We start from the raw sequence: 54,667 nt of genomic DNA on the forward strand, positions 1-54,667 counted from the left end.
GCCTCGACCTCGGTCAGCTCACCCACGTCTTCGAGCGCATTGAACTGCGCGTCGATGCTCGAGGCGGCCAGTTCCTGCTTGCCGGCCGCGAGGGCCTCTTCGCGGCGGATCTTGTCTTCGAACCGGCCGAGCTCGCTCGTCGGGTCGAGGACATCGATCGACTTCACCGCGTCGTGCACCTTGTTCTGCGCCTCGGCGACCTTGGCGCGCGCCAGCAGCTCGCTGCGCTTGGACCGCAGCTGCTCGAGCTTGGCCTTCATGCCGTTGAGGCCGTCCTTGAGCTTGTCGACGACCTCGGTCTGCGAGGCGATCGTGGGCTCGGCGGACTTCGCCTCGCTCTCCGCGCTGATCTGGCGCTGCAGAGCGATCTTGGCCAGGTTGTCGAACTTGTCGGCTTCGCCGGCGTTACCGGCGGCGCGCAGTTCGTCGCCCTTGCGACTGGCGGCCAGGGCCTTGTTCCCCCACTCGGCGGCCGCCTGGACGTCTTCCTGGTGGTCGCGCTCGAGAAGACGCAGGTTGCCGATGGTCTCGGCGATGGCCGACTCGGCGTCGGCGATGGAGTTGGAGTAGTCGCGGACGAGCTGGTCGAGCATCTTCTGCGGGTCCTCGGCCTGGTCGAGGAGCGCATTGATGTTCGCGCGGACGAGGGTCGAGATGCGACCGAAGATGGACTGCTTGGCCATGCGGGGTTTTCCTTCCTGGGGCGACACTGTCGAGTCTGGTGCCGGTTTCTACGAGTTGTCTGTGACGGCCGTTGCGGGCCGCGGGGCGAGCGTCAGAATCGACCCCCTCCGCGACGTGAACGCGACCCGGCCGACGAGGAACCGCGCGAGCGACCCGAGGAGCCGGACGAGCGTGAGCCGCCCCCGAGGCCGCCCATGCCTCCGAGCATGCCCCCCAGGCCGCCCACTCCGCCACCGCCGAATCCGCCGCGCGAACGCGACCCCCCGAGGATCGCGTTGACGGCGATGCCGCCGAGGATGGCCCCCATCATGTCACCGCCGCCGCCCCCGCCGCGGGTGCCGCCGAAGGCGCCGACGTCGTTCTGCGCGAGGGATGCGGCCTGGGCCGCGAGATCGGCGGAGCGTTGCGCGAACGGGAGGGCGGCGGCCGGGTCGGCGGCGCGCAACTGCTCGGCCTGGACGAGAGCCGCCCCGGCTTCGGCGAGCCGTGTCCGGGCGGTCGGCCCGACGGCGCCGCGGCGAGCGGAGATGAAGTCCTCGGTGGCGGTCACCTGCGCGCGCGCCTGGGCGAGGACGCTGTCGAGTTGCGACTCGGCGCGCCGTCGGCGTTCGGACTCGTCGCGGGCGGCGGTGAGCACCGCGTCGATCGCGGTGTTGGCCTGGTCGAGCGCGGCGAGAGCGCGCAACGGGGCGGTGCGCGGGGGTGTCAACGCGGCGCGTCCGGCATCCAGCTGTGTCCGCGCGGTCGCGATGGCCCCCGCGATGCGGCCGTCGCTGTCAGGCAGAGCCGACGCGGCCGCGAGGTCGCCCTCGACCTCGGCGATGAGGTCGGCTGCCCGCGTCTCGGCAGACGAGAGGTCGGCCGCGAGGGAGCCGATGGCCCTCTCGAGACCCTCGGCCTGGGCGACGGCCGCTTCGCCGGCGCGGATCGCGACCGCGGCCTCTCCGTTCGATCCGGCGGCGACGGCCGCATCGGCGGCGGTGAACTGCTGCGCGGCCAGGTCGAGCCGTGCGCGGGCCTGGGCGGGATTGTCGTTCACGGTGACAACGGCGTCGTCGGCGTACCGCTCCCGGAGCGCCGCCAGATCTCGGTCGGCGCCCTCCAACGCCGAGCGCGCAGCCCCGTGCCTCTCTCGAGCCCTCGCCAGGGCTCCGGGTGCGTCGGATTCGAGGGCGCGGAGCTCATCGAACGCCGCGGCCTTGGCATCCAGCGTCTCATCCGCCGTAGCGCAGAGGCGGAGGATCTCCACGTACCCCGCACGTCTCTGGTCCGCCGTCTCGGGGACGTCGTCGTCGAGCTGCTGCGAGATCGTGAACGCGCGCTCGAGGTCGGCCTTCGCCTGCGCGAGGGCCTCGGAGTAGGGGGACGCCGCCGCGTCACCGAACTGCGCCCGGGCGAAGCCGAGGTCTTGTTCGCTGGTCTTGACGGCGTCGTCCGTCGCGACCAGGGCGGAGCCGGCGCGACGCGCGAGGTCGTCGAGGCTCTCGGTCGGGGGCGCGCCGGTGGCGGTGGCGCTGCGGCGGCGCCGCAGCCACAGCCACACCAGCCCGCCGACGAGCGCCAGGATGAGGAACACCACCAGGGCGATGAGCGAGACGTTGGGACCGCTACCGGCCGGGGTGGGCGGTGGAGCGGGCTGGGCCTCGCGCGCGGCGGCGGTGATCCCGGTCGCGGCGGCATCCGCCGCGCCGGCGTAGTCACCCGCCGCGAGGGCGGGCTGGACCCGTTCCTGCTCGATCGCGGCGAGCTGATCCGCCGTCAGGGCCCCGTCATCGACGTCGCCGGAAAGGTAATAGGCGCGGCCATCGACCGAGACCGCCAAGAGGTACTGATGAGGACCGAGGTTGTTGCGGTTGGCGGCCTCGTTCGCCCAATCCGCGGCGCTCACCGGTTCGGTGAAGTCGTCGACGAACACCACCCACATATCGAGCCCGGTCTGATCCGATAGGCGCAGCAGCCGCGTCTGCACCTCGGCTTCTTGCGCGTTGGTGAGCACGTCGGCCTGATCGAGGACGTAGCTCGACCCGAGCGAGGGTGGTGGGACGGCCCACGCGGGAACGCCGAGACCGAGGACGGACACCGCCGCGACCACGAAACCCGCCATGATCGTCGCCGCCTTCGGCTTTCGCATGCATTCCCCTTCGGCGCTGAGGACCCCACTCTATAAAGGGCCGTGGACACCGGGGAAGGTTCGGCGCGTCCGCCCTCAGCGCACGCGCGCGCCGCATAGGCTCGTGCGTTCGGAGGGAGCCCCATGGACGATCGCTACGGAACGGATGTACTCGCCCGCGGATGGCGCGAGGCGGGCCGCAAGAAGGCGGCTCAGGTCGCGGCATCCGCCGATCTCGTGGTCGAGGTCGCCGGTGACGGGTTCTGCGGAGCGGTGACCCGCATCGACGGCATGCACGTGGAGCTCGAGGACAGGCTCGGCAAGCGCCGCCTGTTCCCGCTCGGCGGAGGGTTCCTCGTCGACGGCGAACCGGTGGTGCTCGTGGCACCGTCGGCAGCCCCGAAGGGGCGCACACGGACGGCCTCCGGGTCGTTCGCCGCTCCCGAACAGCGAGCCCGGACGGCACGGGCCAGCCGCATCCTCGTCGAGGGCAAGCACGACGCCGAACTGGTCGAGAAGGTATGGGGCGCTGACCTGCGGGCCGAGGGCGTGGTCGTCGAATTCCTCGAGGGCGTCGACCTCCTCGGACAGACACTGGATGCCGAACCCCCCACCGCCGAGCGCCGGTACGGCGTTCTCGTCGACCACCTCGTGCCGAACTCCAAGGAATCCCGCATCGCCGACACGATCGCCCGGGGACGCCACGGCGCGTACGTGCGCATCGTCGGGCACCCCTTCGTCGACGTCTGGCAATGCGTCACGCCGCGGGCCCTCGGCATCGCGGCATGGCCCGAGGTGCCGCGCGGCATCGAGTGGAAGGTGGGGGTGTGCCGCGCCCTGGGGTGGCCCGCGGAGGAGCAGGCCGACCTCGCCCGGGCCTGGCAGCACATCCTGTCGCGCGTGACGACCTTCCGCGACCTCGAGCCGGCGCTGCTCGGCCGCGTCGAGGAGCTCATCGACTTCGTCACGGTCCCGTGAGCGGCCGGAAACCGCGCGAGCAGTCGCGCGACGATCAGGGGGAGCCCGGCGACGGCTCGCCTACCCTGGATGCCATGGAGACCCCCGTCTATCGCGATCGCCCGGTGTCGTTCGTCCGGCGCAGCGGCCGCATGTCGGAGGCGCAGGACCGTGCGTGGGCGGAGCTGTCGCCGTTCTACCTGCTGTGGGTGGAGCGGGATTCCGCGGCCACGAGCGTCCGCCCGGGATCCGCCATCGACCCAGCCGAGGTCTGGGGCCGCCGGGCGCCCCTGATCGTGGAGATCGGATCCGGCCAGGGACACCAGATCGTCTCGGCCGCGGGCGCGCGGCCGGACGCCGACTTCCTCGCCGTCGAGGTCTTCGCCGCGGGACTGGCCCGCACGATGCTCGACGCCGAGCGAGAGGGTCTTCGCAACCTGCGTCTCGTCGAGGCCAACGCACCCGAGGTCCTGGAGCACATGCTTCCCGCGGCATCCGTCGACGAGCTGTGGGTGTTCTTCCCCGACCCCTGGCACAAGAACAAGCACACCAAGCGCCGCCTGGTGGCTCCCGAGTTCGCCCGGATCGCCGCACAGGCTCTCGTCCCCGGCGGCACCCTGCGCCTCGCGACCGACTGGCAGGACTACGCCGACCAGATGCGCGGCGTCCTGGACGACGCCCCAGAATTCGAGCGAGCCTTCGCGGGGGAGTGGGCCGAGCGTTTCGACGGTCGGGTCCTGACCGCCTTCGAGCGCAAGGGGCTCCGTGTCGGCCGAGACATCCGCGATCTGACGTACACCCGGCTCGCGCCATGACCGCCCACGCCGCCGCACCCGAGCACGTCCGCCGTACCTGGACGCCCGCGCTCGTGCCGGCGGCGTTGGTATGCCTGGCCGCTCCGGTGCTGTTCGTCGTCCAGGTCGTGTGGCTCGGGTGGATCGTGCTGGCGCTCGCCGTGGCATCCGCGATCCTCGTCGACCGTCGCGGCGGCATCGCGATCCGGCCGGCCCGGGATGCCGAGCCCGTGCCGAGCATCGCGCGCGACGTGTTCCTCATCGCGCTCGGTCAGTGCCTCGTGAGCCTCATCCCGCTGAAGGCCGAGCTGGACGATGCGGCCTTCGTGCGCTTCACGCTAGGGCTCGGGGGCGCCGTCGTCCTTCCCTACGTGATCTCTCGCTTCGTCTTCCGAGATCGGGCGATCCGCTTCCCCTGGCGGGGAGGCGGTCGATGGGCGTGGTGGCAGTGGGTGTGGCTGCTCGGGGTCATCGTGCTCGGCTGGCTGATCCTGCCGTTCTACTTCGTCACGTCGGGCGTGTACATGAACTGGCCGGTCGTCGACACGCCGGAGCTGATCGGTCGACTGTTCGTCGGCGTGGGTGCCGTCGGCATCTGGGACGAGTTGTTCTTCGTCTGCACCGTGTTCGTCCTACTGCGGCGGCACCTCCCCGACGTGACGGCGAACGTGCTGCAGGCGATCGTGTTCGTATCGTTCCTGTGGGAGCTCGGCTATCAGGCCTGGGGGCCAGTGCTGACGATCCCGTTCGCTCTCATCCAGGGGTTCCTGTTCCTGCGCACCCGCTCTCTGGGGTACATCGTGACGGTGCACCTGCTCTTCGACGCCGTCGTCTTCGGTGTCCTCGTTCACGCCCACAATCCCGGGGCCGTGTCCTTCTTCCTCGTCTGACGGCGGCCGCCGACGAACGCGATTCGCCGACGTCGCTCCCCGGCCCGAGATGCCGGTGCGCGCCGTCCGGCCGGGGTCGGCGACGCCACTGACCAGGCGATTTCCTGAATGTCAACCGGGAAGACGGGGTGGGGGCATCCGGTACGATCTGCCCTAATGCACTTGTCCGGGCCGGACACCGTCGTCAGCAGCCCACTTCCTCCCCGTGAAAGGTTCCGAGTGAGCGCACCGCCGAGCGAGCTGGTCCCTACGGTACGACCGGCCCCCACCGACGATCGCCTTGCGCCGCTGCGCGACCGCGGGCGACGCCTGCTCGACTCCCGCGCCGGTCGGGCTCTTCGCCAGTACGGCGAAGACGTCCTGCGTGCGCCGCAGGGCATCGAGCCGATCGAGCGCGGCTCGTTCACGCGTGTTCTGCTGCTGTGGGGCATCGCCCGCGTGGTGAACTTCGGCCTTCTGTGGGGTTTCTACTCCATCGCGAAGTCCGCCCGTTGGGGGTTCGGCCCCGACAGCGAACGCCTCGGCACGTTCTTCGACTACCTCACCGGATGGGACGCCGACCGCTACGGTCAGATCGCTGCGCAGGGGTACCCCATGTCGCTGCCGATGAACGTGTCCGGCGACATCCTGCCGAACAACTGGGCGTTCCTCCCGGTCTTCCCCTTCCTCGTGCGGACGCTCTCGGGCGCCACGGGGCTCGGCTGGCAGCCGGTCGCGGTCCTGATCAGCCTCGCCGCGAGCCTCGGTGCGACCTGGGTGCTGTTCCGCCTCCTCCGCTCGGTCACGAAGCCGCGGGCGGCCTGGTGGTCGGTCGTGTTCTTCTCGTTCGGCCCGATGTCCTTCCTCTTCGCGCTCGGCTACAGCGAAGGCCTGTTCATGCTGCTGATGTTCAGCGGCATGCTGCTGGCTCTCCAGCGCAAATACCTCTGGATCCTCCCGATCGGGCTCATCGCGGCCTACACGCGTCCCGGTGTGCTCGCGCTCGGTCTGGCCCTCGGCATCGTCTTCCTCGTGCGTTTCTTCCGTCGGCGCGTCGACCCGTTCCCCGTGCGCGAGTGGGCTTCGCTCATGGCCACGGGACTCACGATCGCGGTCGCCGGCCTGTCGTGGAATCACATCGCGCAGTACATCACCGGTACGCACAACGCCTACATCCGCACCGAGCTCGGGTGGTGGCTCGACTACGTCGGCAACGACGAATTCACGCCGTTCACACCGTGGTTCCGTCAGGCCGGGACGCACCTGGGCGTCGTCGGCATCATCCTGGTGATCGCGCTCCTCGTCGCCTTCGCGGCGCTGCTGTGGTCGCGTCCGGTACGGCGGCTGGGCCTCATCGTCGTCGCCTACGCCTTCAGCTACGGCACCTACATCTTCGCGGTCTTCCTTCCGCAGCAGAGCACGTTCCGTCTGCTCATGCCCATGGCTCCGCTGACGGCCGACGATCGCTGGTCGTCGACGCCCCGGCGACGCACCGCCATCCTGGTCGGCTGCATCGTCCTGCAGGCCGTCGCGATCCTGTTGCTCTGGACGCGCGGGAACCCGTAAGCCGCACGGCGGTCCGAGTTTCCGGAACCACGAAGGGGCGAGCACGCGTGTGCCCGCCCCTTCGTTATTCTCCGTCCGGTCAGTCCGGGCTTCCGCCCGGGTCGACGGCGTTGACGGTGTCCGCTTCCACGGCGTTGTCCGCCTCCGGTTCCGCGGTCCCGGTCGGTTGATCGACCTCGCCGGCCCCCGAAGGGTCGGTCGCGGGCTCGGGCGGAAGGGGGACCGTGGGCTCGTCCGGGCTCGGCGCCAGGGGCTCGGCGGGGGCCGCGGGGGAAGGATCGCTCGGAACCGTGGGAGTACCCGGCGTTCCCGGGGCGGTGGGCGGGTCGAGGGGTTCGGGGGTGGGGAGGGTCATGTCTCCAGCGTCGACGGTTGTGTGCCGTCCCGCGAGGGCCTACCGATCGACGGCGCCAGGGTGTAATCGTGCGGCTAGGCTCGGGCGGGGACAGATTCGCGAGGGAGTGCCGTGTCCACAGCTCACGAGGTCACGCGCCGCGAAGCCATCGACCAGTACCGCATCGTCGGGGCCCTGCCCGAGCCCGATCTGCAGGGGCTGGTGGAGCTCGCGGCGACCGTGTGCGGCGTCACGACCGCCGTCATCAACATCATCGACGACCGCGCCCAACATCAGGTCGCGGCGGTGGGCGTTCAAGCGGCGTCCTGCTCCATCGAGGATTCGATGTGCGCCGCGGTGCTCGTCGACCCGCGCCGGGTCGTGGTGCCGGACGCGCGGGAGGATCCGCGGTTCCGCGACAACGCCTTCGTGACGGGCGCGATCGCGGCCGTCCGCTTCTATGCGTCGAGCCCCCTCATCACCCCCTCCGGGGTGGCGATCGGAACGCTGTGCGTCTTCGACGAGGAGGTCGGCGAACTCTCGGATGCCAGCGCCCGCGCCCTCGATCTGCTCGCGCACCAGGTGATCGACGTGCTCGAACTTCGTCGACTGTCCCGTGATCTGGCGGAGTCGAACTCGCAGCTCGAGCAGTTCGCCACACAGGTCAGCCACGACCTCCGGAACCCCCTGACCGCGTTGTCGGGCTTCCTCGAGCTCGCCGCCGACAGCCCCGAGATGGTCGGTGCTCCGCGGGCCGCGCGCTCGCTGGCCCGAGCCGAGTCGGCGGCGGCACGGATGACGTCGATGGTGACCGACCTCCTCGACTTCGCGCGCATGGGCGGTGCTCGACCGCACTTCACTCAGGTGGACGTGGGGGAGGTCGTCGACGAAGTGCTCGAAGACCTCGACGGGGCTGTCGTGGGTGTCGGAGCGGAGGTCGTCGTGGATGCCTCGGTATTGATCCGCGCCGACGACACGCTGCTGCGTGTGCTGTTGCAGAATCTCATCGCCAACGCCGTGAAGTTCACCTCGGCGGCGGGGCGGACACCGCACGTGTTCGTCACGGTGCAGGCGATGCCCGACGGGTGGCGCATCCTGGTGGACGACAACGGCGAGGCGGTCGATCCGATGCTGCGTGACCGCATGTTCGAGCCGATGCAGCGCGGTCACGACGCCGAGGTACAGGGTCTCGGCATCGGGCTCGCGACGTGTCGGCGCATCGCTCAAGCACATGGCGGCCACATCGGGCTGGACCGATCGCCCGCCGGGGGGACCCGTGCCTGGGTCGTCCTCCCGGCCGACGTGGCGGCGTGATCGTCTAACGGTCGCGGTGCGCGCGCGCAACCACCGTGACCCGCTGGCGCGGGGGCCCGTAACGTGGCAGGCATCCGGTCGGGAGTCCGGGCTCATCGCCGTTCTCCGCGTCCGGCGACACGAAGGTTGCCCCCATGGCTCGGAACGTCCGCCTGCTGCACTGTCCGCCCGATGCGGTGTTCCGCGTGCTGGCGAACGGGTGGCTCTATCCCCTGTGGGTCGTGGGCGCGTCGCGCATGCGGGACGTGGCCGAGAACTGGCCGCAGGAGGGCTCGGAATTGCATCATTCGTTCGGATCCTGGCCGGCTGTCATCAATGACACCACCGTGATGCGCGTGTGGGATCCTCCGTACCGCGCGGTCATGGAACCGCACGGGGGTCCGATCGGTATCGCCCGCGTCTCCATCGATGTCAAGGCGCGGGGCGACCAGTGCGTGGTCCGTCTCCAGGAGGAGCCCGTGACCGGGCCGACGAAGCTCCTCCCCGATGCGGTTTTCGACGCGATCACGCGGTGGCGCAACGCCGAGACGCTGCACCGTCTGGCGTACCTCGCCGAGGGTGGAGCCCCGGGAACGACCGGGGGTGCTTCCGCGATCGGCCAGGCGTCGACCGCGGAGAAGGAGCCGATCCAGCGATGAGCGAGAGCTACGACGCGATCGTCGTGGGGTCGGGCCCCAACGGCCTCGCCGCCGCCGTCACCCTCGCCCGTGCCGGGTTGTCCGTCGCCCTGTACGAGCGCCATACCTCACTCGGCGGCGCGGCTTCGACCGCGGAGATCACCCTCCCGGGATTCCGTCACGACCTGGGGTCGGCCGTGCATCCGCTCGCGCTGGAGTCGTGGTTCTTCCGGGAGTTCGGTCTGGACAAACGCGTGCCCTTCGTGGTGCCGGAGGTCTCGTTCGCCCATCCGCTGGATGGCGCACGTGCGGGTCTGGCCTACCGCGACCTCGACCGTACGGCGGAGGCGCTCGGCCGCGACGGGGCGGCGTACGCGCGGATCCTCCGGCCCCTCGTTTCCCACCTGCGTGGAGTCGCCGACTTCACCGGCAACGCCCTGCTCCGCGTACCGGGCGACCCGCTCGCGGCGTTCTTGTTCGGCATCCGATCGCTGGAACAAGGCGGTCCGTGGTGGAACGCGAGGTTCCGTGACGAGGTCGCTCCCTCGATGCTCACGGGGGTGTCGGCGCACTCAATCCTCGCGCAGCCGAGCCTCGCGGCCGGGGGCGCGGGCCTCGTTCTCGCCACCTACGCGCACGGGCGGGGGTGGCCGATCCCCGTCGGCGGCAGCCAGTCGATCGCCGACGCCATGGTCGCCGATCTGAGGGCCCACGGAGGAGTCGTGCACACGGGAGTCGACATCGCCGACCTCCGTCAGCTTCCGGCCGCCCGCGCGGTGTTGTTGGACATCACCCCTCGCGCTCTCGTCGGATTGGTGGGAGATCGGATGCCCGCTCCCTACCGGCACGCGCTCGAGCGCTTCCGCTACGGCGGTGGGGTGGCGAAGATCGACTTCGCGCTCTCGGACCCGGTGCCCTGGGCCGATCCGGACGTGTCGCGGTCGGGAACCGTGCACGTGGGCGGGACGCGGGCGGAGATCGCCGCCGCCGAGAACGCCGTGGTGCGCGGGGAACTGCCGGACGCACCGTACGTGCTGGTGTCGCAGCCGACGTTGTTCGACACGACCCGGGCGCCCGCGGGACGCCACGTACTGTGGGCGTACACCCACGTTCCCGCCGGGAGTCCTGCCGACCGCGAGGAGGCGGTGGTGGCGCAGATCGAACGGTTCGCGCCCGGGTTCCGCGACACGATCCTGGCCACGTCGTCGCGCACGTCCGTGGACATCGCCGCGTGGAATCCGAACTTCCCGGGCGGGGACATCTCGGCGGGTGCACCGTCGCTGACGCAGCTGATCAGCCGACCCGTTCCGCGCCCCGATCCGTGGCGCACGCCGGTGCCGGGGATCTACCTGTGCTCCTCATCGACGAGCCCCGGCCCGGGTGTGCACGGTCTCGCGGGCTGGCAGGCGGCGTTGAGCGCGCTGCGGCACGAGTTCGGCACACGTCTGCGACCGGGGCTCGCCCCGCGGGACGACCAGGTCGTGACGACGGCCCGGTGATCGTGACATCCGACGTCGTGGATCAGCCGATCTCGCCCGAGGGCGAGCTGTTGGTGTCCGAAGCCTCGTCGGCGTCCTGCTGAGCGGCGGCGCCCTCCTCAGGGGACTCCGAACCCGCGCCGTTCGATTCGGGGTCGGGGGCCGCGTCGCCGTCGGGGCTGCCGGATCCGGTCTGCTCGCTCATGGGAGTTCCCTTCGTGGTGCGCCGACGATCGGCGGCGCGAGCGACGGTGCCACACGTCCTCCCCGCTGTCCAGGGGCTGGCGTATCAGAGTGGATGAACGCCGTAACGCTCCGTGAACTCGACCCGCGCGGCATCCTCGATGTCATCGGCCTCGTCGCGGAGGTCGATGACCGGGATCGCGTTCACAGGTAGGGCGCGAGCGCGCCGGCGGTGAGGGCGAACGCGAGGGCGGCGCTTCCGGCGGCCGTGGCCAGGGCGATCGTGGCGCGTTCGGTCCGCCCGCGGCGGGCGAGATTGACCGGATCGCCGGTGGACCGCAGCGATGCCTTGGCCGCCTCGAGAGTGTCGTAACGCCCGACCGGGACGCCGTGCGCGTCGCGGGCGACGAACCCGCCTTTCACGCTGTCGACGCAGCCGTAGTACTCGCCGCCGCGGTGAGCGACCCAGAATCCCGAGTCCACCTTCGCCCACATGACGCGGGCACCCGAGAGAGGCGGGAGGGAGTTCGTGCTGTGCGCGGGCATGTCAGGCAGCCGATCGGAGAGTCGCGCGGCGGGCCGCGGGGGCGGGGGTGCGCGCGGGCACCGAGGCTTCCGGGATCACCGCGTCCAGGGCGACGACGAGACCGGCGGAGGAATTGGCCATGTCGGCCATCTCCTTCAGGGTCTGTGCATTGAGCTGCTCAGGCTCGGCGCTGTCGAAGACGAAGCGCAGAGCAATGGCGGGCTGCAGCCAGAGGGTGGAACGACCGGGGGTGCCGTCGACGTGCGTCCAGCTCAGTGTGAAGCTCTCGTTGCGGCGGAGCTTGGTCGCGACCACCACTTTCAGGTGGGCGAGCAGGCGGTCCGGAATGCGCATCGGCTCCGGCGTCGTGCCGTAATAGAGGTGACCCATGAGGAACTCCCTTCGCTGGCTTAGCTGTATGAAGAACATACTCGGTTAGTAACTAGTTTGTCGAACTATTTGTTTCGATGTATGATTTCGAAATCGACAGCAAGGGGCGAACACCATGACGGATACGCGCGCGGTGTCGCAGAGCCTTTCTCCCGGCGGAGGCCGCGACTCGGGCACCTATTGGTACGGCGACGAGCCCGCCGATCGGCGTGTGCGCAGCAAGGCGGTGCTCGAGGCGCTCCGCGTCTACCGAGCGGCTGAACTCGCCATGCGCCGTCGCACGCGCGAGTCGATGTCGATGGGTGAGAACGAACTACTCGTCCTCCGATTCCTCCTCCGCGAACCCGGTCGTCAGGTGCGACCGGGGGAGCTGACCCGCTATCTCGGACTCTCCACGGCCTCGACCACGGCGATCCTGGATCGTCTCGAGCGGTCCGGACACATCACTCGGGTGGCGAACCCGGACGATCGCCGAAGCATCTTCGTGCAGGCGACCGACCGCGCACACGCCGAAGTCCGCCAGACGCTGGGCAACATGCACGACCGGATGCTCGCCGCTGTGATCGACATGTCCGTCGAGGAGTCCCAGATCGTCGTCAACTTCCTCCACCGGATGAGCGATGCTGTCGACGGCGTCGCGGTCGACGCCGGATCGCACGCGTCACCGTGATCTACGTGCTCGTCGGCGGCCCGCGCGACGGACAGCACGTGGATGACCTTCCGCGGGGATACCGCCTCAGCCTCGACGAACCGGCTCCCGAGCGGTTCGCCGAATTCGACACCGTGCGTGCCGTCTGGTTCGAACTGGATGCCGCGATGTTCCGCTCCGCGCAGCGGCGCGACTGACGCGCCCGTATCTCACGGGCCGAGGCCGTGCAACCCGGTCCTCCCCGCACACGTCCCGCCGCACGCTAGAACCCATGAGATGCGTGACGTATGCCGGAGAAACCGTGATCACGACCGATGACGTCGCCGCGTCGCTCATCGAGTTGACCGCCGCCGTCGCGAAAGAGGGTCAGGCTGAGGCCGTCAGCATCCCGATCGTGACGGAGGACAAGAAGGTCGGGCAGGCGGAGCTCGTCATCGGCGTCGGAAACGACGTGCTGTCGGCTCCGGTGGACTGGTCGGGCGAGGAGCCGGACTTCGCGGCGTGGTCGGAGGACCTGCGCAATCATCGGCTCTTCCCACGCTCGGCCCTCCGCATCGTCGAGCCCGAGCCCGACGGCGACGATGAGCCGGTCGATTGGGACTTCGACCAGCCGACGCAGGCCTGACGCCCTCCCGACACGCCCCCTGAGCGCTTCAGACGCTCCCCCTTAGGGTGGAGTGATGGGCAGGCGGAGCGTGACGTGGCGGGTGGGCGGAATCCTCCTCGGCGTCTGCGGCCTCCTCGGCCTCGCTGGTGCGCGGATCATCGGGGCATCGGTCGTGCAGCAGATCCTCATCGACGTGCTGTGGGCCCTCGGCATCCTGGTCTTCGCGATCGGCTTCAGCCGTGCGGGGAGCGTCGTCGCCCGCCGACCACTGGGAGTCTCTGCCCTCGTCGTGCTGGCGCTCGCGCCGCTGACGGTGAATCTCTCTTACGCCCTCGCCCCGGTGCAGGTGATCTCGGCGCAACCTTCGACCGCGTGGACCGCGTTCGCCGTCAGCCTGACCGCGTCGGCCGTCTCGGTCGCCGCCGGGGCGGTCGCGGCGACACAAATCGCCCGCCTGGGTGCCGTCCCCGCGCGCTGGCGCTGGGCACCCATGTGGGCGCTCGGCATCAGCGTGGGCTGCGCCGTCCTGGTGCAGGGAGTGTGGGTTGCGCTTGGCGCCGCCGGCGCTGACCAGGGCGTCCTGGTCGCGGCGGGTGCCATCGGCTGGCTCGGCATGCTCGCTCCCACCCTCGGACTCGGCGTCGTCGCGCTCATCGCGGCCGCGACCGACCGCCCCGACAGCGTCGAGGTGTTCCGCTCCTCCTGACGCCCGTCGATGAGCCCCCGCCGGTCAGCGGGGGCGGATACACCCCGGGGTGGATGACGACCGGCCGGCGTCGAAGAGACGATGAGTCGTCGGATCGTTTCTCGCGATCGATGCTCACCCGATCGGAGCCCCATGCCACCGACCGTCGTCCCTTCGCCCCCACACGTCGTCGAGGCCTCTCCGCCCCGCCCGCCGGAATCCCCTCGCGCCGAGGCGTCGTCCGCCTCCCCGAACAGGACCCGGATGCCGCGCGCGAGCATCGCGCTCGCCGCGGCCATCCTGGTGGTCAGTCTCGTGCAGCTCCGAGGGAGCGTGTTCGTCGGGGACGGCCCGTTCGACGTCCGTGAACTGGCGCGAAGTGTGTTCACGGTCGAGCAGCCCCTGCTGCTCCCCGTCGTGCTGCTCGCCGTCCTCCTCACCGGGGGCCTCGCGGAACGGGTGATGGGCGCGCGCCGCGTTCTCGTGGCCTTCCTCGGGGGAGGCCTGGCGACCTCTGTCGCCGGGCTGGCGATCGGTGCCGTCGAGAGCGCCTTCCTGCCCGGTCTCCCGTTGAACTCCGAGGTGTTCACCGGGGCACCTCCCATCGCCGCGCTGCTCGTCGTGGCGATGACCGCGAGCGGCTTCGTGGGCGCCCTGTGGCGCCGGCGTGTGCGGTGGGCCAGTACGGCGCTCGCGTTGACACTGTTCCTCTACTCCGCGTCGGCCAGTGACCTCTATACGCTCATCGCGCTTCCGATCGGTCTGGGCCTCGGCGTCCTGTCGGGCGGTCGTCCGGTGACTTTGCGCGTCCAGCGCAGCTCCCACCACGAGACAAGGGTGCTCCTGGCAGCGCTGACCGCCGTGACCGCCATCGGTCCGATGGTCGCCACGCTGTGGGGGAGCGGTGCCGGTCTGCTGTCCGTGTACGGATGGCTGTCCTACGACCCGCTCACTGTCGTAGACGGGCAGGTATGCGTCGCCGGGTCCACGCTGCTCGCGTGCCCGGCCGACGGGTGGTCTTTCGGTCCGCTGCAGCCGCTCGCGGGGTGGATCGCCGCCCTCCCCCTCATCGTGCTGCTCGTGGCATCCTGGGGCATCCTGCGGGGGCGTCGCGGGGCCCTCGGCATCGCCATCGCCGTGAACCTGCTCGTGTTCGCGGGGATGGCCTACGTCTTCGCCGTCACCGAACCCGACACTTTGGCGACGCTCGCGCTCAGCCGTGACGCGGACGCGACGTCGGCGGTGTGGCAGATCCTGGTCGGGGTGGCGGTGGGTGCGTCGGTGCCGCTCGCCGTCGCCGTGACGCTCTTCGTCTTCCGTCGGGCGGCGCGGATCGGTTCCGCTCCGGGGGCACGATCGCTCTTCCTGGGGACCGTCGGTCTCGCCGGTGTGGGGAGCATCGTGACGGCGTTCGCCGGCACGATGGCGTTCTCGCGTCACTTCAGCCCCGAGCCCGGACTCGAGGCGATCCTCCACGCCACTGCGCTGCGTCTCCTCCCGCCGTCCCTCCTCCCCTCGGAAGCGATCGCCTTCGTGCCGACCACGGGCTGGGCGCAGGCGCTTTGGTATCTGCCGTCCGCGGTCTTCTGGACCGTGTGCGCCTTCGCCTCCGTGCGGTTCGTCCTCAGTCCGGGATCGACGGCCAACAGCGGCGACCGTGCGCGGGCGCGCGCCGTGCTCGAGCGCGGAGGTGGTGGGACTCTGTCCTTCATGACGACCTGGACGGGCAACGGGTACTGGTTCGCGCCCGATGTCGATGCCGCGATCGCCTACCGCGTCCGCGGCCGCATCGCCGTGACGCTCGGCGGCGCCTTCGGCCGCGACCGCTCGGACCCGAGCGTCGCCCCCGCCTTCGTCGATTTCTGCGGGGAGCGCGGCTGGACCGCCGTCTTCTACAGCGTCGACGGTTCCGAGAGCGCCGCCCTCGATGCGCTGGGCTGGAGCCGGACCCAGGTCGCTGAAGAGGCGAGGCTGGACCCGGCGACGTGGACACCCGCCGGCAAGAAGCGTCAGGACGTCCGCACGGCGACCCACCGCGCGGCGAGAGAGGGCGTACGCGCCGAATGGACGACGTGGGCGGACCTGTCGTTCCGCGATCGCACCCAGATCCGTGAGATCTCCGAGTCGTGGGTCGCCGACAAGACGATCCCCGAGATGGAATTCACGCTCGGTGGAGTCGAGCAGATGGCAGATCCGGCGGTGCGCCTCATGGTCGCGCGCGACGCGCAGGAACGCGTGGTGGCGGTGACCAGCTGGCTCCCCGTGCGTGCGGCATCCCGAGTCCAGGGGTACGCGCTCGACGTGATGCGTCGCCGCCACGACGCAATGAACGGCGTGATGGAGTTCGTGATCGGCGCCGTCGTGGAGCGTCTGCGCGCCGACGGGTTCTCGATCCTCAGCCTGTCGGGCTCGCCGCTCGCCTTTCATCGAGACGGTCCGGATGCCGAGCGGGATCCCGTGGAGCGCTTCCTCCGCCAGCTCAGTGCCCTGCTGGAGCCCGCTTACGGCTTCCGGTCGCTGGCGAACTTCAAGAAGAAGTTCCAGCCGGAGTTCACCCCGATGTGGATGGTCTACCCGGACCCCGCGCAGCTGCCGTCCATCGGACTCGCCCTGATGCGGTGCTACGCGCCCGGGCTGACCGTCGCACGCGCGGCACGCATCGCCGCGGGGCTGCGCGCCTCCGCGCGTACGACCAAGACGTCGGTCAGATGACGGGCGAGGGGATCAGATCCGCTCGGGGCGATACTTGTCGCCGCTGAAGCCGACGATGAGATACCCGATGATCCAGAAGATGACCAGCAACAGGAGCGAGAAGAACCATCCGTGGCCGAAGGCTCGTCCGAGTCGGATCGAGACGATGATGTGGAAGACGATGTTGACGATCGGGATGAGGTAGAGCAACGTCATCCATCCCGAGAAGCCCGCGACCTTGACGACGAAGATCGCGTTGACGATGGGGATGATCGCGAGCCAGCCGGGATACCCGGCCTTCGTGAACACGCGCCACAGGGCGATCACCACGAGCACGTACACCACGAACGCGAGGAAAGAGTTGGTCGTGTTCAGGGCGAAGATCGAGGTCTGGTCGAAGATGTTGTTCGGCGAGGAGGCGAGCATGCCGCTCATCGTAGAGGCACGCTCGGTATTGTTCGGGCCCGACTTCGCCGCATCCGTCTCCCCGACCCCATCGAGCTCGGCGCGTTACGCTCGCGTCATGCCGTTCACCGCCGTCGCCCCGGGGATGCCATGACCCCCGACCGCAAGTTCGAGTGGGGCGGGCTGAGCGCGGGGCGGGCCGACTTCGTCACCGCCGCGGAGGCGCTGGCCACGCTCGAGGGCGTCGTCGCCGCTCACGCCGACCTGTCGCCGGAGACCGGACTCTCGGACGGCGACGCGTTCGTGCGGTTGTCTGCGGGTGAGCGATGGGCGGTCGTGTCCACCCCCGGGACGCGGTGGTTCTCCGTGCGGGTGGACTCCGGCCATCGCGTCCGACTCGACGACGCCACGTCCACGCGCGCCGAGGCGTCGATGCTGCTCGAGACGTACGTCGCCGTCGGGGCCGCATACGTGCGTGGAGAGGCCGTGGAGCAGGGTGATCGCCTGACGGTTTCGGCGAACGGTCGCTCGCTGTCCCTGACGAGGCCGCTCGGCGCCCGCCTCCGCGCGTGGGTGGGCCGACGCTGAGGCCTCGCGGGCCGCGGGTCAACCCTCTGCATCCGGACGCCTGGCTTTGCCAGGCTGGGTGTCCGCGTACGAAGGGATGATCCATGAGCGATCCGCAGAACAGCGCCTCTGGCAGCGACGCCGAAGACCTCGGCGACGACCAGACGGTGGCGCCCAGCCAGACGAACGACGTGGACGAGCAGTCGAAGGCTCCCTCCGACGATGACCCGAACGCCGACCACCAGGCGACGGGCATCGGAGTCGTCGGCGAGGAATGAGCCCGACGGGATGCCGGCCCGGCAGGCCGCCGGCGGGGTCGGGGTCGCCAGCCTCGCGGTGCTAACCTTGACCGGTCCGCCTCCGTAGCTCAGGGGATAGAGCGTTGGTTTCCGGTACCAAAGGTCGCAGGTTCGATTCCTGTCGGGGGCACCAGTAAAGAGAAGGGGCCGCGGGTCTTACAGACCTTGCGGCCCCTTGCTCGTTGAAGCGAGTCGATTCGTCGCCGAGCGCAACCCCCGCCCGCGATCGCCGACGCGCGGCCTAGGTTCAGCGCCATGTCCGAGACGATGGAACGCGCTTGTGCCGAGATCAATGACAGCACGCTCGCGCTTGCCCAGAGCGAGAACATCACCGAGCTGAAGCGGAGCATCGTCCGGGCCGTGGTCGACGGGGGCGGTTTCGTCGACATCATGGTGGTGGGCAACCGGGTCGCGAGCGTCCTCTTCACCGTTCACACCGCCGTCGTCATCACCACCGCCACCGTCGAGTTCGATGCGCGAGACGACGGTGACAGCGATGCGCCGTTCGGCTCGGGCGCGGTCTCCGTCCACTACGCCGCGTGAGCCGAGGGGGCCGTGTGGGGGGAGTCCTGCGCGCCGCGTGAGCGTCGCGCCCGCCGCTAACCGGCTGCCGCGTCGGGCATCGGCGGGCGGATGCGCTGGTCGACGAGCGGGCACGTGAAGACGTCGCGTTCCCCCAGCCCGACGCGGTTGATGTAGCGGACGACGATGGCGTAGGACGCGAACAGCCCGGTCTGGGTGTACGGCACCCCGTGCTCGCGGCAGTACGCGGAGACGATCGGGGCTGCCCGCCGTAGATGCGGTCGAGGCATGCTCGGGAACAGGTGGTGCTCGATCTGGTAATTGAGACCGCCCATCGCCACGTCGAGCAGCCGGGTGCCGACGACGTTGCGGCTGGTCGTCACCTGGCGGCGCAGGAAGTCGATTCGTGCGTTCTCCGGCAGGATCGGCATCCCCTTGTGATTCGGGGCGAACGACATCCCCATGCAGAAGCCGAAGACGCCGAGCTGCACGCCGAGGAAGGCGAAGCCGATCCCGGGCGACAGCGTCAGGAACACCAGCGCGGGCAGACCGGCGAGCCGGACCGTCAGGAAGACGATCTCGACCCAGCGCCGGGCGAGCTTGCCGCGCGAGAACACCTCGCGAACGCCGGACGCGTGCAGCGAGAGCCCCTCCAGCAGGAGGATCGGGAAGAAGAACAGGCCCTGGTGCGCCCGCACCCACGCCAGTGCGGGATACCGTGACGGGGCGCCTCCCGGAGCGACGACGATGACGGGGAGCTCGATGTCGGGATCGGCTCCCATCGTGTTCGGACGCGCGTGGTGCCGGGTGTGCTTGTGCTGCCACCACCCGTAGCTCATCCCCACCAGCAGATCGCCCAGGATCAGGCTGATCCAGTCGTTCCACTTGCCCGACGTGAAGATCTGCCGGTGGGCGGCGTCGTGTCCGAGGAAGGCGATCTGGGTGAACAGGATGCCGAGGAACGCGGCCGTGAAAAGCTGCCACCACGTCTCCCCGATGAGGGCGAAGGCCGCGAGGGTGACGCCGAGTATCACGGGGAGCCCGAGGATCTTGGTCCAGTAATACCCGTGTCGCCGGCGCAGGAGACCGAGCTCGCGGATGGTCCTCGCGAGTTCGGTGAAGTCGCTTCCGGCGGAGCGTCCGATCGCGGAAGTCCGGGGGGTCGTCGTGCGGTACTCGTTCATGATGCGACCGGGTGAGGCGGGGTCCAGGTCAGTCCGACGCGGGAGTGGGGTCGAAAGCGATGCGGCCGGCTCGCTGGATGACGTCCTCGGCTCGTGTGTGCTCGATGTCGGCAGCGGCTGCGGCGCGGTCGAACGCCGCGGACTGCGCTTGCCGGACGCGCCCGGAGATTCCCGCGAGGAGGTCGGCGAGCACGGTGGCGAGGCCGTTCTCCAACTCTTCGAGGTTCGAGTTGCCGATCTCGAGCCGTCGATCGGCCACGCGGAGGGTGACTCCGGGGTATCCGGCGGCCGGGAGCGCGTCGTGCGGCTCCGCGGACATGATCGCGTCGACCTCTTCGGGGAGGGGGCGGCGCCGGAAGACGGCGTCGACCTGGTACCGCTCCGGGGCGCCGGGCGTGCCGAGCGTGGGCGGCAATGAGCCGGTGAGGACGGAACTGAGTCCGAGGTCGGCGCTGGGCGACGAACCGTCCGCTGGTGTGGCGGGGGAGGGGGTGCGTGTCCGGCTCGAAGCCGGCGTGTCGACGGTCATGGCGACAGCAGACGTCCGCGAGCAACGGGAGCGCACGACCATTGACAGAAGGCGTCGCGCGTGAGTGGGCGCCGACCTGTGCGGCGGGGGCCGCGGGGCGCGGAACTAGGAGGCGCGCCGGGCGACGCTACGGCGTACGAGCCCGAAGATCACGGTGCCGACGAACAGCACGATCCCGATGATCCCCAGCCAGAGCAATCCTTCGAACGCGAACCCCACGATCGAGAGCACCGCCCACGCGACGAGAAGAATGATGAGTACGGTCCACATGTTCGCGACTGTACGCCGGACACTCCCCGTGACCTGGCCCCCACGACCTCGGGGTTCGTTTCGCGGCCCGGGGAGGCTCTTCCGGACGGAAAGCGACAGGTCGCGGGTGTCCGGATCCGCCCCGGTGCCGGCGCCGTTGTCAAGACCCGCGGCACAGTCCGCGGGTGAGTGTCATCCTGTCCTCACCCTCCCGAAAGGACTGACATGAGTATCGGAGCCGGAATCGCGCTGATCGTCATCGGCGCCATCCTCGCTTTCGCCGTGGACCTCCCGAACGACTATGTCGATCTGACGACCATCGGCTACATCATGATGGGCGCGGGAGCGATCGTCTTCATCATCGGTGTGGTGCTGTTGGCGCGCCGTCGGCAGACCGACACCGTGACCCGCACCGAGGGGGCCGGCGGCGCGCAGGTGACGCGATCGACCACGCGCTCGTCGAACGACGACATCGTCTGACAACCCCGGGGGCCTTACCGCCAGGACCCGCATGACCGACACCGAAACCACCCAACCGTTCGATTCCTCCACCTCCCACCTCTTCGACGGGCGCTACCGGCTCGGACGGGTCCTGGGCGAGGGCGGGTATGCGCGCGTGTACGAGGCGGTCGACACGTCGCTCGGCCGCACCGTCGCACTGAAAGTGATCACCGGCGACGGTGCGGATCCGGCGGATGCCGCGCGCGTGCGCTCCGAGATCCGGCTGCTCGCCTCGCTGTCGCATCCCTCGCTGGTCACGCTGTACGACGCGCGCCTGGCATCGTCACCCACGTACCTCGCGATGGAGTTGATCGCGGGCCCGACGCTCGCCGACCTCATCGCGCGCGGCCCGCTTCCCGCCGCCGACGCCGCCCGCCACGGACGGGAGATCGCCGAAGCGCTCGCGGTGGTGCACGCCCGCGGAATCGTGCACCGGGACGTGAAGCCGTCGAACATCCTCCTGCGGCCGCCCGCTCACACGGGCGAACGCGCCCGGGCGACGCTCGCCGACTTCGGAATCGCCGCTCTCGTCGGCGCGACCCGCCTCACCCGCGCCGACACCGTGATCGGCACCGCGGCTTACCTCAGCCCGGAGCAGGCGCGGGGGATGCCGGCGGCTCCGGCCAGCGATGTGTACGCGCTCGGGCTGGTTCTGCTCGAGGCTCTGACGGGGCGTCGTGCGTTCGGTGGGCGCACGCCCCACGAGGCGCTCGCCGCTCGCCTCATCTCGCCGCCGGATGTCCCCGAGGACCTTCCTGCGCCGTGGCGTGTGCTCTTGGCGCGCATGACCGCGATCGATCCGGCGGAGAGGCCGGATGCCGCCGCGCTCGGCGCTGAATTCCGCGCGCTGCGCGGCGATGCGCTGCCGCCCACTCCGCTCGGCGGTGCGGCACTGGTCGACGGCCCGGCATCCGAGGAAGTCACCCGCACGCGGGTCCTCGCTCCCATTGACCCGCCGCGCCGGGCGGGTCGCCGGCGCGCGCTGATCATCGCGGCCGTGATCGCCCTGCTGCTCGCGGGGGGAGGGGCCGCCGCCGCGATCGGACTGAGCACTTCCGCCCCCGCCTCGGATCCCGCGCTTCCGTCCCTGCCGGCACCCCTCGATCAACACGTCGACGACCTCTGGAAGGAAGTGGGACCGTGAGCCGGCGCGGGGTCACCGCCACCTCCCTCGCGTTCGCGGCCGCGCTCGCCCTGACCGGCTGTGCGCCGACAGCGGCCGAGTCGACTCCCTGGCAGGGCGTCGTCCAGACACTCGCGAGCCAGGCGTCCGGCGGTGACTACGACTCCGCCTCCACGACTCTCGACCAGCTCGAGGCGGACGTTCTCGCGCAGCGCGACGCGGGGACGGTGTCGGCCGCCGAGGCGGAGGCGATTCTCGCTCGCATCGCGGTCGTCCGTGCCGATCTGTCCGGTCTCGTCCCCGATCCGGAGCCGACGGCTGAGCAGAGCCCCGAGCCCGTGACGCCGGACACTCCGGAGCCGACCCCGAGCGCGGTCGACGACCAGCCCGAGACGGTCGAGGATCCGCCCACCCAGACCGAGCCGGCGGACGAGGGACCGGGAAACTCCGACAAGGGCGAGGACGGAAAGGGGAACAGTGGGAAGGGTAAGGGCGACGGCTCCCAGCCCCCCGGCGGACCCGGCAAGAAGGACGGTTGAGCGAGGCGCGCCCCGGCCCTCTTGCGCCGTGCGAGGATTGCCCGGTGCCGCGCCGAGTGACCGCTGAACTCGACCTCGATCTGGGGTCGTCCGTCGATCTCATTTTGCAGATCACCGCCGCCCAGGGAGTGCCGCTCGCGAGCGAGCATCTGACGTTCTCCAGTGGCGATCGCGTCTACACCCCGACCGAGATCGTCGACCAGTCCGGCAGCCGCCTGCACCGCCTTTCCGGTGAGCAGGGCCCGCTCTCCGTGAGGTACGAGGCCGTCGTCGCGGGTGCATCTCCGACCCTGCACACGAGCGACCTGGAGACGATCACCTACCTGCGCCCCAGTCGCTACTGCCAGTCCGACGAGGTGTTCGCGCAGGCGCGTCGGCAGTTCCGCGGGCTCGCCGGTGCGGACCTCATCGCCGCCGTCTCGAGCTTCGTGGCATCCAGCGTGACCTACACCCCAGGACTGAGCCTCGGCACCGACAGTGCCGTGACGACGCTGATGACCGGCCAAGGCGTCTGCCGCGATTACGCCCACGTGGTGATCGCCCTGCTCCGGGCCATGGACATGCCGGCCCGTTACGCCGCCTGCTACGCGCCCGGCCTGGAACCCATGGACTTCCACGCCGTCGCCGAGGCCTACCTCGACGGTGCCTGGTACGTCATCGACGCGACCCGCCTGTCCGACCGTCGATCGCTGGTGCGGATCGCCACGGGACGTGACGCCGCCGACTGCGCCTTCCTCAGCTACCACGGTGGTTACGTGGGCCTCGAGCGCATGTACGTCGACGCGGTCCTGGAGGACGAGGTCCCGGATGCCATCACCCCCGACGACCACGAGACCCTGGTGCAGATCGGCTGAACAGGGCGCGGCCTCGCGCCTCGCCTAGAATTGCAGGGTTATGGATCCCGCAGCCCTCTCCGCCGCCCTGCTCGCCGTCATCGCCCCGCTCGCCGAGGCGCGACGCGAGGGGTCGTCGGCCGGGCTCACCGCCGCCGACCTGCCCCTGGAGCGGCCCAAGAACCGTGACCACGGCGACTGGGCGTCGAACGCGGCGCTGAAGCTGTCGAAGATCGTCGGGGCGAACCCGCGCGAGTTCGCGGCCGAGATCGCGGCGGGCCTCCAGAGCGTCGACGGCATCGCCAGCGTCGAGGTCGCCGGCCCCGGCTTCATCAACATCCGGCTGGATGCCGCAGCCGCCGGCGCCCTGGCGAAGACCATCGTCGAGCAGGGCGCAGCGTTCGGCACCAACGACTCGCAGCGCGGCAACACGATCAACCTCGAGTTCGTCAGCGCCAACCCGACCGGTCCGCTGCACATCGGCCACACGCGCTGGGCCGCGCTCGGTGACGCGATCGCCCGCGTGCTGCTCGCCAGCGGCGCGACGCTGGTTCGTGAGTTCTACATCAACGACGCCGGCGCCCAGATGGAGCGCTTCGGTCGCTCGGTCGTCGCGGCCCTCCACGGTGAACCGACCCCCGACGACGGTTACGGCGGCGCCTACATCGCGGCGCTCGCCGAGCGGGTCGCGGCCGGGCAGCCCGACATCCGCGACCTCGACCGGGACGAGCAGATCACCGTCGCCACGGAGCTGGCCTACGGATTCCAGCTCGGAGAGATCCAGGCCTCGCTCGAACGCTTCAACGTGCACTTCGACGTCTGGTTCTCCGAGCGCACCCTGCACGCGCGGGTCGACGGCCGGCCGAGCCTCGTCGACGAGGCGGTCGACCGTCTTCGCGAACAGGGTCACGTGTTCGACGACGAAGGCGCCGTGTGGGTCCGCACGACCGACTTCGGCGACGACAAAGACCGCGTCATCCGTCGCTCCAACGGCGAGTACACCTACTTCGCCGCGGATGCCGCGTACTACCTCAACAAGGGCGACCGCGGGTTCGCGCACAAGATCTACCTGCTGGGTGCCGACCACCACGGCTACGTCCACCGCCTGAAGGCGCTGGCCGGTGCGGCCGGTGACGACCCGGACAAGGACATCGAGGTGCTCATCGGCCAGCTCGTGTCGATCAACGGCGCGCGGCTGTCCAAGCGCGCCGGCAACATCATCGAGCTCGACGATCTGCAGGAGTGGCTCGGGACCGACGCGCTGCGCTATTCGCTGGCCCGCTATCCGGCGGACTCGCCGCTCACGCTCGACCCCGAGATCCTGCAGAAGCGCACCAACGACAACCCCGTGTTCTACGTGCAGTACGCCCACGCGCGCACGCACAACGTCGCGCGCAACGCTGCCGAGTCGGGCGTCGACCGGTCGGAGTTCGCGCCGGAGCTGCTCGAGCACGAGACCGAGTCCGCGCTGCTCGGCGCTCTGCAGGAGTACCCCCGCGTCGTCGCGTACGCCGCCGAGGTGCGCGAGCCGCATCGCGTCGCGCGCTACCTCGAGGAGCTGGCGGGCCTGTACCACCGGTGGTACGACAACTGCCGTGTCATCCCGCTCGGCGACGCCCCGGTCGAGGCGGTGCACCGTACGCGCCTGTGGCTGAACGACGCGACCGGTCAGGTCCTGCGCAACGGCCTCACGCTGCTCGGCGTGGGTGCTCCGGAGCGCATGTAGTCATGACGGATGCCACGCGCCCCCGTCGCCGCACAGGACGGACGATCGCGATCGTCGCGATCATCGTCGTCGTCATCGCGGCGTTGCTGGTGGCGGCCGAGGCGATCGCCCGGTCCGCCGTGGTGAACACGGTTCGCTCGCTCGTCGTGCAGCAGGTCGGTCTTCCCGCCGATCAGCAGGTCGATGTCGAGGTACCCGGAATCGTGCTCCCGCAGCTGCTGACGGGGCGACTCGGCGAGGTCGCGGTGTCGGCGCCCGACGTCGCGCTCGGTCCGTTGACCGGCGACGTGCGTGTCGACCTGCAGGACGTGCCCGTCGCGGGCGACGCCCCGGCGGCGGGTGGTTCGGCCTCCGTGCGGCTCGATCCCGATCAACTGCGCGCCCTTCTGTCGCAGATCCCCGACTTCCCGGCCGACACCGTCGACACCGCGGCGCCCGATCTGACCCTGTCGACGCAGCTCTCCGTGTTCGGCATCGCCATCCCGGTGGGCATCTCGGTCACTCCCGGCGCGGCGGAGGGTGACCTCACGCTCACGCCGACATCGTTCGAACTCGGCGGGAACCGGGTCGATGCCGACACCCTGCGCGGTCAGGTCGGGGGTGTGGCCGACGGCGTACTCCGGACCTGGAGTCTCTGCTTCGCCGATCGCCTGCCCGCGGGCCTCACGCTGACCTCGGTGAGCGTCCAGGGCCCGGACGTGGTGGCCACGCTCGACATCGACGGGCGCATCATCAGCGATCCGGCGCTGCAGCAGAACGGCACGTGCGGCTGATCCACGTGGGCGCGTCTCGTCGCTGAGCCCCGTCGTGGGCGGGAGCGTGCCGGCGGTGGGACGGGGGCGGCATATGCCGTGCCCTAGACTGCAAGGACTGCCTGTCGCGTGACGCCCCGCGGGGGCAGGAGCCGTGATCCGCGGCCGTCGCGTCGCCGCAAAACCCGATTGGTTCCTCCGTGTCCGCCTCGCACTCCGCGCTCGTGCCCGACTGGCTCACCGCCCCGGCCGAAGCGAACGAGCTCGTCGCCTCCGTCTGGCCCTCGTCGGCGCAGCGCCTCGGTGACGGTTCCGTTGAGATCGGCGGGGTGTCGGCGTTCGATCTGCGCGACCGCTTCGGGACCCCGTTGTACGTGCTCGACGAGGACGAGGTCCGCGCCCACGCCCGGCGCGCCCGCGACGCTTTCGGTGCGGCCGCCGAGCGGCACGGCATCCGCGCTCGCGTGTATTACGCGGGCAAAGCGTTCCTCTCGACCGAGGTCGTGCGGTGGGTGACAGACGAGGGTCTCGCCGTCGACGTCTGCACTCGCGGCGAGCTCGAGGTCGCTCTCGCCGGTGGCGCCGACCCCGCCCGTCTGGGATTCCACGGCAACAACAAGAGCGTCGGCGAGCTGGAGCGCGCGGTCGAGGTCGGGATCGGGTCCGTCGTGGTCGACAGCGCGATCGAGATCGAGCGCCTCGCCGCGATCGCCGAGCGGCGCGGGGTGGTCCAGTCCGTTCTCGTGCGCGTGCGCACCGGCGTCCACGCCGAGACGCACGCGTTCCTGGCCACGGCGCACGAAGACCAGAAATTCGGCTTCTCGCTGGAGGGGGCGGCGGAGGCCGTGACCCGGATCCGTGAGCTGCCCAGTCTCCGGTTCGTGGGACTCCACGCCCACATCGGGTCGCAGATCTTCGATTCGGCGGGCTTCCGCGAGTCCGCCGCGCGCCTCGTCGACCTGCACGCCGACCTGCTGGCCGGCGGCGACATCCCCGTCCTCAACGTGGGCGGGGGATTCGGCATCTCCTACACCTCGGTCGACGATCCGCGCCCGATCGAGGAGATCGCCGACGGCATCCTCGACGCCATCGCCGCGGAGTGCGAGGTGCGTGGCATCCCGATGCCCGATGTCGCGTGCGAGCCCGGACGCGTCATCGTCGGTCAGGCGGGCGTGACCCTCTACGAGGTCGGCACGGTCAAGAAGGTCTCGATCGGCGACGGGCTCGAGCGGACCTACGTCAGCGTCGACGGCGGCATGAGCGACAACGCCCGTCCCGCGCTCTACGGCGCCGACTTCTCCGCCCGCATCGTCTCGCGCGTCAGTTCCGTCACCCCCGCGCTGTCGCGCGTCGTCGGTCACCACTGCGAGTCCGGCGACATCGTCGTGGATGCCGAGTACCTCCCCGGCGACGTCACCCCGGGCGACCTCCTCGCCGTTCCCGCGACCGGGGCCTACTGCTTCTCCCTCGCGAGCAACTACAACTACACGCCGCGGCCGCCCGTCGTCGCGGTGCGCGACGGTCGGGCACGCATCATCGTCCGCGGCGAGACCGTCGACGACCTCCTCTCCCGCGACGTCGGCGTCGCGGCATCCCCCGCCACCTCGTCCCGCGGCCCGGCCGCACCATCCCACGGAGACACCGAATGACCGACTACCGCACGCTGCGCGTCGCGCTGCTGGGCGCGGGTGCCGTCGGCTCGCAGGTCGCTGACCTGCTGCTCAAGCACCGCGCCGAACTGGCCGACCGCGCGGGGGCGAACCTCGAACTCGCGGGCATCGCCGTCCGCAACGTCGACGGCAAGCGCGACACCGACCTGCCGCACGAGCTGTTCACGACGGATGCCGAGACGCTCATCAACGGCTCCGACATCGTCATCGAGCTGATGGGCGGGATCGAGCCGGCGCGTACGCGGGTGCTGCAGGCGATCAACTCCGGCGCCGACGTCGTCACGGCGAACAAGGCGCTGCTCGCCACACACGGTTCCGAGATCTTCGAAGCCGCCGACCAGGTGGGCGCCGAGGTCTACTACGAGGCCGCGGCCGCCGGCGCGATCCCGATCATCCGGCCCCTGCGCGACTCCCTGGCCGGCGACCGAGTGGTCCGCATCATGGGCATCGTCAATGGCACGACGAACTACATCCTCGACCGGATGGACACCGAGGGCGCCGATTTCGGCGAAGTCCTCGCCCAGGCGCAAGCGCTCGGGTACGCCGAGGCCGACCCCACCGCCGACGTCGAGGGTTACGACGCCGCGCAGAAGGCCGCGATCCTCGCGAGCCTCGCCTTCCACACGACCGTCCCGCTGGATGCCGTGCACCGCGAGGGCATCACCCAGATCGACGCCGCGATCATCGAGTCCGCCCGCCACGCGGGGTATGTCGTGAAGCTCCTCGCCGTGTGCGAGCGTCTCCCGGCCTCCGACGGCGAGTCGAGCGAGTCGATCTCGGTGCGCGTGTACCCCGCGCTGGTCGAGCGCTCCCACCCCCTCGCGAGCGTGCACGGCGCGAACAACGCCGTGTTCGTCCAGGCCGAGGCCGCCGGTGACCTGATGTTCTACGGCGCGGGCGCCGGCGGCGTGCAGACCGCCTCCGCGGTCCTCGGCGACGTCGTCTCGGCCGCGCGCCGTCACATCGCCGGGGGAGTGGGCGTCGGCGAGTCCACGCGCGCCAACCTCCCGACCGTCCCGATCGGACGCGTCATCACGCGTTACCAGATCACGCTCGAGGTCGACGATCAGCCGGGCGTTCTGGCGACGGTCGCCGGCATCCTGAGCGAGGGGCGCGTGTCGATCGCGACCGTCGAGCAGACCACCATCGAACCGGATGCAGAGAACCCCGCCGAAGGCGGATCGGCGCGTCTGGTCATCGGAACACATCAGGCCCGCGAGCAAGACCTGAGCGAGACCGTCGAGCGTCTCGCCGCGAGCGGCGTCGTCGAGCGCGTGGTCTCCGTACTGCGTGTGGAAGGGAACTGACATGGCACACGTCTGGCGCGGAGTCCTCCGCGAGTACGCCGACCGTCTGGGCGTCACCGACGCCTCGACCGTCGTGACCCTCGGCGAGGGCGGGACGCCTCTCATCCCGGCCCCCGCGTTGTCGCACCGCACGGGCGCCGACGTCTACGTCAAGTTCGAGGGCATGAACCCGACGGGCTCGTTCAAGGACCGCGGCATGACCGTGGCCCTGTCGCGGGCCGTCGAGCACGGGGCGAAGGCCGTCATCTGCGCGTCGACGGGCAACACCTCCGCCTCGGCGGCCGCCTACGCGGCCCACGCCGGCATCACGGCCGCGGTGCTCGTCCCCGAGGGCAAGATCGCGATGGGCAAGCTCAGCCAGGCCGTCGCGCACAACGGTCGCCTGATCCAGATCCGCGGCAACTTCGACGACTGCCTCGAGATCGCGCGCGAGCTCGCCGACCACTACCCGGTGCACCTGGTCAACTCGGTCAACCCCGACCGCATCGAGGGCCAGAAGACCGCGGCGTACGAGGTCGTCGAGCAGCTGGGCGACGCCCCCGACTTCCACTTCATCCCCGTCGGCAACGCCGGCAACTACACCGCCTACTCGCGCGGCTACCGCGAGGAAGTCGACCGCGGCGTCGCCACGCGCGTCCCCCGCATGTTCGGCTTCCAGGCGGCCGGCTCCGCCCCGCTCGTGCGCGGCGAGGTCGTGAAGAACCCCGAGACGATCGCCAGCGCGATCCGGATCGGCAACCCCGCGTCGTGGCACCTCGCCCTCGAAGCGCGGGATGCCACCGACGGCTGGTTCGGCGCCATCGAGGACGACCGCATCCTCGCGGCGCAGAAGATCCTCGCCGGCGAGGTCGGCGTGTTCGTCGAGCCCGCTTCGGCGATCAGCGTCGCGGGCCTGCTCGACCGCGCCGAGGCCGGCCTCATCCCCGCCGGGGCGAAGGTCGTGCTCACCGTCACCGGTCATGGCCTGAAGGATCCGCAGTGGGCGCTGCGCAAGGCCGACGGCACCGAGGTGCAGCCGACCGTCGTCGACGCGACCACGTCGGAGGTCGCTTCGGTCCTCGACCTGAAGCCGGTGGCCGAGTGACCGCAGCCCTCGGGCGCCGCGTCGCGGTCCGCGTGCCGGCGACGAGCGCGAACCTCGGTCCGGGATTCGACACCCTCGGACTCGCGCTGAGCGTCTACGACGAGCTGACGGTCGAGGCGCTCGAGCCCGGTCGCCTCGAGATCGAGGTGTCCGGCGAGGGGACGGCCGACGTCCCCCGCGACGCCTCTCACCTCGTGGTCCGTGCGATCGCGCACACCTACGCCTCGGTCGGGCGCGAGATGCCGGGGCTTCGCCTCGTGGCGCACAACGTCATCCCGCACGGGCGGGGGATGGGCTCGTCGGGTGCGGCCGTGGTCGCCGGCATCCTGGCCGCGAAGGGGTTGTTGGAGGGCGAGGCCGATTTCAGCGACGTCGACCTGCTCCGCCTCGCGACCGAGATGGAGGGCCACCCCGACAACGTCGCCCCCGGCCTGTTCGGCGGTCTGACGATCGCGTGGATGGATGCCACGGGCCCGCAGCACAAGCAGCTCATCGTGCACCGCGGTGTCTCGCCGCTCGTACTCGTGCCGAGCTTCACGATGTCGACGGCGGTGGCGCGCAGCCTGCAGCCCCTGCAGGTCCCGCGCGAGGACGCGGTGTTCAACGTCTCGCGATCGGCGCTGCTGATCGCGGCGATGACCCAGAGCCCCGAGCTGCTCATGGCGGCGACCGAAGACAAGCTGCACCAGAACTACCGTGCGCAGGCCATGCCGGAGACGGACCGCCTCGTGCGGGCGCTTCGGGCCGAGGGCTACGCGGCGGTGGTCTCGGGAGCGGGACCGAGTGTGCTCGTGCTCGCCGACGGTCCGGGGCAGCGCGTGGCGGCCGCGGACTTGACGGCATCCATCGTCGACACCCCGTGGCAGGCGCTCATGCTCGCCGTCGACGTCAAGGGTGGTACAGTGAAGCCCGTAGAGGGTTCCGCTTAGCACGCGAATCTGAGCCTCTGCACCCCTGCGAAATCCGCAACAAATTGCGAACCCGGTCTCGGCTGCAGTCTCCCGAACCGCTGGTGTGAGCTTCGTCTGCGCTCTGCAGCGATACCCCGCGATTTGACCATGTTTCATTTCTGAGGAGCACTCGTGGAGTCCATCTCCGAGACCCAGTCCGTCGACGCGCCCGAGGGCGCGGACATCCCCACCGAGGAGCAGTCGACGGCTCCCGCTGACGACACGCTGTTCGACACACCCGTCGATGCGGAGGGCGAGGGCGCCCCGGCCGCGGAGGAGCCGGTGGTCGACGAGACGCCGGAGGCCGACGCATCCGGCGAGCAGGCCCCCTCGAGCGACGAGCAGGCCGCTTCGGCCGTCGAGCCCGCCGCGGAGGAGTCCGCCGCGGCGCCGGTCGAGGCCCCCGCCGCCGAAGAGACGGCCGCTGCGGAGGCTGAGACGCCGGTCGCCGAAGAGACGAGCGACACGGTCGATGCCGCCGCGATCGCCCCCGCGGCCGAGGAGGCCGCCGCGGCCCCCGCCGCCGAGGACGCCGCCGCAGAAGAGGCGCCCGCCAAGCCCGCCCGTGCTCCCCGCAAGCGCGCTCCGCGCCGGGCGAAGAGCGCCCCCGCCGACGAGACGCCGGCCGAGACCCCCGCGGACGCCGCGCCGACCGAGGTCCCGACCGACGCCGAGGCCCCGGTCGCGGAGATCCCGGCCGAGACCCCCGAGGACACGGCGTCCGACGCCCCCGAGGCCGAGAACGCCGAGGCGCCGACCGAGACCTCCGACGCCGATGCCGGCCCCGAGGCGGCATCCGGTTCCGAGAGCGAGGCTGCCGAGGGCGAGGCCACCGACGAGTCCGCCGAGACGCCGTCGCGCGGCCGCAGCCGCAGCCGGTCGCGCAACCGCAACCGCAACCGCGCCGACAACGCCGACGCGGCTCCCGCCGCCGCCCCTGCGACCGAGCCCGAGGAAGCCGCTGACGCCCCCGCGCAGAACGGCCAGCAGGCGCAGCAGCAGAACCAGGCGAACGGCCGCAACCGTCAGCGCAACAAGCGTCGTGGCCAGCCCACGCCCGGCGACGAGTTCGAGAGCGAGCTCGGTGAGGACGACGTCCTGATCCCGATCGCCGGCATCCTCGACGTCCTCGACAACTACGCCTTCGTGCGCACCACCGGCTACCTGCCCGGCCCGAGCGACGTCTACGTCTCGCTCGGACAGGTCAAGAAGTACAACCTCCGCAAGGGCGACGCCGTCGTCGGCTCCATCAAGCAGCCGCGCGAGGGCGAGCAGTCCAGCCGTCAGAAGTACAACGCGCTGGTGAAGGTCGACTCGATCAACGGCCTGTCGGTCGACGATGCCGCCGCGCGCGTGGAGTTCGGCAAGTTGACGCCGCTGTACCCGCAGGAACGCCTCCGCATGGAGACGGCTCCCGAGAAGCTCACGCAGCGCCTCATCGACCTCGTCGCCCCCGTCGGCAAGGGTCAGCGCGGCCTCATCGTCGCGCCCCCCAAGGCGGGCAAGACGATCGTGCTGCAGCAGATCGCCAACGCGATCGCGCAGAACAACCCCGAGGTCCACCTCATGGTCGTGCTCGTCGACGAGCGCCCCGAAGAGGTCACCGACATGCAGCGCACGGTGAAGGGCGAGGTCATCGCCTCGACGTTCGACCGCCCGGCCGAAGACCACACGACGGTCGCCGAGCTCGCCATCGAGCGCGCGAAGCGTCTCGTCGAGCTCGGTCGCGACGTCGTCGTGCTGCTCGACTCGATCACCCGCCTCGGCCGCGCGTACAACCTGTCGGCCCCGACGTCGGGCCGCGTGCTGACCGGCGGCGTGGACGCTTCGGCGCTCTACCCGCCCAAGCGCTTCTTCGGCGCCGCGCGCAACATCGAGAACGGCGGATCGCTCACGATCCTCGCGACGGCTCTCGTGGAGACCGGCTCGAAGATGGACGACGTGATCTTCGAGGAGTTCAAGGGCACCGGCAACAGCGAGTTGCGCCTGAACCGCCAGCTCGCCGACAAGCGCATCTTCCCCGCGGTCGACGTCAACGCGTCCTCGACGCGTCGCGAAGAGATGCTGCTGTCGCCCGACGAGGTCAAGATCACCTGGAAGCTGCGTCGCGCCCTCGCGGGTCTCGACCCGCAGCAGGCTCTCGAGGTCGTGCTCGGCAAGCTGAAGGAGACGCAGTCCAACGTCGAGTTCCTCGTCCAGATGCAGAAGTCGATCCCGGCCCCCGCGCGCGGAGACAACGGGCACGACAACGGCATCCGCTGAGTCGTGTCGGACTCTGGCATCCTCGAGTCCGTCCGCGGGCTGCTCGATGAGCACCGGCAGGTCGAGCTCGAGCTCAATGACCCGGCGGTGCACGCCGACGCGGCGCGCGCGAAACGCGTCAATCGGCGCTACGCCGAGCTGAACCGGATCGTGCACGCCTACGAGGCGTGGCAGTCTGCGGCGGACGACCTGGATGCCGCGCGCGAACTCGCGCGCGAAGATGCCGCGTTCGCCGAGGAAGTGCCCGCGCTCGAGCAGCGACTGGACGAGAGCCAGGAGCGGCTCCGGCGGCTGCTGATCCCGCGCGACCCCGACGACGCGCGTGACGTGATCATGGAGATCAAGGCGGGCGAGGGCGGTGCGGAGAGTGCGCTGTTCGCGGCCGACCTCCTGCGCATGTACCTCCAGTACGCGACGTCCATGGGCTGGAAGACCGAGCTCCTCGAGCGCAACGAGTCCGATCTGGGCGGCTACAAGGACGTCCAGGTCGCGATCAAGGGCTCGTCGAGCGACCCCGCACAGGGCGTGTGGGCGCACTTGAAGTACGAGGGCGGCGTGCACCGGGTGCAGCGCGTTCCGGCGACCGAGTCGCAGGGGCGCATCCACACGTCGACGACCGGCGTGCTCGTCTTCCCCGAGGTCGACGAGCCGGAAGAGGTCGCGATCGACCCCAACGACCTGAAGATCGACGTGTTCCGCTCCTCGGGTCCCGGCGGGCAGTCGGTCAACACCACCGACTCGGCCGTGCGCATCACGCACGTCCCGACCGGCATCGTCGTGTCGATGCAGAACGAGAAGTCCCAGCTGCAGAACCGCGAGGCCGGGATGCGCGTGCTGCGCGCCCGCCTGCTCGCCAAGCAGCAGGAGGAGCGCGACGCGCAGGCCGCCGACGCCCGACGTTCCCAGATCCGGGGGATGGACCGCTCCGAGCGCATCCGCACGTACAACTTCCCCGAGAACCGCATCGCCGATCACCGCACCGGCTACAAGGCGTACAACCTCGATCAGGTGATGGACGGCGCCCTCGGCCCGATCATCGAGTCGGCGATCACCGCCGACGAGGAGGCACGGCTCGCCGCTCTCTCCGAGGGCTGAGTCCGCGGCATCCGCCGCCGGGGTCAGACGTCCCAGGCGGGCGGGTGGGGGAGCGGGCCGCGCCGGCGCTCGAGTTCGGCGCCGAGCGACAACAGGGACGCTTCGCCGCCGGGACGCCCGATCAGCTGCACCGACACCGGGTGTCCTTCGGCATCCGTCGTCACCGGCAGCGTCAGGGCGGGAAGCCCCGCCACGTTGACGAAGCTCGAGTAGGGCGCGTACTCCACCTGCATCGCGAACGTCCGCTCGGGGTCATGCCCGGCGTACCACCCGATCGGGCGCGGCGACTGGGCGAGCGCGGGGGTGAGGACGGCGTCGAAGGCCGCGAAGTGGGCGATGGTCCGCCGCTCGAACGCCCGCGCCTCGCTGAGCCCGCCGAGCAATTCCGGGGCGGAGAGCGAGCGACCCTCCTCGACCAGCCATGCCGTGAGCGGTTCGACGAGGGCCATGTCCGACGTGCTCAGCGGGATCCGCGCGGCGCTGGCGCGCCAGAGCACGCGGAAGAGGGCGGGATAGCCGACCGGATGCCAGTCGGCTCCCGCCACCGCGTGTCCCGCGTCGCTCAGCCACGCGGAGGCCGTGTCGAAGGCCGTCCGGGCGTCGTCGTCCAGCACGATGTCCTCGTCGTCATCCCAGGGCGAGACGGTCGTGACGCCGATCCGCAGGCTCGAGGACGGTGGGCGCGCGGCCGTGACGAAGGGACCGTCCCCGGGCGCCGCGGTCGCGTACGTGAACGGGGCGAGGCCGACGAGGGCGTCGAGGAGGAGTCCCGCGTCCTGGACGGTGCGGGCGATCGGTCCGGCCACGGCGAGCCCGTCGGGGCTGTCGAACCCCGAACCGATCGGGAGGCGTCCTCGTGACGGCTTGAGCCCGACGACGCCGACCGTGGCCGACGGGATGCGGATGGAGCCGCCCCCGTCCGATCCGACCGCCGCGGGCAGGAGTCCCGCCGCAACCGCGACGGCGGCGCCCCCGCTGGATCCTCCCGCTCCCGCCGACAGGCGCCACGGATCGCGCGCGGGGCCGTGGATGAGCGGTTCGGTGAAGCCGGTCAGGCCGAACTCGGACGTGCTCGTCTTGCCGACGTTGATCGCGCCCGCGGCGTCGAGGGCTGCGGCGAGAGGATCGGAGGCCTCGGGTACGAGGTGCGCGCGCGCCCGGGAGCCGTACCGCGTGGGGACACCCGCGCGGGCGACGAGGTCCTTGTCCGCGAGGGGCACGCCCCACAGCGGCCCGCGCTCCGGAGCGACGGTGAGGTCGTGAGCGCGACGGCGGGCGGCATCCGGGGTCACTTCGGCGAAGGCTCCGAGATCGGTGAGTCGCGCGATCCGGGCGAGATAGTGCTCGGTGAGATCGCGAGGATCCAGCGCGCCCGCGCGGAGTTCCTCGCTCTGCGCCACGAGCGACAGGTCGTGCAGGCGCGTCATGTGTCGAGCCTACGGTGTTGCGGCCCTCGTGAGCCGGCGACGGTGGGCGTCCGCGGGTCGCCCGCGCGGGGCTCCGGGCCTCGTCAGATCCAGTACTCCGGTGCCGTCAGAAGGGCCCGAGTGTCTTCGTCGGTGCGTCGTGAGCGCTGCTTGGCCGGAACCCCCACCAGGACGCTCTCGGGCGGCGCGTCGCGCGTCACGACCGCGTTCGCGCCGACCAGGCTGTGGGCGCCGATCGTGATCGGACCGAGGATCTTCGCGCCCGCCCCGACAGCCACCCCGTCCTGCAGAGTCGGGTGGCGCTTGCCCCCCTCGCGCTGTCGGCCGCCGAGGGTGACACCGTGGTACAGCATCACGTCGTCGCCGACCTCCGCCGTCTCGCCGATGACGACGCCCATACCGTGGTCGATGAAGAACCGGCGCCCGATCGTCGCGCCCGGGTGGATCTCGACGCCGGTGAGCCACCGCGCGATCTGCGAGATGGCCCGCGCCGGGAAACGGAAGCCACGCACCCACAGCCCGTGAGCCACGCGGTACGTCCATACGGCGTGAAGACCCGGATAGAGCAGGGCGATCTCGAGGCCGCCGCGTGCGGCGGGATCGCGGAACTTCGCCGCGGCGACGTCCTCGCGGATGCGGGAGACCACTCCCACGTCAGTTGTCGCGCAGGTCTTCGTACAGGGCGGTCGAGAGGTAGCGCTCACCGTACGAGGGGATGATCACGACGATGTTCTTGCCCTCGGCCTCGGGGCGGCGGGCGATCTCGAGTGCGGCCCAGATGGCCGCTCCCGAGGACATGCCGACGAGGATGCCGTCCTTGGCCGCCGTCTCGCGCGCCAGGCGGATCGCGTCGTCGAACTCGACGTCGATGACCTCGTCGATGATGTCGCGGTCGAGGATCGCGGGGACGAAGTTCGGGCCGATGCCCTGGATCTTGTGGGGCCCGGGGTGGCCCTTCGTGAGGATGGGGGAGTCGGCCGGCTCGACGGCGACGACCTTCACGCCCGGCACGCGCTCCTTCAGCACCTGGCCGACGCCGGTGATGGTCCCGCCCGTGCCGATGCCGGCGACGAAGTAGTCGACCTTGCCGTCGGTGTCGCGCAGAATCTCCTCGGCCGTGGTCTTGCGGTGGATGGCGGGGTTCGCCTCGTTCTCGAACTGCCGCGCCCAGACGGCGCCGGGGGTCTCGGCGACGATGCGCTTGGCCTCCTCGACCGCGAAAGACATGCCCTTGGTGGGATCGGTGAGCACGAGCTCGGCCCCGAACGCCCGGAGCAGAACGCGGCGCTCCTTCGACATGGACGCGGGCATCGTGAGGATGACGTTGTACCCGCGGGCGGCGCCCACCATCGCGAGGGCGATCCCGGTGTTGCCGCTCGTGGACTCGACGATGGTCCCGCCCGGCTTCAGCTCGCCCGACGCCTCGGCGGCGTCGACGATGGCGATCCCCAGACGGTCCTTGACGCTCGAGGCGGGGTTGTAGAACTCGAGCTTGGCCAGGATCTGGCCCCCGGCGCCTTCCGCGACGCGGTTAAGGCGCACCAGCGGAGTGTCGCCGAACGCGGAGGTGATGTCGGAGTGGATGCCGGGCATGGCTGGCCTTTCGCCGTTGGTCGGATCGCGACAATCCTAGATGCGCGCTGGCTCCCGCGTCCGTGTATGACGGTGCGCGACTAGGCTCGGGAGCCGTCATGCCCGAGCCCGTACACCCTGCCCTGCCGTCCGTCGCCGATGTCGTCCGCGACACCATCACGCGTTTCGCCTCCGCGGGTATCCCCGACCCCCAGGTGGATGCCGAACTCCTCGTCGCCCACGTCCTCGCGACCTCGCGGGGCGGGGTCCAGGCGGCCGCCGTCCGCGGCGACCGGTTCCCGGACGACGCGCGAACGGCACTCGCGCCGCTCGTCGACCGACGCTGCGCGCGGGAACCGCTGCAACACCTCACGGGGCTCGCGCCGTTCCGGTCGATGGAGCTCGCCGTCGGACCGGGTGTGTTCGTCCCGCGTCCCGAGACGGAGATGGTCGCCCAGCTCGCGATCGACGCGCTGGGCGCCTCGGCATCCGACGCCCCGATCGCGGTCGACCTCGGCACCGGCAGCGGGGCCATCGCCCTGGCCATGGCCACCGAGGTCCCGCGCGCGCGGGTGTACGCCGCCGAGAATTCCGTGGACGCGTTCATCTGGACGAAAGAGAACGTCGCCCGCATCGGGGCGGCCAACCTGACCCTCGCCTTCGTCGACCTCGCCGACGCGTTCCCCGAACTGGACGGCACCGTCTCGGTCGTGGCATCCAATCCGCCGTACGTGCCCGACGACGCGATCCCGCGCGACCCCGAGGTGCGGCTGTACGACCCTCCAGCGGCGCTGTACGGCGGGCCCGATGGATTGGATGCGGTGCGCGTGCTGAGCCACGTGGGCCTTCGCCTCGCGCACCCCGGCGGCATGATCGTGATCGAGCACGGGGAGTGGCAGGGCGCGGCGATCCGCGAGATCCTCACCGCCGACGGGTGGCGCGCCGCGGCGACCCACCCCGACCTCACCACGCGCGACCGCGCCACGACGGCGATTCGTCCCTGACCGCACGCCGGGCTCTCCGTCGGTAGACTGTCGCGCGACATGTCACCCGTCTACGACTGCCGTGACGAGTCGCAGCTGCTCTCCGGGATGCGCCACGCGCGTCAGGCGATCGGTCGAGGCGAACTCGTCGTGCTCCCCACCGACACCGTCTACGGAATCGCCGCGGACGCGTTCAACGCGCGCGCCGTCGCGGGCCTGCTCGAGGCGAAAGGCCGCGGCCGACAGCAGCCGCCGCCGGTCCTCGTGTCCGGCGTCGGCACGCTCCGCGCCCTCGTGGCCGAGGTCCCACCCGCTGTCGACGACCTCGTCCACGCGTTCTGGCCGGGCGGTCTGACCATCGTGCTGCCCTCCCAGCCCTCCCTGTCGTGGGATCTCGGCGACACGCACGGCACCGTCGCCGTTCGCATGCCGGCCCAGAACCTCACGCTCGAGCTGCTCGAAGAGACCGGGCCGCTCGCGGTGTCCAGCGCCAACCGCACCGGGATGCCGGCCGCCGTGAGCATCGACGAGGCCCGCGACATGCTCGGCGACAGTGTCGCCGTCTACCTCGACGCGGGTCCCAGCCAGTGGGGCTTCGCTTCGACGATCGTGGATGCCACGACCCTGGTCGGCGGTGCCGAGCCGCGCGTCCGCGTCCTCCGCGAGGGAACGATCTCGCGCGAGCAGCTGCGCGAGGTGCTCGGCGACTTGCTGGAGCCCGACCCCGAGACGGGCGCCGCCCCCCAGTCGGCGATTCCCGCCCCGGATGCCGAGGCCCCCGGGCCGTGACCCAATACCTCCTCACCATCCTGTTCACGGCGGCGGTGACTCTCGCGCTGTCGTGGGTGGTGTGGAAGCTCGCCCTGCGGTTCAAGCTCTACCCCGGCATCCGCGACAGAGATGTCCACAAGACACCGACACCGCGCCTCGGCGGAGTGGCCATGTTCCTGGGCGTGGCCGCCGCGTTCGCACTGTCCAGTCGCAATCCGTACTTCGCGATCTTCTGGACCGACCCGGTGCCCGTCCTGTCGCTCCTGGGAGCAGTGCTGCTGATCGTGCTCGTCGGTGTCGCGGACGACCTGTGGGACCTGGACTGGATGATCAAGCTCGGCGCGCAATTCATCGCGGCCGGCATCATCGCGTGGTTCGGCCAGCTGCAGATCCTGTCCCTGCCGATCGGTGCGTTGACGGTCGGGTCGAGCTGGGTGAGCTTTCTCCTCACGGTGTTCGCCCTGGTCGTCGTCATGAACGCCGTGAACTTCATCGACGGACTGAACGGTCTCGTCGCCGGCGTCTGCCTCATCGCGAACGGCGTGTTCTTCGCCTACTCCTACCTCCTCGTGCGCGACACCGGTGCCAGCACCTACTTCAACCTGGCATCCTTCATCGCCGCCGTGCTGATCGGCGCGTGCCTCGGGTTCCTGCCGATGAACTGGACGCCGGCGAAGTTGTTCATGGGGGATGCCGGAGCCCTCATGCTCGGCCTCCTGATGGCCAGCTCGGCGATCGCGATCACGGGGCAGCTCGACCCGGCCGTGCTCGACCCCGAACAGCTGGGCAGATCGCAGCTGCTCGGAGCGTTCATCCCCATCCTCCTGCCGGTGGTCATCGTGCTCCTGCCGCTGCTGGACTTCGGGCTCGCCGTCGCGCGACGGCAATGGGCCGGCCGCTCGCCGTTCTCGCCCGACCGCAAGCACCTGCACCACCGCATGCTGGACATGGGACACAGTGACCGCGATGCGGTCCTGATCTTCTACGCCTGGACGGCCGTGGTGAGCCTGTCCTTCTTGCTGATGTACATCGGCACACAGCAGAGCTGGCCGGGCGACTACTGGATCGGCATCGGCTTCGGCGCGGTCGGGGTCATCGCCTGCGCCGTCTTGACCCTTCTTCCCTCGCCCCGACTCCTGCGCCTGCGGACCCGCCGCGCGCAGCACACACCCCCGGAGACCTCCGCATGAGCACCGCTTCCCCCGCCGCCCGCCGTCCGCTCTCCAGCACGCCGATCCTGCGCACGGCCCTGGTCTGGGGAGGGATCGTCACCGCGGTGCTGCTCGTCGCCGGCGCCGTGGTCGGCTTCCTCACCGCGGGGCCCGGGGGACTGGGCAGCGCTCTCGTCGGGGTCGCCGTGAGCGCCTTCTTCCTCGCGGTGACCGCCGCGAGCATCCTGATCGCCAACCGCTGGTTCGGTGATCCGCTCTACGTTCCGATCTTCTTCGGCATCGTTCTGGGCGGATGGCTCCTCAAGCTGGTGCTCTTCATCGTGGCGATCGTCATCCTGCGGGGTCAGGACTGGGTGAACCCGGTGGTCTTCTACGTCGCCCTGGTCGTGAGCGTCCTCGCGTCGCTCGCCGTGGACGTGGTCGTCCTCTTGCGCATGCGCGTCCCCAGCGCGAGCGATGTGACGCTGCCGACCGACCCCGATGAGGGGGATCGTCGCGCCTGAGCCCTATAACCCGCGCCCTGGCGGGTCCGTGCACGATACTCCGTCGGCGAGACGACCGCGGGGCCGACACTCATGGATCAGCCGGGAGTTTGATAGGGTGGGAGAAGTACCCACCCGCGGCAGGGACTCTCTCCCACGCTCGCACTTCGGGTGCTCTCACCGACCATCGTCGCAACGGTTCACACCGATGCCCCGAAGCTGGAGCCAGCGCTGTCCACTCAAGCTGCGACCCTGATCACGAACTTCGCGTCTGCGGGTGCTGAGTTCCACCCGCCGTCCATCAACGAGTTCTTCCCCGATGCGGTTCTGTTCGAGGGAACCATCTTCGCGATCACGCGCATCAATCTCGTGCAGATGCTCGCCACGGCGGTCCTGGTCATCCTGCTGATCGTCGGCACGCGCCGTATGAAGATCGTCCCCGGCCGTTTCCAGAGCGTCGTCGAAATGGGCCTGGACTTCGTCCGCGTCAACATCGCCGAGGACATCCTCGGGCGCAAGGACGGGCGTCGATTCCTCCCGATCCTCACCACGATCTTCTTCATGGTGCTGTTCATGAACATCACGGGTGTCATCCCGTTCCTGAACATCGCCGGCACGAGCGTCATCGCCGTTCCGATGCTCCTGGCCCTCGTTGCCTACGTGACCTTCATCTACGCGGGCGTGAAGAAGAGCCCCGGCGGCTTCTTCAAGAACGCGTTGCTGCCGTCGGGCGTGCCGTGGCCGCTGTACATCATCATCGTGCCGCTGGAGTTCCTCTCCACCTTCATCATCCGGCCGATCACGCTGACGCTCCGACTGCTGATGAACATGGTCGTCGGCCACCTGATGCTGGTGCTGTTCTTCTCGGCGACCCAGTTCTTCGTCGTCGGCCTGAGCGGCTGGTGGACGGCGCTCGGAGCGGGTTCGCTCGCCTTCGGCTTCGCCTTCACCCTGTTCGAAATCTTCGTCGCCTTCCTCCAGGCGTACGTCTTCGCGATCCTCACCGCGGTCTACATCCAGCTCGCGGTCGCAGAAGAGCACTGAGCGGCCCGGCGCACGCCGAGCCACCCAACCGAAAGGAAAAAACCCGTGGACGCAACTACGGTTCTCGCCCAGGTCACCGGTAACGTCGCCACGATCGGCTACGGCCTCGCGGCGATCGGCCCCGCCATCGGTGTGGGCATCGTCGTCGGCAAGACGATCGAGGGTGTCGCCCGTCAGCCCGAGCTGGCCGGCCGTCTGCAGGTGCTGATGTTCATCGGTATCGCCTTCACCGAGGCGCTCGCCTTCATCGGTATCGCGACCGGCTTCATCTTCACCTGATCCGGCCGCTCTCGACTCACTGTAAGGAGACAGGATGCTGAACGCTCTTGTCACACTCGCCGCGGAGCCCGCGGGGGAGGAAGCGCACAACCCGCTGCTTCCGGCGGCGTACGACATCCTCTGGTCGGCCGTCTGCTTCGTCGTCATCATCTTCGTGGTGTGGCGCGTGGCTCTGCCGCGCATGGCGAAGCTGCTCGACGAGCGCAGTGCTGCCATCGAGGGCAACATCGCCAAGGCCGACGAGGCCCAGCGACAGGCCGAGGCCGCGCTCGAGCAGTACACCGCACAGCTGGCCGAGGCCCGCAAGGAAGCCGGTGAGATCCGCGAGGCCGCCCGCGAGGACGGCAAGAAGATCGTCTCCGAGGCGAAGGATGCCGCGTCCTCCGAGGCCGCTCGCATCACCGCCGCCGCGCACGCGCAGATCGAGGCCGAGCGTCAGTCGACCCTCGTGTCGCTGCGCGCCGAGGTCGGTACGCTCGCGGTCGACCTCGCAGGCAACGTCATCGGGGAGACCCTCACCGACGACGCCCGCGCGCAGGCCGTGGTCGACCGCTTCCTCGCGGACCTCGAGGCATCCGAGAAGGCGGCCCAGTAATGGGTAGCGCGACCACTCAGGCGCGGACCGCGACGACCGAGGCGCTGACCGCTGCCTCGGGCGTCGACCTCGACGTCGCCCGCGAGCTGTTCGCGGCCGTCGGCGCCGTGAACGGATCGGCGCAGTTGAGCGGCGCGCTCTCCGACTCGTCGGCCCCGGCCGCCGCGCGTGGCGCGCTGGTGACCGCGGTCTTCGGCTCCGGCTACCGCGACATCACCGTGGCGCTTCTGCGTCGTGCGGCCGAGCAGCGCTGGTCGAACTCTCGCGAGTTCATCGAGGGGCTCGAAGAACTGGCCGTGCGCGCCGCGACCGTCGCCGACCCGTCGGCCGACATCGAGGGCGAGCTCTTCCAGTTCTCGCGCACGGTGGCATCCAGCGGCGAGCTCGAGCTGGCCCTGGGCGGTCGCCTCGGCGACGCGTCCGGCAAGGCCGGGCTCGTGTCCACGCTCCTCGACGGTCGCGCCAGCGCCGCCACGGCGCTGATCGTCGCCTCGCTCGTGCAGAACGCGCGCGGTCGCCGCGTCCGCGCGCTCCTGCGCCGCGCCGAGTCCATCGTCGCCGACCAGCGCTCGAGCATCGTCGCCACGGTCTACGCGGCCGCGCCGCTGAACGCCGAGCAGCAGACGCGCCTCCAGAACGCGCTGCGCGCGCGTTACGGGTCGGCGGTCACCCTGAACACCGTGATCGACCCGACGGTGGTCGGCGGACTGCGTGTGCAGGTCGCCGACGACGTCATCGACGCGAGCGTGTCCGCACGTCTCGCCGACCTTCGCCAGCGCATCGCCGGCTAAGACTTTGCCGCCCGAGCGGGTGGAGATCTGGGGGCTCGCGCCCCACGAACGAAGGAAGACAATGGCAGAACTCTCTATCAGCCCCGACGTCATCCGTGACGCGCTGAAGGACTTCGTCAACGCCTACGAGCCGACGGGCGCGGGTGCGACCGAAGTCGGCACCGTCGTCGACGCGGCCGACGGCATCGCTCACGTCGAGGGACTGCCCGGCGTCATGGCGAACGAACTCATCCGCTTCGACAACGGCACCCTGGGCCTGGCTCAGAACCTCGACGAACACGAGATCGGTGTCGTCGTGCTCGGCGAGTTCTCCGGCATCGAAGAGGGCCAGAGCGTCACCCGTACCGGCGAGGTCCTCTCGGTCGGCGTGGGAGACGGCTACCTGGGTCGCGTCGTCGACCCGCTCGGCAACCCGATCGACGGTCTCGGCGAGATCGCGACCGAGGGCCGCCGTGCGCTCGAACTGCAGGCGCCGGGCGTCATGCAGCGCAAGAGCGTGCACGAGCCGCTGCAGACCGGCATCAAGGCCATCGACGCGATGATCCCCGTCGGTCGTGGCCAGCGCCAGCTCATCATCGGCGACCGCCAGACCGGTAAGACGGCCATCGCGATCGACACGATCATCAACCAGAAGGCCAACTGGGAGTCGGGCGACGTCAACAAGCAGGTCCGCTGCATCTACGTCGCCATCGGTCAGAAGGGCTCGACGATCGCTTCGGTCAAGGGCGCCCTCGAGGACGCCGGCGCGATGGAGTACACCACCATCGTCGCCGCTCCCGCGTCCGACCCCGCCGGCTTCAAGTACCTCGCGCCCTACACCGGTTCGGCGATCGGTCAGCACTGGATGTACGGCGGCAAGCACGTCCTGATCATCTTCGACGACCTGTCGAAGCAGGCCGAGGCCTACCGTGCCGTCTCGCTCCTCCTGCGCCGTCCGCCGGGCCGCGAGGCGTACCCCGGCGACGTCTTCTACCTGCACTCGCGTCTGCTCGAGCGTTGCGCGAAGCTGTCCGACGAGCTCGGCGCCGGATCGATGACGGGCCTGCCCATCATCGAGACCAAGGCCAACGACGTCTCGGCGTACATCCCGACCAACGTGATCTCGATCACCGACGGCCAGATCTTCCTCCAGTCCGACCTCTTCAACGCCAACCAGCGTCCCGCGGTCGACGTGGGTATCTCGGTGTCGCGCGTGGGTGGTGACGCCCAGGTCAAGTCGATCAAGAAGGTCTCGGGAACGCTGAAGCTCGAGCTGGCTCAGTACCGCTCGCTCGAGGCGTTCGCGATGTTCGCCAGCGACCTCGACGCCGCATCGCGTCGTCAGCTCGCTCGCGGTGCGCGCCTGACCGAGCTGCTGAAGCAGCCGCAGTACTCGCCGTACCCCGTCGAGGAGCAGGTCGTCTCGATCTGGGCCGGTACCAACGGCAAGCTCGACACGATCGAGGTGTCCGATGTGCTCCGCTTCGAGCGCGAGCTGCTGGACTACCTGCGTCGCAACTCCACGGTGCTCGACACGCTGCGCGAGACCAACGCGTTGGGCGACGACACCGTCGCGGAGCTGGAGCAGAAGATCGACGCGTTCCTTCTCGAGTTCCAGCCGGGCGCCGACCAGGGTGCCCCGGGTGCCGAGCAGGTCGAGGCGGCCGAGGCCGAAGACATCAACCAGGAGCGAATCGTCAAGGGCCGTCGCTAACAGCGACGACACGAGAACGGAATCATGGGCGCACAACTGCGGGTCTACAAGCAGAAGATCAGTTCTGCTCAGACGACCAAGAAGATCACGAAGGCGATGGAGCTCATCGCGGCTTCGCGCATCCAGAAGGCGATGGCGCGTGTGCGCGCGGCGTCGCCCTTCGCGCGAGCCGTGACGAGCGCCGTCTCCGCGGTGGCCACGCACTCCTCGATCGACCACCCGCTCACGACCGAGCGGGAGAACATCCGCCGCTCCGCCGTGGTGGTCTTCACCTCCGACCGCGGTTTGGCCGGCGCGTTCAACTCCCAGATCCTCCGTGAGGCCCTGGAGTTGGCCGAGCTGCTGCGGACGCAGGGCAAAGAGGTCGTGTTCTACCTCGTCGGGCGCAAGGCCGTCGGCTACTTCCAGTTCCGCCGGATGCCGAGCATCGCGCAGTGGACGGGTGACACCGACACTCCGCAGTTCTCGACGGCGGAAGAGATCTCGGATGCCGTGCTGCAGGCCTATCGCGCCGGTGGCGACAACGACGGCGTCGACGAGATCCACCTCGTGTACAACCGTTTCGTCAGCATGATGACGCAGTCGCCCGAGTCGGTTCGGCTCCTGCCCCTCGAGGTGCTCGAGGCTGAGGAAGCCCCCGCCCAGGCGGAGATCTACCCGCTCTACGAGTTCGAGCCCGACGCCGAGACCGTGCTCGATGCGCTCCTGCCGGTGTACGTGCAGAGCCGTATCTTCAATGCCCTCCTGCAGTCTTCGGCCGCGAAGCACGCCGCGACGCAGAAGGCCATGAAGTCGGCAAGCGACAACGCCGACAAGCTCATCACCGACTACACCCGCCTGCGCAACAACGCGCGTCAGGCGGAGATCACGCAGCAGATCGCCGAGATCGTCGGCGGCGCCGATGCTCTGTCATCCGGCAAGTAAGTTCCCAAGGAGAGAAGAAGCCATGAGCCTCACCGCCGAGAAGACCGACGCGGCTGTCGTCGGCCGCGTCGCGCGTGTCACCGGGCCCGTCGTCGACATCGAGTTCCCGCACGACGCGATCCCCGAGATCTACAACGCCCTCAAGACCACCATCACCATCGGTGACACCTCCACCGAGATCACCCTCGAGGTCGCTCAGCACCTCGGCGACGACCTCGTGCGCGCCATCGCCCTGAAGCCCACCGACGGTATCGTCCGCGGCCAGGAAGTGCGCGACACCCGCGGACCCATCTCAGTCCCGGTCGGAGACGTCACCAAGGGCAAGGTCTTCGACGTCACCGGTGAGGTGCTCAACGCTGCTCCGGGCGAGACGATCGAGGTCACCGAGCGCTGGGGCATCCACCGCAAGGCGCCCAGCTTCGACCAGCTCGAGTCCAAGACCGAGATGTTCGAGACCGGCATCAAGTCGATCGACCTCCTGACCCCCTACGTGCAGGGTGGAAAGATCGGTCTGTTCGGCGGCGCGGGCGTCGGCAAGACCGTCCTCATCCAGGAGATGATCCAGCGCGTCGCGCAGGACCACGGTGGTGTGTCGGTGTTCGCCGGTGTCGGCGAGCGCACCCGTGAGGGCAACGACCTCATCGGCGAGATGGAAGAGGCGGGCGTCTTCGACAAGACCGCCCTCGTGTTCGGCCAGATGGACGAGCCGCCGGGGACGCGTCTGCGCGTGGCGCTGTCGGCTCTGACGATGGCGGAGTACTTCCGCGACGTGCAGAAGCAGGACGTGCTGCTCTTCATCGACAATATCTTCCGCTTCACGCAGGCCGGCTCCGAGGTGTCCACCCTCCTCGGCCGCATGCCCTCCGCCGTGGGTTACCAGCCGAACCTCGCCGACGAGATGGGTGTGCTCCAGGAGCGCATCACCTCGACGCGCGGACACTCGATCACCTCGCTGCAGGCGATCTACGTCCCCGCCGACGACTACACCGACCCGGCTCCGGCGACGACCTTCGCCCACCTGGATGCCACGACCGAGCTCTCGCGCGAGATCGCGTCGAAGGGTCTGTACCCGGCCATCGACCCGCTCACCTCCACGAGCCGCATCCTCGACCCGCGCTACATCGGTGCCGACCACTACCGTGTGGCCACGTCGGTGAAGCAGATCTTGCAGAAGAACAAGGAACTGCAGGAGATCATCGCGATCCTCGGTGTCGACGAGCTCTCCGAGGAAGACAAGATCGTCGTGTCGCGTGCGCGCCGTATCCAGCAGTTCCTCTCGCAGAACACCTACATGGCCAAGAAGTTCACCGGCGTCGAGGGCTCCACGGTCCCGATCAAGGAGACCATCGAGTCGTTCGACGCGATCGTCAAGGGCGACTTCGACCACGTCGCCGAGCAGGCGTTCTTCAACGTCGGCGGCATCTCCGACGTCGAGGCCAAGTGGGCGCAGATCCAGAAGGAGAACGGCTGACATGCCGCTGCGCGTGAACCTCGTCTCGGCCGACGCCGAGGTCTGGACCGGTGAGGCATCGCTCGTCGTCGCCAAGACGGTCGAGGGCGAGATCGGCTTCATGCAGGGACACGAGCCCGTGCTCGCGATCCTCGCCCAGGGCGAGGTGCGCATCACGGGTGTCGACGGGAACAAGATCCTCGCGAACGCGGAGGACGGGTTCCTGTCCATGGCGGGCGACGAACTGACGATCGTCGCCGGTCACGCATCTCTGGTCTGACACACTCCTCTTCGACGCGCGTCGCCCGGTTCGCCGGGTGGCGCGCGTCGTTCGTTCCCCCGAGGTCGCATGCTGGTTCTCCTGCCCCCTTCCGAAACCAAACGCCCCGGCGGTGACGGTGCCCCGCTCGATCTCGGAGCGCTCGCTCTGCCGTCGCTCCGCTCGCCCCGCGAGCAGGTCGTCGAGGGACTGGTCGCTCTGAGCGCTGACGCGGAGGCATCCGCGCGCGTGCTCAAGCTCAGCGCGCGCCGCCTGCACGAGGTCGCGGACAACGCCGCGTTGCGTACCGCGCCCACCCTGCCCGCCCTCGACCGGTACACGGGGGTGCTCTTCGACGCCCTCGCCGCCGACACGCTCGACGTGCCCGCGCGCGCGTGGGTAGGGCGTCACGTCCTCATCCACTCGGCGCCCTTCGGTCCCGTGGGGGCGCTCGACGGTATCCCCGCCTATCGGCTCGCCGCATCCACCTCGGTTCCGGGGCTCCCGCCCCTTCGGCGGGTGTGGGCCGATGCCGTGTCCGCGGCCCTTCACCAGGCCGCGCCCGATTTCGTCCTCGATCTGCGCTCGGAGGCGTACGCCGCGCTGGGGCCGCTACCCGCGGGCGTGGACGGCGTCTACGTCCGCGTGGTGTCCGAGGGCGCCGACGGCGCGGCACGCGCACTCAACCACTTCAACAAGAAGGCCAAGGGCGAGCTCGTCCGTCTGCTCGCGCGGACCGAGGCCGGTGTCCGGTCCCGGTCCGATCTCCTGGCCTGGGCGCGGACGGCGGGGCTGGTCCTGCGCGAGAGCGCGGAGCGCGAGATGGAACTGGTCGTCTGAGGTCGCCGCAAGGGGTCTATCAGCGAACATTCAGCTTCGCTAACATGTGAGACGCATAGCACGCGCGGACGTCGCGTCGTGTTCATCCTGAAAGGGAACTCACATGGGTGACTCCTATTACTACGACGACGGCAGCGGCGCCTTCGGGGCCTTGGCGTTCTTCCTCGTCCTCCTGCCCATCCTGCTGATCTTCGCCCTGGCGGGATACGTCATCTCCGCCTTCCTGCTGATGAAGGTGTTCGAGAAGGCTGGGGTCGAGGGCAAGTGGCGCGCGTGGGTGCCCGTCTACAACGCCCTCGTCGCCGCGAAGCTGGGCGATCTCTCGCCCTGGGTCTACCTGATCGCCATCGTCGCCTCGAGCGTGCTGGTGAACATCCCGATCATCGGATGGATCATCGGTCTCGCCGGTGTCGCCGCGGCGGTCATGTTCGGCTACCGTCTCGGCCTGAAGTTCGGCAAGGACTGGCCGTACCTCCTCCTCTGGCTCATCCCGGGCGTGGGATATCTCATCTGGCTCGGCATCCTCGCCTTCGGCTCGTCGCCGTGGAACCCGGCGATCCGCCCGTCGCCGTGGGCGAACACCTTCCTCGCCGACAAGACCGTCTGGAGCGGCATCCCGGTGCAGCCGGACCAGCAATTGCAGGGATCGACCCCCGGCGGCCCGGCGGGTCCGCCCACGGGCTACGCGCCGCCCGCTCAGCCCTACACCCCGCCGCAGGCTCCGCCGGCCGCGGGCCCCACGCCGCCTCCGCCGGCACCCCCGGCCGGGCCGACGCCGCCGCCCCCGGCGGGCCCGCAGGTCTGACCGCAACGATGAGCTCCTCGCGCCGCGAGGAGCTCATCGTCGTCTCGCCGCCGACGTCGCCGCGCCCGTGGCATCCGGGGGCAGCGTCCGCGCGTCGACTAGGATGACAGGGCCGCGCGGTTCCGCCGGCGAAGATGTCGGCCAACCGGAGGATCTGTTCGTGCCCGAGGTGACCACGCATACGCGTACTGTTCCGCTGACGGACGGGGCGCTCGACCTCTCCTGGGCGGCGATCACCGATACCGGTAAGCGCCGCGAGGTCAACCAGGACGCGGTGCTCGCGGAGTTCCCGCTGTTCGTCGTCGCCGACGGCATGGGCGGCCACCTCGGTGGCGAGATCGCGAGCGCGAGCACGGTCGATCGTCTGCGCGCGGTCGTCGAGGGCGGGTCGGTCTCCCCGAAGAACATCGAGAAGGCACTCGCCCGCGCGGTGAAGGACATCGTCGCGCACCCCGAGACCACCGATGAGGGCACGGGCACGACTCTGACGGGCGTCTACCTCGAAGTGGGGTCGGACGAGCCGCACTGGGTGACGTTGAACATCGGCGACTCGCGGGTGTATTTGCTGCGCGATGACGACATCGTCCAGATCACCACCGACCACTCGGTCGTTCAGGAGCTCATCGCCGCCGGACGGCTGAGCCCGGAAGAGGCCGAGAACCACCCGTACGGCAATGTGATCACGCGCGCCGTCGGTCCGAGCGACAGTGTCAAGCCCGATTACCTGCGACTCGAGGTGCTCGACGGCGACCGCTTCGTCATCTGCTCAGATGGATTGACGAAAGAACTCACCGATTTCGGCATCCGCCATTTCCTCGAGGCGAATCCCGACCCCGCCGCGGCGGTCGAGGCCATGATGGCTGCGGCTCTTGAAAACGGCGGCCGCGACAACATCACCATCGTCGTGCTCGACGTCGCCCGCCGCGCCGCCTGAGAAGGCGGAACTTGACCGGGGAGCATCGCTGCTCCTACGTTCAGCACATGACCACCGCACCCGAACGGACGGCCGGCAAAGGCCTCGCCGCAGGTACCTTGGGCCTCTGGGGCTCGACCGTCATCGGCCTCGCCTCCACCGCGCCGGTGTATTCGCTCGTGGCGACACTCGGTTTCGTGGTGCTCGCCGTGGGCGCCTCCGCCCCGATCGCGTTCGTCATCGCGTTCATCCCGATGCTTTTCATCGCGTTCGCGTACCGCGAGCTGAACAACGCCGTCCCCGATTGCGGGACCACGTTCACGTGGGGCACGAAGGCATTCGGCCCCTGGGTGGGATGGATGGGCGGCTGGGGCGTCGCGGTGGCCGGAATGGTGGTTCTCGCCAACCTGGCGCAGATCGCGGGCATCTACCTGTGGACGCTGATCGGCGACGGATCCCTCGCCGAGAACGTGCCGCTCGTGACCGCCACGGGCGTCGCCTTCATCGCTGCCATGACGTACGTCAGCTACCGCGGCGTCGAGATCGGCGAGCGTATCCAGAACATCCTGCTCGGGGTGCAGTACCTCGTGCTGGCGCTGTTCGTCATCGTGGCGCTGTGGAAGTTCTTCGACGGCACGGCGCCGAACCCGACGCCGTTCGACTTCGCCTGGTTCAACCCTCTCGGCTTCACCGACTGGAGCGGATTCACCGAGGCGGTCCTGCTGGCCCTGTTCATCTACTGGGGGTGGGACACCTGCCTCGCCCTCAACGAGGAGACGAAGGACCCCAAGCGCATCCCGGGGCGCGCGGCCCTGCTGACGACCGTCATCCTGCTCGGCACCTACGTCTCGGTGACGGTGGCGGCGATGATGTACGCCGGGGTCGGCGAGGACGGGACGGGGCTGGCCAACGCCGACAACGCCGACGACGTGTTCCTCGCGTTGAAGGACGGTCTCTTCGGGCCCTTCGGCTGGATCCTCGTCATCGCGGTGCTCATCTCGGCGGTCTCCTCGACCCAGACGACCATCCTCCCGACGGCGCGTGGGACGCTCGCCATGGCCGCCTACAAGGCACTGCCGGCACGCTTCAGCACGGTGCACCCGCGGTTCCACACGCCGTCGTTCTCGACGCTGGTGATGGGCATCGTCGCAAGCATCTACTACATCGGCATGACGCTCATCAGCGACAACATCCTGCAGGACTCGATCCTGTCTCTCGGTCTCGCGATCGCGTTCTATTACGCGATCACGGGGTATGCCTGCGTCTGGTACTTCCGCCGTGAGCTGTTCACGTCGGCTCGGAACCTCGTGTACCGCGGCATCCTGCCCCTGCTGGGCGCGCTGATGCTGACCTACGCCTTCGTGCAGTCGGCCATCGACATGTACGACCCCGAGTACGGTTACACGGTCCTGTTCGGTATCGGCGGCACGTTCGTCCTGGGAATCGGCTCGCTCGCGATCGGCGTCGTGCTGATGGTGCTCTTGTACGCGTTCCCGCGGTCGAAGCCGTTCTTCCGCGGCGAGAGCCTCAACCGCGACACCGAGGTCCTCGTGCCCGAGGAGCCGATCGCCTACCCGCGGTCGGTCGACGGCGGCATCTGACGGCCGTCGCGCCGGTCGCGCATCCGCCGATCGGCCGGGGGGATCAGGCCACGGCCCGGATGACGCCGACCGGCTGACCGCCGCCGAGCACCTCGAGGGACAGGGCGGGAAGCACGTCGGCGACCGCCGAGGCCTCGAGGGCGCCGGCACGCTCCAGCAGGCGAAGGGCGACCGCGTGCGCCGCGCGGTTGGATCCGTCGAGCATCTTGAGGGCGACCGTCGTGCCGTTCGGTGCCGTCATCACCTGCACGCCTTCGGCACCCTTCTTCGCGAAGACCCCGAGCCGCTCGATGACGACGGCGTCGGGCAGACCCGGTCCGTCGATGGTCCACGGATTCTCGCGGACGGCGCGCACGAGGGCACCGGCACTGCGGTGGAGGGCGAAGGGCGACCTCTCGGAGGACGTCGCGATGCGCTGGATGGCCCGGGCGAGGCCGATGAGACTCATCGCGTAGACGGGCGCGCCGCACCCGTCGATGGCGGTGGTGGTGATCCGCTCGCCGACCAGGCGCTCGATGACCTCGCGGATATGCACCTGCAGCGGGTGCTGCGGGTCGAGGTAGCCCGCTGTCGGCCATCCGTTCGTGACGCACGTGAGGAGCATCGCCGAGTGCTTGCCCGAGCAGTTCATGCGGAGTGGGGAGGGAGCCCCGTGGTCGCGGACGAGATCGTCTCGCGTGCGGGGGTCGCCTGGCCAGGCCGCGGGGCAGCCCAGATCGTCCTCCGTCAGACCGGCCGATTCGAGGATGCCGCGGGCGACCTCGACATGGCGGTCGGTACCGGAGTGGCTCGCCGTGGACAGTGCGAGCCGCTCGCCGGCGAGGTCGGCACCCGCCGACAGACACGCGAGAGCCTGGAGCGGCTTCATGCTCGAACGGGGGAGGAGGGGCGCCGTGGGGTCCCCCAGAGTGATCTGCTCGGACCCGTCGGGGGCCAGCACCACGGCGAAGCCGCGGTGGCGCGACTCGATGAATCCGCTGCGTTCGACGACGGCGAGTTCGACGGCATCCGGGGCTGTGGCAGGCATCCGTCCATGGTATCCGGCGGCCCGAGAGGCGCGGGAGAGGGCAGGATGGAAGGCATGATCGGAGAGCACCAGTACCGTCTGCACGCCACGTGGGCCGGCGACCGCGGAACGGGGACGAGCGGGTATCGGGACTACGACCGCGCGGTCACCCTGGAGGTCGACGGCAAGCCGCCGCTGGAGGCTTCGGCGGACAAGCCGTTCCGAGGAGACCCGGCGAAGTGGAACCCGGAGGAGCTCCTGCTGGGGGCGCTCAGCGAGTGCCACCTCCTGTCGTACCTGCACGCGTGCGTGACGACCGGTGTGGTCGTCGTTTCCTATAGCGACGATGCCACCGGGACGATGGTCGAGGACGGGAAGGGCGGGGGAGCGTTCACCGACGTGCTGCTCCGGCCCCGGGTGGTCGTCGCGGACGAGTCGATGGTCGAGGCCGCGATCGCGGCGCACCGCCAGGCGCGCGAGTGGTGCTTCATCGCGAACTCGGTGAACTTCCCGGTGCGCCACGAGCCGGTGGTCACGGCCGCCTGAGTCGACGCCCGCGGGCCGCGTCGTACAGTGAGCCCATGCAGCTCGAACCCGCTCTGCGACGTCTGGACCGCCTTGCCGGAGGACGTCAGGCCGACCACCGTGTCCCCCCGTCCGAGGATCCCCGCGTGCGCCGTGCTTTCCACGCCGTGACGATCCTGCTCGCCGCCGGGTTCCTGCTGGGGGTCGCCACGATCGTGGTCGCCGCGGTCATGACCGTCGGCGGGGACGACGTCGGATTCGCGGTGTGGATGCGGTGCCTCGTCGTGCTCGGCATCACCACGACGCTGTTCTACTTCCTCTGGCGGGCGCGCGCGGGCTGGTACTGGGCGTTCCGGCGCTTGCAGCTGTTCAGCCGCATCTTCCCGATCGTGGCGCTCGTCCTCGCGGCGATCCCCGGTCTCTACCCCTTCTGGGTGGTGACCGAGCAGATCCTCTTCGCCATCCTCCTGATCGGCGTCTCGGACTACTTGCAGTCGGACGCGGTGCGCGCGGCCTTCCCCAAGCCGTCGCGGTGACTCGGCATCCGGATGCCGCACCTCCGGGAAACGACGGAACCCCGCCGGCGCGATGCCGACGGGGTTCCGGTGTTCCTGGATGGGCTCAGCGCACGTCGTCGTCGACCCAGTCCATCGACTTGGTGACGGCCTTCTTCCACAGGCGCAGCTGACGGTCGCGCTCGTCGGAGTCCATGTCGGGCTCCCAGCGCTTGTCCTCCTGCCAGTTGGCGCGGAGGTCGTCGAGGTTGTCCCAGAAGCCCACGGCGAGGCCGGCGGCGTACGCAGCGCCGAGGGCGGTGGTCTCGGCGACGACCGGACGCACGACGGGGACGCCGAGGATGTCGGCCTGGAACTGCATCAGCTCGTCGTTGGCGGTCATGCCGCCGTCGACCTTGAGCTCGGTGAGGTCGACGCCGGAGTCGGCGTTGACGGCCTCGAGCACTTCGCGCGTCTGGAAGGCGGTGGCCTCCAGAGCCGCTCGGGCGATGTGGCCCTTGTTGACGAATCGCGTCATACCGACGATCGCGCCGCGCGCGTCGGGACGCCAGTACGGAGCGAACAGACCGGAGAATGCCGGCACGAAGTACACGCCGCCGTTGTCGTCGACCGTGCGGGCCAGGGCCTCGACCTCGGGCGCCGACGAAATGATCCCCAGCTGGTCGCGCAGCCACTGGATCAGCGAGCCGGTGACGGCGATCGAACCCTCCAGCGCGTAGTGCGCCGGACCGTCTCCCAGCTTGTAACCGAGCGTGGTGAGCAGGCCGTTCTTCGAGCGGACGATCTCCTCGCCGGTCTGGAAGATGAGGAAGTTGCCCGTGCCGTAGGTGTTCTTGCTCTCGCCCGGATCGTAAGCCGCCTGACCGAAGGTCGCGGCCTGCTGGTCGCCCAGGATTCCGGCCACGGGGGTCTCACGCAGCAGCGAGGAGGACTCGACGGTCCCGTAGACCTCGGAGGAGGAGCGGATCT

At 69.9% G+C, this 54,667-nt stretch carries 61 protein-coding genes and 1 tRNA gene (2 of these 62 cut by a window edge); 47 read left to right on the forward strand and 15 right to left on the reverse strand.

All coding sequences use genetic code 11. The annotated features are described in order from the left end of the window. Positions 1–683, reverse strand: the 5' portion of a protein-coding gene (locus ABC271_RS05700; RefSeq protein WP_412923927.1) for a PspA/IM30 family protein. 70 nt of this gene lie to the left of the window's left edge; only the first 683 of its 753 coding nucleotides appear in the window; the start codon lies at positions 681–683; its stop codon lies beyond the left edge, outside the window. A gap of 92 nt (positions 684–775) precedes the next feature. Continuing rightward, entirely contained in the window at positions 776–2,815 is a 2,040-nt protein-coding gene (locus tag ABC271_RS05705; protein WP_412923928.1) for a TPM domain-containing protein, read from the reverse strand. A gap of 123 nt (positions 2,816–2,938) precedes the next feature. Between ABC271_RS05705 and ABC271_RS05710 the strand changes: the two genes are divergently transcribed. The 4 genes from ABC271_RS05710 to ABC271_RS05725 all read left to right on the forward strand — a co-directional run bounded on the left by ABC271_RS05710 (position 2,939) and on the right by ABC271_RS05725 (position 6,980). Further along, positions 2,939–3,772 (forward strand): DUF3097 domain-containing protein, encoded by an 834-nt coding sequence (locus ABC271_RS05710; protein ID WP_412923929.1) that lies wholly within the window; start codon positions 2,939–2,941, stop codon positions 3,770–3,772. Positions 3,773–3,846: 74 nt separating this feature from the next. Further along, complete coding sequence (trmB, locus tag ABC271_RS05715) at positions 3,847–4,566, forward strand: tRNA (guanosine(46)-N7)-methyltransferase TrmB (protein ID WP_412923930.1); 720 nt, start codon at positions 3,847–3,849, stop codon at positions 4,564–4,566. Next, a complete protein-coding gene (locus ABC271_RS05720) occupies positions 4,563–5,435 on the forward strand; it encodes a CPBP family intramembrane glutamic endopeptidase (protein WP_412923931.1) in 873 nt (290 codons plus the stop codon). The genes trmB and ABC271_RS05720 overlap by 4 nt, the downstream gene beginning before the upstream one ends. A 219-nt stretch (positions 5,436–5,654) precedes the next feature. Then, complete coding sequence (locus ABC271_RS05725; RefSeq protein ID WP_412923932.1) at positions 5,655–6,980, forward strand: glycosyltransferase family protein; 1,326 nt, start codon at positions 5,655–5,657, stop codon at positions 6,978–6,980. A 79-nt stretch (positions 6,981–7,059) separates the two neighbouring features. Here the strand turns inward: ABC271_RS05725 and ABC271_RS05730 are convergent, their stop codons facing one another. Then, the gene (locus ABC271_RS05730; RefSeq protein ID WP_412923933.1) at positions 7,060–7,335 is read right to left on the reverse strand and encodes a hypothetical protein; all 276 of its coding nucleotides are present in this window, start codon (positions 7,333–7,335) and stop codon (positions 7,060–7,062) included. A gap of 111 nt (positions 7,336–7,446) precedes the next feature. Between ABC271_RS05730 and ABC271_RS05735 the strand changes: the two genes are divergently transcribed. The 3 genes from ABC271_RS05735 to ABC271_RS05745 all read left to right on the forward strand — a co-directional run bounded on the left by ABC271_RS05735 (position 7,447) and on the right by ABC271_RS05745 (position 10,744). After that, complete coding sequence (locus ABC271_RS05735) at positions 7,447–8,628, forward strand: sensor histidine kinase (RefSeq protein WP_412923934.1); 1,182 nt, start codon at positions 7,447–7,449, stop codon at positions 8,626–8,628. A gap of 134 nt (positions 8,629–8,762) precedes the next feature. After that, positions 8,763–9,266, forward strand: a complete 504-nt coding sequence (locus ABC271_RS05740; RefSeq protein ID WP_412923935.1) for an SRPBCC family protein — start codon at positions 8,763–8,765, stop codon at positions 9,264–9,266. Then, positions 9,263–10,744, forward strand: a complete 1,482-nt coding sequence (locus tag ABC271_RS05745) for a phytoene desaturase family protein (RefSeq protein ID WP_412923936.1) — start codon at positions 9,263–9,265, stop codon at positions 10,742–10,744. The genes ABC271_RS05740 and ABC271_RS05745 overlap by 4 nt, the downstream gene beginning before the upstream one ends. Before the next feature lie 22 nt (positions 10,745–10,766). Here ABC271_RS05745 and ABC271_RS05750 read toward each other — a convergent pair whose 3' ends face one another. The 3 genes from ABC271_RS05750 to ABC271_RS05760 all read right to left on the reverse strand — a co-directional run bounded on the left by ABC271_RS05750 (position 10,767) and on the right by ABC271_RS05760 (position 11,822). After that, positions 10,767–10,928 carry a hypothetical protein gene (locus tag ABC271_RS05750; RefSeq protein WP_412923937.1) on the reverse strand — a complete coding sequence of 54 codons (162 nt, stop codon included), beginning with the start codon at positions 10,926–10,928 and terminating at the stop codon, positions 10,767–10,769. A 182-nt stretch (positions 10,929–11,110) separates the two neighbouring features. Continuing rightward, positions 11,111–11,452 carry a hypothetical protein gene (locus tag ABC271_RS05755; protein WP_412923938.1) on the reverse strand — a complete coding sequence of 114 codons (342 nt, stop codon included), beginning with the start codon at positions 11,450–11,452 and terminating at the stop codon, positions 11,111–11,113. A 1-nt stretch (position 11,453) separates the two neighbouring features. Continuing rightward, positions 11,454–11,822, reverse strand: a complete 369-nt coding sequence (locus ABC271_RS05760) for a DUF7882 family protein (protein WP_412923939.1) — start codon at positions 11,820–11,822, stop codon at positions 11,454–11,456. Positions 11,823–11,937: 115 nt separating this feature from the next. Between ABC271_RS05760 and ABC271_RS05765 the strand changes: the two genes are divergently transcribed. From ABC271_RS05765 to ABC271_RS05785, 5 genes are all read left to right on the forward strand, one after another. Continuing rightward, positions 11,938–12,492 carry a MarR family winged helix-turn-helix transcriptional regulator gene (locus ABC271_RS05765; RefSeq protein WP_412923940.1) on the forward strand — a complete coding sequence of 185 codons (555 nt, stop codon included), beginning with the start codon at positions 11,938–11,940 and terminating at the stop codon, positions 12,490–12,492. Beyond that, positions 12,489–12,668 (forward strand): hypothetical protein, encoded by a 180-nt coding sequence (locus ABC271_RS05770; protein WP_076490945.1) that lies wholly within the window; start codon positions 12,489–12,491, stop codon positions 12,666–12,668. The genes ABC271_RS05765 and ABC271_RS05770 overlap by 4 nt, the downstream gene beginning before the upstream one ends. A gap of 74 nt (positions 12,669–12,742) precedes the next feature. Then, a complete protein-coding gene (locus ABC271_RS05775; protein WP_412923941.1) occupies positions 12,743–13,096 on the forward strand; it encodes a hypothetical protein in 354 nt (117 codons plus the stop codon). A 55-nt stretch (positions 13,097–13,151) separates the two neighbouring features. Beyond that, a complete protein-coding gene (locus ABC271_RS05780) occupies positions 13,152–13,784 on the forward strand; it encodes a hypothetical protein (RefSeq protein ID WP_412923942.1) in 633 nt (210 codons plus the stop codon). A 243-nt stretch (positions 13,785–14,027) separates the two neighbouring features. Further along, on the forward strand, positions 14,028–16,475 hold the full coding sequence (locus ABC271_RS05785) for a bifunctional lysylphosphatidylglycerol flippase/synthetase MprF (RefSeq protein WP_412923944.1): 2,448 nt from the start codon (positions 14,028–14,030) through the stop codon (positions 16,473–16,475). A gap of 12 nt (positions 16,476–16,487) precedes the next feature. Here ABC271_RS05785 and ABC271_RS05790 read toward each other — a convergent pair whose 3' ends face one another. Continuing rightward, entirely contained in the window at positions 16,488–16,880 is a 393-nt protein-coding gene (locus ABC271_RS05790; protein ID WP_412923945.1) for a DUF5684 domain-containing protein, read from the reverse strand. On the opposite strand from ABC271_RS05790, the gene ABC271_RS05795 reads away from it, so the two are divergent. The 5 genes from ABC271_RS05795 to ABC271_RS05815 all read left to right on the forward strand — a co-directional run bounded on the left by ABC271_RS05795 (position 16,879) and on the right by ABC271_RS05815 (position 18,268). Next, positions 16,879–17,013 (forward strand): hypothetical protein, encoded by a 135-nt coding sequence (locus tag ABC271_RS05795; RefSeq protein ID WP_412923946.1) that lies wholly within the window; start codon positions 16,879–16,881, stop codon positions 17,011–17,013. The genes ABC271_RS05790 and ABC271_RS05795 overlap by 2 nt on opposite strands. Further along, the gene (locus ABC271_RS05800; protein ID WP_412923947.1) at positions 17,010–17,447 is read left to right on the forward strand and encodes a hypothetical protein; all 438 of its coding nucleotides are present in this window, start codon (positions 17,010–17,012) and stop codon (positions 17,445–17,447) included. Before ABC271_RS05795 ends, ABC271_RS05800 begins: the two co-directional genes overlap by 4 nt. A gap of 83 nt (positions 17,448–17,530) precedes the next feature. Then, complete coding sequence (locus tag ABC271_RS05805; protein ID WP_412923948.1) at positions 17,531–17,704, forward strand: hypothetical protein; 174 nt, start codon at positions 17,531–17,533, stop codon at positions 17,702–17,704. Positions 17,705–17,782: 78 nt separating this feature from the next. Then, positions 17,783–17,858, forward strand: a tRNA-Arg gene (locus ABC271_RS05810). 122 nt (positions 17,859–17,980) lie between these two features. Then, positions 17,981–18,268 carry a hypothetical protein gene (locus tag ABC271_RS05815; protein ID WP_412923949.1) on the forward strand — a complete coding sequence of 96 codons (288 nt, stop codon included), beginning with the start codon at positions 17,981–17,983 and terminating at the stop codon, positions 18,266–18,268. A 56-nt stretch (positions 18,269–18,324) separates the two neighbouring features. Here ABC271_RS05815 and ABC271_RS05820 read toward each other — a convergent pair whose 3' ends face one another. The 3 genes from ABC271_RS05820 to ABC271_RS05830 form a co-directional block, all read right to left on the reverse strand. Continuing rightward, positions 18,325–19,431 carry a fatty acid desaturase family protein gene (locus ABC271_RS05820; RefSeq protein ID WP_412923950.1) on the reverse strand — a complete coding sequence of 369 codons (1,107 nt, stop codon included), beginning with the start codon at positions 19,429–19,431 and terminating at the stop codon, positions 18,325–18,327. A gap of 28 nt (positions 19,432–19,459) precedes the next feature. After that, a complete protein-coding gene (locus tag ABC271_RS05825; RefSeq protein WP_412923951.1) occupies positions 19,460–19,960 on the reverse strand; it encodes a hypothetical protein in 501 nt (166 codons plus the stop codon). 105 nt (positions 19,961–20,065) lie between these two features. Further along, positions 20,066–20,230 (reverse strand): hypothetical protein, encoded by a 165-nt coding sequence (locus ABC271_RS05830; protein WP_412923952.1) that lies wholly within the window; start codon positions 20,228–20,230, stop codon positions 20,066–20,068. 204 nt (positions 20,231–20,434) lie between these two features. Between ABC271_RS05830 and ABC271_RS05835 the strand changes: the two genes are divergently transcribed. The 12 genes from ABC271_RS05835 to prfA all read left to right on the forward strand — a co-directional run bounded on the left by ABC271_RS05835 (position 20,435) and on the right by prfA (position 34,051). Beyond that, positions 20,435–20,689, forward strand: a complete 255-nt coding sequence (locus tag ABC271_RS05835) for a DUF6458 family protein (protein WP_412923953.1) — start codon at positions 20,435–20,437, stop codon at positions 20,687–20,689. A gap of 31 nt (positions 20,690–20,720) precedes the next feature. Then, the gene (locus ABC271_RS05840) at positions 20,721–21,854 is read left to right on the forward strand and encodes a serine/threonine-protein kinase (RefSeq protein WP_412923954.1); all 1,134 of its coding nucleotides are present in this window, start codon (positions 20,721–20,723) and stop codon (positions 21,852–21,854) included. Further along, positions 21,851–22,372 carry a hypothetical protein gene (locus ABC271_RS05845; RefSeq protein WP_412923955.1) on the forward strand — a complete coding sequence of 174 codons (522 nt, stop codon included), beginning with the start codon at positions 21,851–21,853 and terminating at the stop codon, positions 22,370–22,372. The genes ABC271_RS05840 and ABC271_RS05845 overlap by 4 nt, the downstream gene beginning before the upstream one ends. Before the next feature lie 44 nt (positions 22,373–22,416). Then, positions 22,417–23,226, forward strand: coding sequence for a transglutaminase-like domain-containing protein (locus ABC271_RS05850; protein ID WP_412923956.1), 810 nt, complete (start codon positions 22,417–22,419; stop codon positions 23,224–23,226). Between the two features lie 40 nt (positions 23,227–23,266). Beyond that, entirely contained in the window at positions 23,267–24,931 is a 1,665-nt protein-coding gene (locus ABC271_RS05855) for an arginine--tRNA ligase (RefSeq protein WP_412923957.1), read from the forward strand. 2 nt (positions 24,932–24,933) lie between these two features. Then, positions 24,934–25,704, forward strand: a complete 771-nt coding sequence (locus tag ABC271_RS05860; protein ID WP_412923958.1) for an LmeA family phospholipid-binding protein — start codon at positions 24,934–24,936, stop codon at positions 25,702–25,704. A gap of 179 nt (positions 25,705–25,883) precedes the next feature. Then, the gene (gene lysA / locus ABC271_RS05865; RefSeq protein ID WP_412923959.1) at positions 25,884–27,332 is read left to right on the forward strand and encodes a diaminopimelate decarboxylase; all 1,449 of its coding nucleotides are present in this window, start codon (positions 25,884–25,886) and stop codon (positions 27,330–27,332) included. Further along, the gene (locus ABC271_RS05870) at positions 27,329–28,660 is read left to right on the forward strand and encodes a homoserine dehydrogenase (RefSeq protein ID WP_412923960.1); all 1,332 of its coding nucleotides are present in this window, start codon (positions 27,329–27,331) and stop codon (positions 28,658–28,660) included. The genes lysA and ABC271_RS05870 overlap by 4 nt, the downstream gene beginning before the upstream one ends. Before the next feature lies 1 nt (position 28,661). After that, a complete protein-coding gene (thrC, locus tag ABC271_RS05875; protein WP_412923961.1) occupies positions 28,662–29,744 on the forward strand; it encodes a threonine synthase in 1,083 nt (360 codons plus the stop codon). Then, positions 29,741–30,673 carry a homoserine kinase gene (gene thrB, locus ABC271_RS05880; RefSeq protein ID WP_412923962.1) on the forward strand — a complete coding sequence of 311 codons (933 nt, stop codon included), beginning with the start codon at positions 29,741–29,743 and terminating at the stop codon, positions 30,671–30,673. Before thrC ends, thrB begins: the two co-directional genes overlap by 4 nt. Positions 30,674–30,826: 153 nt before the next feature. Further along, a complete protein-coding gene (rho, locus tag ABC271_RS05885; RefSeq protein WP_412923963.1) occupies positions 30,827–32,956 on the forward strand; it encodes a transcription termination factor Rho in 2,130 nt (709 codons plus the stop codon). Positions 32,957–32,974: 18 nt separating this feature from the next. After that, positions 32,975–34,051 carry a peptide chain release factor 1 gene (prfA, locus tag ABC271_RS05890; protein WP_412926108.1) on the forward strand — a complete coding sequence of 359 codons (1,077 nt, stop codon included), beginning with the start codon at positions 32,975–32,977 and terminating at the stop codon, positions 34,049–34,051. A gap of 23 nt (positions 34,052–34,074) precedes the next feature. Here prfA and ABC271_RS05895 read toward each other — a convergent pair whose 3' ends face one another. The 3 genes from ABC271_RS05895 to cysK form a co-directional block, all read right to left on the reverse strand. Next, on the reverse strand, positions 34,075–35,478 hold the full coding sequence (locus tag ABC271_RS05895; protein ID WP_412923964.1) for an amidase: 1,404 nt from the start codon (positions 35,476–35,478) through the stop codon (positions 34,075–34,077). 83 nt (positions 35,479–35,561) lie between these two features. Further along, positions 35,562–36,131, reverse strand: coding sequence for a serine O-acetyltransferase EpsC (epsC, locus tag ABC271_RS05900; protein WP_412923965.1), 570 nt, complete (start codon positions 36,129–36,131; stop codon positions 35,562–35,564). A 1-nt stretch (position 36,132) separates the two neighbouring features. Next, a complete protein-coding gene (cysK, locus tag ABC271_RS05905) occupies positions 36,133–37,071 on the reverse strand; it encodes a cysteine synthase A (RefSeq protein ID WP_412923966.1) in 939 nt (312 codons plus the stop codon). Between the two features lie 98 nt (positions 37,072–37,169). Between cysK and prmC the strand changes: the two genes are divergently transcribed. From prmC to ABC271_RS05985, 16 genes are all read left to right on the forward strand, one after another. Next, complete coding sequence (prmC, locus tag ABC271_RS05910) at positions 37,170–38,054, forward strand: peptide chain release factor N(5)-glutamine methyltransferase (RefSeq protein WP_412923967.1); 885 nt, start codon at positions 37,170–37,172, stop codon at positions 38,052–38,054. Between the two features lie 39 nt (positions 38,055–38,093). Continuing rightward, positions 38,094–38,822, forward strand: coding sequence for an L-threonylcarbamoyladenylate synthase (locus ABC271_RS05915; protein ID WP_412923968.1), 729 nt, complete (start codon positions 38,094–38,096; stop codon positions 38,820–38,822). Then, positions 38,819–39,994, forward strand: coding sequence for an MraY family glycosyltransferase (locus tag ABC271_RS05920; RefSeq protein WP_412923969.1), 1,176 nt, complete (start codon positions 38,819–38,821; stop codon positions 39,992–39,994). The genes ABC271_RS05915 and ABC271_RS05920 overlap by 4 nt, the downstream gene beginning before the upstream one ends. Continuing rightward, on the forward strand, positions 39,991–40,479 hold the full coding sequence (locus ABC271_RS05925) for a Cg1360 family ATP-synthase-associated protein (protein ID WP_412923970.1): 489 nt from the start codon (positions 39,991–39,993) through the stop codon (positions 40,477–40,479). Before ABC271_RS05920 ends, ABC271_RS05925 begins: the two co-directional genes overlap by 4 nt. A 210-nt stretch (positions 40,480–40,689) precedes the next feature. After that, complete coding sequence (atpB, locus tag ABC271_RS05930; protein WP_412926109.1) at positions 40,690–41,502, forward strand: F0F1 ATP synthase subunit A; 813 nt, start codon at positions 40,690–40,692, stop codon at positions 41,500–41,502. Between the two features lie 45 nt (positions 41,503–41,547). Then, positions 41,548–41,781 (forward strand): F0F1 ATP synthase subunit C, encoded by a 234-nt coding sequence (gene atpE, locus ABC271_RS05935; protein WP_043360904.1) that lies wholly within the window; start codon positions 41,548–41,550, stop codon positions 41,779–41,781. Between the two features lie 34 nt (positions 41,782–41,815). After that, complete coding sequence (locus ABC271_RS05940) at positions 41,816–42,376, forward strand: F0F1 ATP synthase subunit B (RefSeq protein WP_412923971.1); 561 nt, start codon at positions 41,816–41,818, stop codon at positions 42,374–42,376. Next, positions 42,376–43,167 carry a F0F1 ATP synthase subunit delta gene (locus tag ABC271_RS05945; protein ID WP_412923972.1) on the forward strand — a complete coding sequence of 264 codons (792 nt, stop codon included), beginning with the start codon at positions 42,376–42,378 and terminating at the stop codon, positions 43,165–43,167. The genes ABC271_RS05940 and ABC271_RS05945 overlap by 1 nt, the downstream gene beginning before the upstream one ends. A gap of 61 nt (positions 43,168–43,228) precedes the next feature. Beyond that, a complete protein-coding gene (gene atpA, locus ABC271_RS05950; protein WP_412923973.1) occupies positions 43,229–44,860 on the forward strand; it encodes a F0F1 ATP synthase subunit alpha in 1,632 nt (543 codons plus the stop codon). A gap of 24 nt (positions 44,861–44,884) precedes the next feature. Further along, positions 44,885–45,784, forward strand: a complete 900-nt coding sequence (locus ABC271_RS05955) for a F0F1 ATP synthase subunit gamma (protein ID WP_412923974.1) — start codon at positions 44,885–44,887, stop codon at positions 45,782–45,784. Positions 45,785–45,806: 22 nt separating this feature from the next. After that, positions 45,807–47,255, forward strand: coding sequence for a F0F1 ATP synthase subunit beta (gene atpD / locus ABC271_RS05960; RefSeq protein ID WP_412923975.1), 1,449 nt, complete (start codon positions 45,807–45,809; stop codon positions 47,253–47,255). A gap of 1 nt (position 47,256) precedes the next feature. Continuing rightward, positions 47,257–47,514 (forward strand): F0F1 ATP synthase subunit epsilon, encoded by a 258-nt coding sequence (locus ABC271_RS05965; protein WP_412923976.1) that lies wholly within the window; start codon positions 47,257–47,259, stop codon positions 47,512–47,514. 69 nt (positions 47,515–47,583) lie between these two features. Beyond that, on the forward strand, positions 47,584–48,333 hold the full coding sequence (locus tag ABC271_RS05970) for a YaaA family protein (RefSeq protein ID WP_412923977.1): 750 nt from the start codon (positions 47,584–47,586) through the stop codon (positions 48,331–48,333). 103 nt (positions 48,334–48,436) lie between these two features. Next, entirely contained in the window at positions 48,437–49,138 is a 702-nt protein-coding gene (locus ABC271_RS05975; protein WP_412923978.1) for a large exoprotein, read from the forward strand. Between the two features lie 160 nt (positions 49,139–49,298). Further along, positions 49,299–50,072 (forward strand): PP2C family protein-serine/threonine phosphatase, encoded by a 774-nt coding sequence (locus ABC271_RS05980; protein WP_412923979.1) that lies wholly within the window; start codon positions 49,299–49,301, stop codon positions 50,070–50,072. Positions 50,073–50,119: 47 nt separating this feature from the next. Further along, entirely contained in the window at positions 50,120–51,652 is a 1,533-nt protein-coding gene (locus ABC271_RS05985; RefSeq protein ID WP_412923980.1) for an APC family permease, read from the forward strand. A gap of 43 nt (positions 51,653–51,695) precedes the next feature. Here the strand turns inward: ABC271_RS05985 and ABC271_RS05990 are convergent, their stop codons facing one another. Then, entirely contained in the window at positions 51,696–52,679 is a 984-nt protein-coding gene (locus ABC271_RS05990; protein WP_412923981.1) for an asparaginase, read from the reverse strand. Between the two features lie 54 nt (positions 52,680–52,733). On the opposite strand from ABC271_RS05990, the gene ABC271_RS05995 reads away from it, so the two are divergent. Together ABC271_RS05995 and ABC271_RS06000 are read left to right on the forward strand one after the other, a co-directional pair. Next, positions 52,734–53,204: an OsmC family protein gene (locus ABC271_RS05995; RefSeq protein WP_412923982.1), complete on the forward strand. Its 471-nt coding sequence runs from the start codon at positions 52,734–52,736 to the stop codon at positions 53,202–53,204. 35 nt (positions 53,205–53,239) lie between these two features. Further along, complete coding sequence (locus ABC271_RS06000) at positions 53,240–53,719, forward strand: hypothetical protein (protein WP_412923983.1); 480 nt, start codon at positions 53,240–53,242, stop codon at positions 53,717–53,719. A gap of 85 nt (positions 53,720–53,804) precedes the next feature. Here ABC271_RS06000 and glpK read toward each other — a convergent pair whose 3' ends face one another. Then, positions 53,805–54,667, reverse strand: the 3' portion of a protein-coding gene (gene glpK / locus ABC271_RS06005) for a glycerol kinase GlpK (protein ID WP_412923984.1). 649 nt of this gene lie beyond the right edge of the window; 863 of the gene's 1,512 nt are visible here — the last part of the coding sequence; the start codon falls outside the window, past its right edge; the stop codon is at positions 53,805–53,807.

The sequence above is a fragment of the Microbacterium canaveralium genome (assembly GCF_047238045.1).
Classification (GTDB): Bacteria; Actinomycetota; Actinomycetes; order Actinomycetales; family Microbacteriaceae; genus Microbacterium.

Coding starts and splice junctions, on each gene's coding strand:
- ABC271_RS05705 (WP_412923928.1), bottom strand. CDS start 2,815: ATGCGAAAGCCGAAGGCGGCGACGATCATGGCGGGTTTCGTGGTCGCG.
- ABC271_RS05955 (WP_412923974.1), top strand. CDS start 44,885: ATGGGCGCACAACTGCGGGTCTACAAGCAGAAGATCAGTTCTGCTCAG.
- ABC271_RS05805 (WP_412923948.1), top strand. CDS start 17,531: ATGAGCGATCCGCAGAACAGCGCCTCTGGCAGCGACGCCGAAGACCTC.
- ABC271_RS05840 (WP_412923954.1), top strand. CDS start 20,721: ATGACCGACACCGAAACCACCCAACCGTTCGATTCCTCCACCTCCCAC.
- ABC271_RS05745 (WP_412923936.1), top strand. CDS start 9,263: ATGAGCGAGAGCTACGACGCGATCGTCGTGGGGTCGGGCCCCAACGGC.
- ABC271_RS05795 (WP_412923946.1), top strand. CDS start 16,879: ATGCCGCTCATCGTAGAGGCACGCTCGGTATTGTTCGGGCCCGACTTC.
- ABC271_RS05965 (WP_412923976.1), top strand. CDS start 47,257: ATGCCGCTGCGCGTGAACCTCGTCTCGGCCGACGCCGAGGTCTGGACC.
- ABC271_RS05855 (WP_412923957.1), top strand. CDS start 23,267: ATGGATCCCGCAGCCCTCTCCGCCGCCCTGCTCGCCGTCATCGCCCCG.
- ABC271_RS05760 (WP_412923939.1), bottom strand. CDS start 11,822: ATGGGTCACCTCTATTACGGCACGACGCCGGAGCCGATGCGCATTCCG.
- ABC271_RS06000 (WP_412923983.1), top strand. CDS start 53,240: ATGCAGCTCGAACCCGCTCTGCGACGTCTGGACCGCCTTGCCGGAGGA.
- cysK (WP_412923966.1), bottom strand. CDS start 37,071: ATGCCCGGCATCCACTCCGACATCACCTCCGCGTTCGGCGACACTCCG.
- ABC271_RS05825 (WP_412923951.1), bottom strand. CDS start 19,960: ATGACCGTCGACACGCCGGCTTCGAGCCGGACACGCACCCCCTCCCCC.
- ABC271_RS05940 (WP_412923971.1), top strand. CDS start 41,816: ATGCTGAACGCTCTTGTCACACTCGCCGCGGAGCCCGCGGGGGAGGAA.
- ABC271_RS05895 (WP_412923964.1), bottom strand. CDS start 35,478: ATGACGCGCCTGCACGACCTGTCGCTCGTGGCGCAGAGCGAGGAACTC.
- ABC271_RS05780 (WP_412923942.1), top strand. CDS start 13,152: ATGGGCAGGCGGAGCGTGACGTGGCGGGTGGGCGGAATCCTCCTCGGC.
- ABC271_RS05835 (WP_412923953.1), top strand. CDS start 20,435: ATGAGTATCGGAGCCGGAATCGCGCTGATCGTCATCGGCGCCATCCTC.
- ABC271_RS05985 (WP_412923980.1), top strand. CDS start 50,120: ATGACCACCGCACCCGAACGGACGGCCGGCAAAGGCCTCGCCGCAGGT.
- ABC271_RS05750 (WP_412923937.1), bottom strand. CDS start 10,928: ATGAGCGAGCAGACCGGATCCGGCAGCCCCGACGGCGACGCGGCCCCC.
- ABC271_RS05800 (WP_412923947.1), top strand. CDS start 17,010: ATGACCCCCGACCGCAAGTTCGAGTGGGGCGGGCTGAGCGCGGGGCGG.
- ABC271_RS05815 (WP_412923949.1), top strand. CDS start 17,981: ATGTCCGAGACGATGGAACGCGCTTGTGCCGAGATCAATGACAGCACG.
- ABC271_RS05820 (WP_412923950.1), bottom strand. CDS start 19,431: ATGAACGAGTACCGCACGACGACCCCCCGGACTTCCGCGATCGGACGC.
- ABC271_RS05990 (WP_412923981.1), bottom strand. CDS start 52,679: ATGCCTGCCACAGCCCCGGATGCCGTCGAACTCGCCGTCGTCGAACGC.
- atpA (WP_412923973.1), top strand. CDS start 43,229: ATGGCAGAACTCTCTATCAGCCCCGACGTCATCCGTGACGCGCTGAAG.
- trmB (WP_412923930.1), top strand. CDS start 3,847: ATGGAGACCCCCGTCTATCGCGATCGCCCGGTGTCGTTCGTCCGGCGC.
- ABC271_RS05995 (WP_412923982.1), top strand. CDS start 52,734: ATGATCGGAGAGCACCAGTACCGTCTGCACGCCACGTGGGCCGGCGAC.
- ABC271_RS05775 (WP_412923941.1), top strand. CDS start 12,743: ATGAGATGCGTGACGTATGCCGGAGAAACCGTGATCACGACCGATGAC.
- atpD (WP_412923975.1), top strand. CDS start 45,807: ATGAGCCTCACCGCCGAGAAGACCGACGCGGCTGTCGTCGGCCGCGTC.
- ABC271_RS05710 (WP_412923929.1), top strand. CDS start 2,939: ATGGACGATCGCTACGGAACGGATGTACTCGCCCGCGGATGGCGCGAG.
- ABC271_RS05945 (WP_412923972.1), top strand. CDS start 42,376: ATGGGTAGCGCGACCACTCAGGCGCGGACCGCGACGACCGAGGCGCTG.
- ABC271_RS05755 (WP_412923938.1), bottom strand. CDS start 11,452: ATGCCCGCGCACAGCACGAACTCCCTCCCGCCTCTCTCGGGTGCCCGC.
- ABC271_RS05925 (WP_412923970.1), top strand. CDS start 39,991: ATGAGCACCGCTTCCCCCGCCGCCCGCCGTCCGCTCTCCAGCACGCCG.
- ABC271_RS05975 (WP_412923978.1), top strand. CDS start 48,437: ATGGGTGACTCCTATTACTACGACGACGGCAGCGGCGCCTTCGGGGCC.
- ABC271_RS05870 (WP_412923960.1), top strand. CDS start 27,329: ATGACCGACTACCGCACGCTGCGCGTCGCGCTGCTGGGCGCGGGTGCC.
- ABC271_RS05765 (WP_412923940.1), top strand. CDS start 11,938: ATGACGGATACGCGCGCGGTGTCGCAGAGCCTTTCTCCCGGCGGAGGC.
- ABC271_RS05720 (WP_412923931.1), top strand. CDS start 4,563: ATGACCGCCCACGCCGCCGCACCCGAGCACGTCCGCCGTACCTGGACG.
- prmC (WP_412923967.1), top strand. CDS start 37,170: ATGCCCGAGCCCGTACACCCTGCCCTGCCGTCCGTCGCCGATGTCGTC.
- thrC (WP_412923961.1), top strand. CDS start 28,662: ATGGCACACGTCTGGCGCGGAGTCCTCCGCGAGTACGCCGACCGTCTG.
- ABC271_RS05790 (WP_412923945.1), bottom strand. CDS start 16,880: ATGCTCGCCTCCTCGCCGAACAACATCTTCGACCAGACCTCGATCTTC.
- ABC271_RS05915 (WP_412923968.1), top strand. CDS start 38,094: ATGTCACCCGTCTACGACTGCCGTGACGAGTCGCAGCTGCTCTCCGGG.
- ABC271_RS05785 (WP_412923944.1), top strand. CDS start 14,028: ATGCCGCGCGCGAGCATCGCGCTCGCCGCGGCCATCCTGGTGGTCAGT.
- ABC271_RS05860 (WP_412923958.1), top strand. CDS start 24,934: ATGACGGATGCCACGCGCCCCCGTCGCCGCACAGGACGGACGATCGCG.
- ABC271_RS05740 (WP_412923935.1), top strand. CDS start 8,763: ATGGCTCGGAACGTCCGCCTGCTGCACTGTCCGCCCGATGCGGTGTTC.
- ABC271_RS05970 (WP_412923977.1), top strand. CDS start 47,584: ATGCTGGTTCTCCTGCCCCCTTCCGAAACCAAACGCCCCGGCGGTGAC.
- ABC271_RS05830 (WP_412923952.1), bottom strand. CDS start 20,230: ATGTGGACCGTACTCATCATTCTTCTCGTCGCGTGGGCGGTGCTCTCG.
- ABC271_RS05730 (WP_412923933.1), bottom strand. CDS start 7,335: ATGACCCTCCCCACCCCCGAACCCCTCGACCCGCCCACCGCCCCGGGA.